Origin of the sequence: Sediminibacillus dalangtanensis (assembly GCF_017792025.1) — a bacterium.
GTDB lineage: Bacteria > Bacillota > Bacilli > Bacillales > Amphibacillaceae > Sediminibacillus > Sediminibacillus dalangtanensis.
On record NZ_CP046956.1, the window covers coordinates 3977488 to 4035158 of the forward strand.

The following is a 57671-nucleotide window of genomic DNA, read 5'->3' on the forward strand; positions in this document are numbered from 1 at the left end:
TTGTGGCTTTTCTTCTGATTGTTGGGTAGTAGCATAAATAGCGAGGAAAGCATCCGCATCCCCTTCTGTTATTTGAAAGAATCGATGGATATCTGCTTCTGGGATGATCCCTGTTTCTGTCGCTCGATTAATCATGTACTGATAATATTTGTGCGGGCGGGTTTCCAATAGTGGCTGGTTATTTTTTAAAAAATCACTTGCGTTCTCCTTTGAAACGATTATTTGCACTGATCTCCTTAGTTCAGTTGTCCTTGCAGCAGCCTGGATGAGCCGCAGGAATTCGCCAGATCTGGCTAGTTCTTCCGACACAACCACCACTTTGGTGTGGTCTAAAGCAATTTGTTTGGTCATCACTGAATTAGCGGTGTCTTTTGTGGCAATTAAATCGGTTCCTTCCAAGGTGACGGTCTCTCTAGGTTCCTCTTGTGATCCGCCACTGGAAATGGTACTACCTACCTCTGGATTTGCCGCTTGAAAGGTAATCCGAAATCTGCCTTCCTCGTCTGCTTTATCAATACCAATGGCTATCACATAGGACTGCTGCTCCACTTCTAGTTGATCATAGCAGCCGGTTAACGGAACGAGAAATAGTATCAGAAAGCATATCTTTTTTCCCATCATCGTAAATCTCCTTTGACTTTAGCTACTAACCACAACAAAAGAGGAAAACCAACAAAGAAGGGAGTGATCATGTTCATGAAAGATGACTTAAATACAAGTTCATTGATCACCGCATTTTCTGGAACCATTCCAGCAATTATCCCGAAAAAAGCAAACGGCAGAATCAAAGGTTCAAATTCCTTTATATTGAAGACTGCTCCAAAAATCCATGAAATAAAATACAAGTAAATCATGTACTTGATAAATGCTGCAAACAGCCAAAAGATCATAAAGAAGGTCTCGATATTGGTAAAGAAATTTCCCATATCGACATATTGAGTCAATTCATGAAAGGGAAAAGCCACTTTATCAATCGAATTGTAATCAAAGGTGGTGCAGTAAAGAAAGAAAAAAAACGTCATTTCAAGAAAAACGAAGGCGAACCCGCTCAATACACCTAATCTGAACTTTTTTGAGCTATCAAAGGCGGTATAAGCCATAGCCAACAGAAACAAATCAGAGAATAACGACGCTTTTTTTGCTCCTTCGACCACTAACTGCTTCAGACCATTACCGAAAAGAGGAAATATTCGCTCGATAATTGTCTCCCTGAAAATCAGTACTGCGAGCAACAATACCGATGCCTTAATGTAGAAGAAGAATATCCAGGAAGCAGAACCCATTGTTTCAAGTCCTCTTTTTGCCCCGTAAAAGGCGATTGCAAACAAAATAAAAAAAACAAAGGGAGTGGGGGAATCCGGGAAATAGAGCAGTTTCAACTGCTCCGTATAGCTTCTGCCTTCAATCGCCAACAAAAGAAAGAAAATCAGAAACAAGAGGAAAGCGATGACTTTGCCTATATGTTTTCCTAATACTTCTTCAAGAAGCTCTACCAAGTTTTTGTCTTCATATTTCTTTAACAGGTAATACAACAAAAGAACAGAAGGCAGGATGACAGCGAATGATATAGAAGGCATCAACCACATAGCGTTTGCTCCTGTTTGCGCAAACAGAGAAGGGGTAGTGTTGGATATTTTCACCCCTATCATCAAAATAATCATGGCAAATGCTTCTCTGGCCCTTAGCCTGGATTCTTTTTTAAACAATGTCATCCCTCCTGTTCTTTGTTATCCTTTTTTTCTTGAGTCTTTCGGTTTTATTTGTCCAGGCCTGAAGTATTCATTTTTGATGATCTTCCTGAACACTGTATCGTTAGTGGATTTGTAGTTTGGAGACAAGGGTGATAAAAAAGGTACGCCAAACGACCGAAGAGATGCCAAGTACATCACCCATAATAAAAATGCTCCTGTTAGGCTCAACATCCCGAAAAAGGAAGCGGCAAAAATAAAAAGGAACCGAGATATCCGGATGGTGAAGTTCATGCTGATATTGGCTACAGCGAATGAGGAAAGTCCAGACAGAGCAACAACGATGACAACAATCGGACTGACGATGTTTGCTTCTACGGCTGCTTGTCCGATGATTAAAGCTCCAACGATTCCGATAGTCGGTCCCAAAGGGTTCGGGATACGAAGTCCTGCTTCTCTAATTAATTCAAAGGATACTTCCATGAGCATAATTTCAAATACAACCGGGAACGGCACTCTTTCTCTTGCACTGACAATTGCCAAAAGCAGGTCAGGAGGAATCATTTCACTATGATAGTTGGTTATCGCTACATAAACAGCTGAGACTAATAAAGAAATCAAGAAAGCTACCAGGCGAATAAGCCTGGAGAAGTTCCCGAATAAAAATCGTAAGTAACGATCTTCTTCAGAGTGAAAAAAAGACCAGAAGGTAACTGGCAGAACCAAACAGGCGGACGAGTTTTCCATCAGCAGGACGATATACCCGTCTTCTAGATAAGAGGACGCGCGATCGGGACGTTCTGTATACAATAAACTCGATACAATCGAATAAGGGCGTTCTTCAATATACTGCTCGAGGGATTCAATGTTTCTGACATTATCCACGGATAACTGATCAAGCCGTTCCCTGACATTTTCCAGTACCTCATTGTTTACCACGTCCTTGATATACATGATGGTGACATCGAGCTTTGAGCGATTGCCCACTGGTTTAGCTTCGGCAATCAATTGTTTGTCATGAAATCTTTTACGTACTAATGAAATATTGACATTTAAAGACTCTGTGAAGGCCTCTTTTGGTGCTTTTACAGCATTCTCATTCTCTGGTTTTTCAATTCCCCGGTGTTGAAAGTCTGCTACGTTTACAGAATAAGCCGTTTTACAGTCTTCTAGTAATAAGACGACGTTCCCGCTGTTTATATCATCGACAATGCTGTCAAAGTCGGTTAGTTCCTTGATTGCTTCAAGGGTAATAATCGAATTTAAGTTTTCTCCTTTTGCTTCGAGTAGTGGGCGGATAATACCCTCGTGAATCTTTGTGCTATTGACAATCGAAGAGTAAAAAAACAGTTTTATCTTTTTATTTGAGTACCTTGCAGTTATTTCACGAGTTGAAAAGTCCTTGTTAAGCCCAAAGGAAAATAGTTGCTTGAGATGGGCTGTGTTTTTCTCTAAGTTTCTACTCAAAGGTACCTGTTTGTTGTCTTCGGCGGTTTTTTTACCCTTAAAGAACACAAGATCACCTCTATTCGTTATACTGCTCCCTATTGTTTGTAGAAATTGATAATTTATAAATATATTTTTCATTTATCATTACGAAAGAGGGAAGGAATTTAAGTGGAACTGAAACTGCAGAAAGAAAAAGAAGCGGTCAGTTGGATCGAAGTACTGGTTTAAACAAAAAAACATTCACCAAGTAAAATGGTGAATGCTTTTCAATCTGTATTATGCTTGAGTAGTTGCTTCCAATTCGATAGAAACTTTGATATCGTCTCCGATAAGAACGCCGCCGGTTTCAAGAGCTGCATTGTAAGTCAGACCATAATTACTGCGGTTGATTTTTCCTTCGCCGCTGAAACCATATACTTGGTTGCCCCATGGGTCTTTACCGCTTCCTTCAAAATCAACTTTAAAGGTTTCCTGGCGAGTCGTACCACGGATTGTCATATCGCCAGTAACTTCATACTCGTCATCTCCGACTTTTTTCACGTCTGTCGATTTAAAAGTGATTTTTGGATTGTTTTCAATATCGAAGAAGTCTCCTGAACGCAAGTGTGTATCACGCTGATCATTGCGGGTATCGACGCTGTTTGCATCAATAACAAAGTCGATTTCAGCAGAAGTCAAGTCCTCCGGATCAGCAGTAATCGTTGCTTCAAAGTCGTGAAAAGTACCTTTCACTTTTGATACCATCATATGTTTTACCGAAAAATCAATACTTGTGTGGGTTGGATCCACATTAAATGTTTGTTTTGCCATTTTCTCTTATTCCCTCCATTTTTAAAAATAAAAAAGCTATGAGTGTTATTTTTAATGATTAGCTTACTTTATGTAAGTAAGTATATATTAGTAAATCCTAAACGTCAACCCATTTTATTTCGAAACTAGGATAATTTTGATTTTATCAGAGATAAACTCTAATTACTCGATAACAGTAGATTATTGGAAACAGGTTGGGGGTTTTCTCTTTAAATTATTCACTAAATCGTCTAAAATAGGTAGTAATTAAAGGAATTTTTCAAAAATTTAATAAACAAAACCAAGAGGACATAAGGTGTAGAGGTAGTAGAAAAGAAGTATTTTTGAAATCGCTTGCAAAAAATTTTCGGATGAGGTGATCTAATGGATATGCAACCTATTGCAGCTCGTGAAGGGAACCATAATTTAAAGGATTACGAGAAAGCAAGACAGTCGTTTGACTGGGAAGACGTAAAAAAGGAATTTAGCTGGTACGAAACCGGCAAAGTGAATGCAGCCTACGAAACGATCGACCGACATGCTGAAAACCCTGCTAAGAAGGATCAAACAGCTTTGATATACTCCTCACCTGACAGGGAAGAGACATTGACCTTCCATGAATTAAAAACAATGAGCAACAAATTCGCCAATGTACTTAAAAAGCATCACGTTCAAAAAGGAGACAGAGTCTTCTTGTTTATGCCGCGAAGTCCAGAATTCTATGCGAGTTTCTTCGGTATTCTGAAGGTTGGGGCCATTGCCGGTCCGTTATTTGAAGCGTTTATGGAACAAGCGGTCCGCGACAGGCTGGATGACAGCGGGGCTTCGATGCTGATTACGACTCCTGAACTGCTCGAACGGGTGCCTCAGGAGGAGTTACCGGAGCTCAAGAAAATTGTGCTTGTCGGTTTTAATGAGGAATCGGACGAAAGGTACATCGATTATTTCCATGAAATGGAGCAGGCTTCCGAGGAGTTTGAAATAGAATGGGTAGACCTCGAAGATGGCATGCTGCTGCACTATACTTCCGGTTCAACTGGGAAACCGAAGGGAGTATATCACGTTCATAATGCGATGATTCAGCATTACGCAACAGGAAATTGGGTGCTTGATCTGAAGGAAGATGACATTTACTGGTGTACGGCAGATCCTGGCTGGGTTACCGGAACAAGCTACGGGATTTTTGCACCATGGTTGAATGGAGTGACGAATGTGATAAGGGGCGGTCGTTTCACTGCAGATTCTTGGTATGAAACGATTGCTAAAAACAATGTTACCGTTTGGTACACGGCTCCGACTGCGCTGCGGAAGCTGGTGAGTGCTGGAGAGCAGACGGCGAAAAAATATGACCTTTCTTCGCTGCGACATGTCTTGAGTGTTGGCGAACCATTGAATCCGGAAGTAATCACCTGGGGCGTCAAGGCGTTTGATTTAAGAATCCATGATACCTGGTGGATGACCGAGACAGGAGCGATGTTGATTGTCAACCTGCCGGATATGGATATTCGTCCTGGATCAATGGGGAAACCGATCCCTGGAGTTGAAGCGGCAATTATCGATAACGAAGGAAATGAACTTCCGCCTAATCAAATGGGAAATCTGGCAATCAAGCAAGGGTGGCCATCGATGATGCGGGCGATATGGCAAAACCCTGGAAAATATGAAAGTTATTTTATCAATGGCTGGTATGTGTCAGGAGACAGCGCCTATAAAGATGAAGACGGATACTTCTGGTTCCAGGGAAGATTGGACGATGTCATCAATACATCCGGGGAACGGGTTGGGCCGTTCGAAGTGGAAAGTAAATTGATTGAACATCCAGCTGTTTCGGAAGCTGGTGTCATTGGGAAACCAGATCCGGAACGAGGAGAAATCATTAAAGCTTTCATCACATTGAATGAGGGCTACGAGGCAAGTGATGAACTGGTTGAAGACATCCGGAAGTTTGTCAAAACCGGACTAAGCGCACACGCTGCGCCAAGGGAGATCGAAGTCAAGGACACGATTCCAAAGACAAGGAGCGGGAAAATCATGCGCCGGCTTTTGAAATCCTGGGAATTGGGTCTGCCGACAGGGGATACTTCTACATTAGAAGAATAGGCTAAGGAAGCTAGAATAAAAGCATAGCGAACAATATAAAAACCTGCGGATTAACTTAGCAAAGAGTAAATGGACCTAACCTTCTCTTATGAATAGTGCAAATCTCCACTCCGGCAAGATACAGTATTTTGCCGGAGCGATGTGAAACACTCATCAAACAACAGCTTAAAAGGAAGTTTTTTGTAGGATTACCGTATATGGAAAATAAAAAAACGAGCGAATCCGATTATATTAAAATCTTCCATATTATGTTTAATCTCCATAAGCGAGGGTACATTATCGGTGTAACCGTAAAATCCTATTGTTTTTAAAGGAGTGTTGTTACGATGAGTAAAATCGCTTGTGTACTGACAGATATGTTTGAAGATGTGGAATATACGGATCCTGCCAATGCATTTAAGGATGAAGGGCATGAAGTGGTAACCATTGAAAAGGAAGCTGGCAAGCAAGTCACCGGCAAACAAGGAGAAGCAAAGGTGACGATTGATAAAAGCATCGATGATGTCAATCCTTCTGACTTCGATGCACTGTTTATCCCTGGCGGATTTTCACCCGACCAATTGCGCGCAGATGAACGGTTTGTTTCTTTTGCAAAGCACTTTATGGACGAGAAAAAACCCGTAATGGCCATTTGCCATGGTCCGCAGCTTTTAATTACGGCTAAAGAACTGGAAGGACGCCAGGCAACTGGGTTCAAATCCATTCAAGTAGATATGGAGTATGCAGGTGCCGACTTAAAAGACCAAGAAGTCGTCGTTTGCCAAAATCAGCTGGTAACCAGCCGTCAACCAGATGATATCCCGGCTTTCAACCGTGAATCACTAAAAGTATTGGCATAAACGGATGGAAAAGAGGTTGTCCAAAAGGACAGCCTCTTCTTTAGCTTATACATAACTGGAAAAAGGAGCAGAAGAATAATGATTGTAAGAAGAGAAGGTGACCAGTGGGAAATCATTAAACAGCATGATCATGCATATTTATCCTTTCAGATTGCAAGCCATTGGAAACGTGATGCTTTTCCGCATCCAGATTTAAAGCAGGACGTTCTTTATGCAATCCGTCATCATGATCGGGCCTGGATTCCGCTTGATCAACAGGTTGTTTGGAATGCTGCTGATCAGAAGCCATATGATTTCACCAATTATCCTTTGGAAGAAAAGCTTCTTGCATACAGTCGTGGTATTGACCAAGTTGCTGAACAGACCACTTATGGAGCTATACTTTGCAGTATTCATTATGCTTCTTTTTTTGCTACCAACAAAGAGAATAATCCAACCATTTCTTCATTTTTGTATCACGAACAGGAGCGAAGACGTCGCCTAACCTCTTCTTTAACAGTAGATTCGCTCGAGGATGTAATTCACAGTCATTATCGCATCCTGCAATTTTGTGATGATTTATCCTTATATGCGACATTGAATCCCCCAGGAGCGAGTAAGTCGGAGGAAATCGAATGGTTTAAGGAAGGATTTCGTCAGGAATTCTGCTTTGCGCCACAAGGAATGACGGCGAAGTGGCTGACAGACACGGACATACAGGTTAAGCCGTATCCTTTCTCTTCGGAATTTGAAGTAGAGGTACCGACCGTGCGTGTTTCTCGTGATCCCTCACAAGCAGTGGTTGAATGGAAAAACGGCTACAATGATCAACGGGTCTTCCGTTTCTCTGCCGGCTAAGTTACTTGAGTTTTTTCGAATGATCTGTTTGATGGTTGGCAGTGATTTCCTCAAAAAGGTTCTGCTGCTGTTGAGACGACTGTTTTGATTGCTGTGTATCATTCATCACTGCCGGGTTCAGCATGCTGGGATGAATCATTTTTTTAAATTCTCCCACGGTGAGTGGCCGGGCATCCTCCGTCAATTCATATCCAAGTTGTCCATTCGGTTCAATCGTTGCCGTTTTGATGTCGGAAAGCTTAGAAATCCCTTGCTGCCGAAGAAACATTTCGAGTTGGTCGACTGTAAGCCGGTTCTTGTTAAAATTTTTCGTTTCTAGTTGTCCGTTTTGAATGACGATTTTTGATTTGCCGGTAATAAACTTTTCCACAACGTTGAATTTTAGTTGAAGCCACTCGATAACAATCAGCGTGAAAACAAATATGGCAGCCACGATAATCGTACGGATTACGCTTCTTTCCACGATTGGTTGAATGATAACGGAACCAATTGAGATCATCACCACAGTCTGTGCCAATGTCATTTGAGAAATTGATTTTCTTCCGGAAATACGCAGCAATAATATTCCTGATAGCACCAAAATCACCGATTTGAATGCAAATTGCAAGTCAAGGTTCATATAATCACCTTCCCTGTCTATTTTTCCTTTAGTGTGAGCGTCATTGGCTAATTTAATAATGGAATCAAAAGGTAACGAAAACGTAGTTTCAACCACAAAAAAACCAGGATTCCGTACTATCCTGGTTTCACAATCGTAAAGTTCGCATCGAGCAGCTGCCAGTTCTGGGGAAAAGCCAACCCCAGCTTCCAATAGCTGATCCCGCGAAGTCCCAGCTCTTTGATTAAATCGAATTTGGCTTGAATGGACCGAGCGTCTTCAAACCATACTTCGTGTCGGTTTCCTTCACCATCTGTATAATTGAAAAATGGAGCTTGGTCGGTTTCATCATATTCAATGGCGACATTTTCGTTTCGGGCCAGTGTGATTGCCTGCTGGGGACTTAGCGCTTCTGCATAATCGCCGCCTGGTTCGAATGGCAATGTCCAATCGTATCCGTAAAGGTTTTGACCAAGCATGATTTTTTCTGCAGGCATTTCGGTCAATGCATATTCTACCACTTCGCGTACCGGACCAATCGGTGACACAGCCATAGGCGGACCACCGCTGTATCCCCATTCATAAGTCATCAGGACAACAAAATCGACAATTTCTCCATGGGCGGCATAGTCATGGGCTTCATACCAAGCGCCGGTTTGTTCAGCACTTGTCTTCGGAGCGAGAGCGGTAGACATCATTAGTCCTGCTTCGCTCAAACGTCGCTTTGTTCTTCTTAGAAAATTGTTGTAATCCTCACGGGTATCCGGCGGCAGAAATTCAAAATCAAAATGGACGTCGCGATACCCACCAGCTTCCGCAGTACTGATTATTTCATTCAACAGCGTGTTCTCCACTTGCTGTTTTGTCAGGATCTCCCTCCCTAATTCTGCACTAAATGCTCCCTCTTCCAAATTGGTAACTACCAATACCAGGCCGGCGTTGTTATTTGCAGCAATCTGCCGGAAGTTATCTAGCGGTGGAGGAGTCAAGGTACCGTCCCGGTTTATCTGATAACTGAACGGGGACAGGTAAGTAAGATACTGTGTATTTTTCTCTGCAGCATTGATCAGGGTCTCCGAGACTGTTTCACCGTAAGGTTCGATATAGGCATTTACTTCAGTCCTGGTTTTAGGCTGCTGGGGAATATATAGCGGAAATCCTACTTGAAGTTCAAGATTGGCAGAAATATTATTAGCATTGGCAAGTTGCTGTACAGACAACCCAAACCGCTGACCGATCGAATACAAACTGTCACCGGGCTGAACATGATAAATATTTCCTTGAAGCGGTACCACCAATGCTTGCCCGACCACTAAATTGCCGGGAGCATCCAGCTCATTTGCTGCCTGCAATGATGCTACCGTGGTACCGTACATCATGGCGATTGCATATAAGGACTCTCCCGGCGCAACCACATGGATTTGCACATTCCATCCTCCTCTGTAAATACGTTTTTCTCCGTTATCATCCTATGTGGAGAGGAATGAACATATTCTTTTAAACAGGATCAATATCGGCGCTAAGTTTTTCAGCCATCAGTGTGAGTGCCCGATCGTTCTGTTGATCCTCATTGGAGGCAATACAGTTTTTTGGTACACTGATACTATATTCACGCATATGAGCATCATTGGCCGTGAACAGAACACAAAAGTCGCCAGCGATACCGGCGATGATAATATGGTTTACGTTTAATTCTTTCAAAAGGGATTCGAGTGCTGTACCGTAGAACCCGGAATGCTTAGGCTTTATTAGGAAATAATCATCGGATGACGGCTCCATTTGGTCGATGATTTGTTTGTTTTGTTCATTCCGGCAGTAATCGCTGACTTTCTGAAAGTCCGATTGCCAAATGCCATAGTGATCATTTACATAAATAATAGGGATAGACTGCTGATAAGCATATTCTCTCAATTTTTTAAGATTGGGGAGAATCTTCTTGGTATTTTCCAATAGCTGTGGGCCCTCCGGAAAGTCAAAATCATTGATGATGTCTACTATGACTACTGCGGCGTCGTTTTTGTTTACATCCATGTTTTCACTCCTCTCTTCCTTATTATTTATCTTTTTCTTGCTGTTTGAAACCTTCGAATGAAAAGTGGGATGATTAATGGACGATCAATATTATATGGAACTGGCCATCATGGAGGCCAAAAAAGCAGAACAGTTGGGAGAGGTACCGATAGGTGCGGTCATCGTCCATGAAGAGCAAGTAATCGCAACATCCTTCAATTTGCGGGAGTCCCTACAAACAACCGCCTCTCATGCTGAGCTGATTGCGATTGATAAAGCAAATGAAGTAATAGGAAGCTGGCGGCTTGAAGATTGTACCCTTTATGTTACATTAGAGCCTTGCCCAATGTGTGCGGGAGCAATCATTCAATCAAGAATCCCCCGGGTTGTATTTGGTGCATATGATCCCAAGGCCGGTTGTGCGGGGACTTTGATGAATCTCCTGGAAGACGACCGGTTTAATCATGTGGCGGATGTTCGAGGAGGAGTCTTGGAAGAGGCATGTGGCCGGTTACTGACCGATTTTTTCCGTAATCTCAGGCAGCAAAGGAAGCAAAATCGCGGCAGTTGAGGAAGGCTTCCAGTCTCTACCTATTGCAATTTTCGATAAAAGTCGTTATACTATGAATTGCGCTATTAAAGCGCACCAATAATGTTAGCAAATTTGTCGTGCTAGGTGGGGAGGTAGCGGTGCCCTGTACTCGCAATCCGCTATAGCGAGGCTGAATCCCCGTCCGAGGTAGTATGTCTTTAGGGTCTGCCTCAAGGGATTGGTGCTGACACCCGGGTCCTGCGCAACGGGAACCCGTGAACCCTGTCAGGTCCGGAAGGAAGCAGCAGTAAGCGGTACTTCCTGTGTGCCGCGGGGAAGCCCGGGTCGAGCCATGAACTTGAGTAACGCTTAGGGTCGTACTATCGAAGATGGGTGCACGGCTTTACTTATGATAATGAATAAATGAAAGTGAACCTCTTGTCTTATGACAAGAGGTTTTTCGTATAGAAGGTTTCCAACCGAAACATAATTCAGTTATAATAAAGAGAGCAATAAAAAAGGGGCAAGTATTGAATGAGCTATCAGGCACTGTATCGAGTTTGGCGTCCAAAAAGCTTTTCTGATGTCGTCGGACAAACCCATATTACCCGTACATTGCAAAATGCCATCGTTCAGCAGAAGTTTTCGCATGCCTATTTATTTTCCGGGCCGCGTGGCACAGGTAAAACCAGTGCTGCCAAAATATTTGCGAAAACGGTAAACTGTGAACATGCACCAGTTAAAGAACCTTGTAATGAATGTGCGGCATGTCTGGGAATCCAGGATGGCTCCATTTCCGATGTGATCGAAATCGATGCTGCATCGAATAACGGAGTGGAGCAAATCCGCGATATCAGGGATAAAGTAAAGTATGCGCCGAGTGCGGTCGCTTACAAAGTCTATATTATCGATGAAGTCCACATGCTGTCGATGGGTGCTTTTAATGCCTTGTTGAAAACATTGGAGGAGCCGCCCAAGCATGTCATTTTTATTCTGGCAACCACGGAACCGCATAAGATACCGTTAACAATCATCTCCCGCTGTCAGCGATTTGACTTTAAACGGATCACCCCCTCATCGATTGTCGAGCGTATGCAGACGATCATTGAAGCAGAAGGTATCAAGGCAACCCAGGAAGCTTTGGAAGCTGTGGCGCTCTCTGCTGAAGGGGGAATGCGGGATGCACTCAGTTTATTGGACCAGGCGGTATCTTACAGTGAAGATGAGGTAAGTCTAGAGGATGTCCTGGCAGTGACCGGTTCGGTCTCACAAGAAAAACTGACGCTAGTTACTGAGGCTATGTACCGGCAGGATATTCAACAGGCACTGCGCTATGTGGATGATTTAATCCAGGAAGGGAAAGACCCGGGGCGTTTTGTATTTGATTTGATTTACTATTTACGCGATTTACTGCTATATCAAAGTGCTCCAGACCTGGAGAATATTTTGGAACGTGCTTTATTGACTGACAGCTTCAAACAGCTTGCCGGGGAAATCAATGCTGACTGGATCCAGGAAGCGATCAGGCAATTGAATGAATGCCAACAGGAAATAAAGTGGACGAATAGCCCCAAGGTATTCATTGAAATAGCTGTACTAAATATTTCTGATCAGCAAAAAGCTTCCACCAACCAGTCTTCTGAAGCAGTCGACAAATTGACACGTAAGTTGGCTCAGTTGGAAAAAGAAATACAAGAAGTTAAGAAAAACGGGGTGGCAGTACAGCAAGCCGATACTTCTTCGCCATCGCAACCGCGTCCCCAACCAAGGGCAACAAAAAACAGCTACAAAATCCCCTTTGAGCGAATACGTCAAGTATTGGCGGAAGCCTCTAAGGCAGAGTTGAAGAATGTCCAGTCGCAGTGGGCGAATTTCATGAATATGCTGAAGAAACAAAGTGCGCCTGCCCATGCGACAATTCAGAACAGCAAGCCCCGGGCCGCCTCTAACCAGGCCCTGGTTGTAGCGTTTAAGTACGAAATCCACTGTTCACTTGCTTTGGACCATAAACAAGCGATAGAATCATTATTAGCGGAGGTCATCGGTAAGTCATTGACAGTGATTCCGATACCGGAAGCGAATTGGCAGGAATTGAGAGAAGAATACGTCAGCAAGCAAAAACAGCAGGAAACGGAAGAACAGGGAGAAGCCTCTCAGGAGGAAGATCCGCTGGTCGCCGAAGCAAGAAAGCTTGCCGGAGACGATTTATTAGAAATACACGATTAATAAGGAGGGATTTCCATGCGTGGTGGTGGAAATATGAACAAAATGATGAAACAAATGCAGAAAATGCAGAAAGATATGATGAAAGCTCAGGAAGAACTTCAAGAGATGAGTTTTGAAGGTACTGCCGGCGGGGGAATGGTAAAAGTAACAGCCAACGGTAAAAAAGAAATTACAGATATTCAACTAAACGAAGAAGTGGTGGATCCGGATGATTTGGAAATGCTCCAGGACCTAATCTTGGCTGCTACCAATGATGTATTGAAACAGGTTGAAGACAAAACGAATGATACAATGGGACAATTCACGAAAGGGTTAAATATGCCTGGAGGAATGTTCTAGGAGGCATGCTTCATGTATTACCCAGAACCAATTTCAAAGCTGATTGACAGCTTTACAAAATTGCCGGGAATTGGACCGAAAACGGCTGTCCGCCTGGCCTTTTTTGTATTGAATATGAAAGAAGACGATGTTTTAGATTTTGCAAAAGCATTGGTCAATGCAAAGAGGGAGTTGACCCATTGCTCGATTTGCGGACATATTACCGATCAGGACCCTTGTTCGATTTGTCAGGACGAGACGAGGGATAATTCGGTGATTTGTGTCGTGCAGGATCCTAAGGATGTCATTGCCATGGAGAAAATGAAGGAATTTGGCGGTAAATATCATGTCCTGCATGGAGCTATCTCTCCGATGGATGGTATTGGGCCGGAGGATATCAATGTTCCGAGTTTGCTGAACCGTCTAAAAGATGAACAAGTAAAGGAACTGATTCTTGCCACCAACCCGAATATCGAAGGAGAAGCCACTGCGATGTATATCTCCCGCCTGGTGAAACCTTCCGGAATAAGAATTACCAGAATCGCCCACGGACTCCCAATGGGTGGAGACCTGGAATATGCGGACGAAGTAACTTTATCTAAAGCGATGGAAGGGCGGAGAGAATTATAAATTCTGTCCCTTTAGTACGTGTTTTAGTTTGATGGAGAAAAAGAGGATAGGTGATCAGAATGATTGGCGGCAAAAAGATTAAAAAGAGCCAGGTGGATGAGCAGTTGCTGGATGACATTTTTAAGTCAAAGGAAGAATGGAAAAGTATAAAGTCAATCATTGAACGGAGTGTCGAACCAAGTGAGCATGGCATATATGAACTGACGGTTGCGGAAGCGAAATACTTTTACTTGCTTCGCGAAGCGAGGGTACGTAAGGTGAGTGCGATGAGATAAATTTTGTTCTTTTTCCTTTTGTCTGTTCATACTTATATGTAGAAAGGGACAAGCAAAAGGAGTGGGGAAAATGAATCCAGCGGTCATTATAACAAGTATGGTGGTGTTAATTGCCTTACTGCTAGTTCTCGGAGCGCCGATCAAGCCCTTACGCTTTTTAGCTCAGGGGTCTGTAAAATTAGTGATTGGTGTATTGTTTTTGTTTTTCTTCAATGTATTTGGTGCTTCTATAGGTCTTCATTTGCCGATAAACATATACACCGCTCTAATAACCGGCTTTTTAGGAATACCTGGCTTGGCTTCATTGGCAGCTATTCATCTATTTATCTTCTAATAAACAGTTTCCGACAATTGGAAACTGTTTTTCTATTGCATACGGATCTGTGACATGTTATATTATGAAAGTTGCATCAGAAAGACAACAACAAACGAAAAAATATATTGACTTCATTTAGAACAATATGTTATATTAATTAAGTTGCTGTTTTGAAAGAAACAACAATCAATTAAAAAAGTTGTTGACTTCATCCTAGTAAACTGATATAATTATTAAGCTGTCATTGAGGCGGCGTCATCAATTTGATCTTTGAAAACTGAACAAAACAACCAGTATGTCAAGCAAGATATACAAGCTAGTTTTTGAACGAGCAAGCAAGCTCATCATTTATGGAGAGTTTGATCTTGGCTCAGGACGAACGCTGGCGGCGTGCCTAATACATGCAAGTCGAGCGCGGGAAGCAGGCAGATCCCTTCGGGGTGAAGCCTGTGGAACGAGCGGCGGACGGGTGAGTAACACGTGGGCAACCTGCCTGTGAGATCGGGATAACTCCGGGAAACCGGGGCTAATACCGGGTAATCCCTTCCTCCGCATGGAGAAAGGTTGAAAGGCGGCCTTTTGGCTGTCACTTACAGATGGGCCCGCGGCGCATTAGCTAGTTGGTAGGGTAATGGCCTACCAAGGCAACGATGCGTAGCCGACCTGAGAGGGTGATCGGCCACACTGGGACTGAGACACGGCCCAGACTCCTACGGGAGGCAGCAGTAGGGAATCTTCCGCAATGGACGAAAGTCTGACGGAGCAACGCCGCGTGAACGATGAAGGTCTTCGGATCGTAAAGTTCTGTTGTCAGGGAAGAACAAGTACCGTTTGAACAAGGCGGTACCTTGACGGTACCTGACGAGGAAGCCCCGGCTAACTACGTGCCAGCAGCCGCGGTAATACGTAGGGGGCAAGCGTTGTCCGGAATTATTGGGCGTAAAGCGCGCGCAGGCGGTTCCTTAAGTCTGATGTGAAAGCCCACGGCTTAACCGTGGAGGGTCATTGGAAACTGGGGAACTTGAGTACAGAAGAGGAGAGCGGAATTCCACGTGTAGCGGTGAAATGCGTAGATATGTGGAGGAACACCAGTGGCGAAGGCGGCTCTCTGGTCTGTAACTGACGCTGAGGCGCGAAAGCGTGGGGAGCGAACAGGATTAGATACCCTGGTAGTCCACGCCGTAAACGATGAGTGCTAGGTGTTAGGGGGTTTCCGCCCCTTAGTGCTGAAGTTAACGCATTAAGCACTCCGCCTGGGGAGTACGGCCGCAAGGCTGAAACTCAAAAGAATTGACGGGGGCCCGCACAAGCGGTGGAGCATGTGGTTTAATTCGAAGCAACGCGAAGAACCTTACCAGGTCTTGACATCCTCTGACCCCTCTAGAGATAGAGGTTTCCCTTCGGGGACAGAGTGACAGGTGGTGCATGGTTGTCGTCAGCTCGTGTCGTGAGATGTTGGGTTAAGTCCCGCAACGAGCGCAACCCTTGACCTTAGTTGCCAGCATTCAGTTGGGCACTCTAGGGTGACTGCCGGTGACAAACCGGAGGAAGGTGGGGATGACGTCAAATCATCATGCCCCTTATGACCTGGGCTACACACGTGCTACAATGGATGGTACAAAGGGAAGCGAAACCGCGAGGTGAAGCAAATCCCATAAAACCATTCTCAGTTCGGATTGCAGGCTGCAACTCGCCTGCATGAAGCCGGAATCGCTAGTAATCGCGGATCAGCATGCCGCGGTGAATACGTTCCCGGGCCTTGTACACACCGCCCGTCACACCACGAGAGTTGGCAACACCCGAAGTCGGTGAGGTAACCTTTTGGAGCCAGCCGCCGAAGGTGGGGCCAATGATTGGGGTGAAGTCGTAACAAGGTAGCCGTATCGGAAGGTGCGGCTGGATCACCTCCTTTCTAAGGATAAATTAGCTCTTACGAGCTAAACACAGGACATACTTGGTTGTTTGGTTCAGTTTTGAGGGATCAATTCCCTTAATTACTACTTGTACCTTGAAAACTAGATAAGATAAATAGGAAGTGAAGGCGACTGCTCAGCAGGAGCTGGAACTAGACTATGCAAGACATTCAACGACATTGAAGTAACACGTCATTCACGAACGATAAGTTAAGTGAAGAAGGGCGCACGGTGGATGCCTTGGCACTAGGAGCCGATGAAGGACGGGACAAACACCGATATGTCTCGGGGAGCCGTACGTAGGCATTGATCCGGGAATTTCCGAATGGGGGAACCCCCTGCCCGTAATGGGGCAGGACGCTTATCTGAATTCATAGGATAAGTGAGGCAGACCCGGGGAACTGAAACATCTCAGTACCCGGAGGAAGAGAAAGCAAATGCGATTTCCCAAGTAGCGGCGAGCGAAACGGAAACAGCCTAAACCAGAGAGCTTGCTCTCTGGGGTTGTAGGACACTCCATCGGAGTTACCAAGAAACAGTTTAAGCGAATCGATCTGGAACGATCAGCCAAAGAAGGTAAGAGCCCTGTAGTTGAAAGATTGTTTCCTCCGGAGTGGATCCTGAGTACGGCGGAACACGAGGAATTCCGTCGGAATCCGGGAGGACCATCTCCCAAGGCTAAATACTCCCTAGTGACCGATAGTGAACCAGTACCGTGAGGGAAAGGTGAAAAGCACCCCGGAAGGGGAGTGAAAGAGAACCTGAAACCGTGTGCCTACAAGTAGTCGAAGCCCGTTAATGGGTGACGGCGTGCCTTTTGTAGAATGAACCGGCGAGTTACGATCTCCTGCAAGGTTAAGTCGGATAGACGGAGCCGCAGCGAAAGCGAGTCTGAACAGGGCGAATCGAGTAGGGGGTCGTAGACCCGAAACCGTGTGATCTACCCATGTCCAGGGTGAAGGTCAGGTAACACTGACTGGAGGCCCGAACCCACGCGTGTTGAAAAACGCGGGGATGAGGTGTGGGTAGGGGTGAAATGCCAATCGAACACGGAGATAGCTGGTTCTCTCCGAAATAGCTTTAGGGCTAGCCTCAAGAGTTGAGTACTGGAGGTAGAGCACTGATTGGACTAGGGGCCCTCATCGGGTTACCGAATTCAGTCAAACTCCGAATGCCAGCCACTCGATCTTGGGAGTCAGACTATGGGTGATAAGGTTCATAGTCGAAAGGGAAACAGCCCAGACCGCCAGCTAAGGTCCCAAAGTATACGTTAAGTGGAAAAGGATGTGGAGTTGCTTAGACAACCAGGATGTTGGCTTAGAAGCAGCCATCATTTAAAGAGTGCGTAATAGCTCACTGGTCGAGTGACTCTGCGCCGAAAATATACCGGGGCTAAACGTATCACCGAAGCTGCGGATTGTTCTTGCGAACAATGGTAGGAGAGCGTTCTAAGTGCAGCGAAGTCAGACCGTGAGGACTGGTGGAGCGCTTAGAAGTGAGAATGCCGGTATGAGTAGCGAAAAAAGAGTGAGAATCTCTTTCACCGAAAGCCTAAGGTTTCCTGAGGAAGGCTCGTCCGCTCAGGGTTAGTCGGGACCTAAGCCGAGGCCGAAAGGCGTAGGCGATGGACAACAGGTGGATATTCCTGTACCACCTCCTTTCCGTTTGAACGACGGGGGGACGCAGAAGGATAAGGAAAGCGCACTGCTGGTCATGTGCGCCCAAGCAGTAAGAGAGTCGGATAGGCAAATCCGTCCGGCAATCTCAAGCTGTGATGGGGAGGGAAATAAAGTACCGAAGTTCCTGATTTCACACTGCCAAGAAAAGCCTCTAGTGAGGAAAGAGGTGCCCGTACCGCAAACCGACACAGGTAGGCGAGGAGAGAATCCTAAGGTGATCGGGAGAACTCTCGTTAAGGAACTCGGCAAAATGACCCCGTAACTTCGGGAGAAGGGGTGCTTCTTTTGCGAGAAGCCGCAGTGAATAGGCCCAAGCGACTGTTTAGCAAAAACACAGGTCTCTGCGAAGCCGTAAGGCGAAGTATAGGGGCTGACACCTGCCCGGTGCTGGAAGGTTAAGGGGACGCGTTAGCCGCAAGGCGAAGCGTTGAACCGAAGCCCCAGTAAACGGCGGCCGTAACTATAACGGTCCTAAGGTAGCGAAATTCCTTGTCGGGTAAGTTCCGACCCGCACGAAAGGTGCAACGACTTGGGCACTGTCTCAACGAGAGACCCGGTGAAATTATACTATGCGTGAAGATGCGCATTACCCGCGACAGGACGGAAAGACCCCGTGGAGCTTTACTGTAGCCTGATATTGAATGTTGGTACAGCTTGTACAGGATAGGTGGGAGCCTTAGAAACCGGAGCGCTAGCTTCGGTGGAGGCGCCGGTGGGATACCACCCTGGCTGTACGGACCTTCTAACCCAGGACCGTGATCCGGTCCGGAGACAGTGTCAGGTGGGCAGTTTGACTGGGGCGGTCGCCTCCCAAAGAGTAACGGAGGCGCCCAAAGGTTCCCTCAGAATGGTTGGAAATCATTCGCAGAGTGTAAAGGCAGAAGGGAGCTTGACTGCGAGACCTACAAGTCGAGCAGGGACGAAAGTCGGGCTTAGTGATCCGGCGGTGCCGTATGGAAGGGCCGTCGCTCAACGGATAAAAGCTACCCCGGGGATAACAGGCTTATCTCCCCCAAGAGTCCACATCGACGGGGAGGTTTGGCACCTCGATGTCGGCTCATCGCATCCTGGGGCTGTAGTCGGTCCCAAGGGTTGGGCTGTTCGCCCATTAAAGCGGTACGCGAGCTGGGTTCAGAACGTCGTGAGACAGTTCGGTCCCTATCCGTCGTGGGCGTTGGAAGTTTGAGAGGAGCTGTCCTTAGTACGAGAGGACCGGGATGGACACACCGCTGGTGTACCAGTTGTTCCGCCAGGAGCATAGCTGGGTAGCTACGTGTGGAAGGGATAAGTGCTGAAAGCATCTAAGCATGAAGCCCACCTCTAGATGAGACTTCCCATCATTTTAAATGAGTAAGATCCCTCAGAGACGATGAGGTTGATAGGTCCGAGGTGGAAGCGTGGTGACACGTGCAGCTGACGGATACTAATCGATCGAGGACTTAACTTAAGTATAAAGCGTCGCGGGCTTGGTCAGATGCGACACGCATAAGCCAGTCACCGAAAAGCCCTGCTTTATGGGCTTGTAGGGGAATGACTTATGACGCGAGCATCTAGCCCGCAGAGCTGGATTCAAACGTGTGAAGTTCGTTGATGTCTTCCTTCTTATCTAGTTTTGAAGGAACAAGTGTTAAATACATTTAAAAAAGGCTTGCTTTTTAGTCTTAATGTTTATATAATATATCTTGTCCTTAAAATTACATATTGTCTGGTGACAATAGCGGAGAGGCCACACCTGTTCCCATGCCGAACACAGCAGTTAAGCTCTCCAGCGCCCATGGTAGTTGGGGCTTTGCCCCTGCGAGAGTAGGACGCCGCCAGGCAAACAAAGACATCCTTGAATGAGTCAGTCTCGTTCAAGGGTGTTTTTTTGTTTCCAACCACGATTTATTGTTACTTGAGTTTTTAGCAGTTGATACAAAATGCGCATTAGATGGTTAAAATCTGTCTTTGACAAAATGTGTATTCCAGTGCTGCGGAAATACCCTTCGCTTTCCGCGGGCGTCTGGTGAGCTTCCTCGAGCTAACGCTCTGCGGGAACTCACCGAGACTTTTCTCCCACAGAACAGGTGTTTTCAGTATGAGGAGTAACCGCAGTCCCAAGGAAAGCTACGGCAGCGATACATCGCAAGAAGGAAATCGGTTTATATTCTCGATGATTCTACATGTTCTATCTCTACTGTTAAGGGCTTTTCAAACAGTACTATTCTCGGACAGAATTGGTTAATTAGTCTCCTTCTTTACAGAAATCGATACTAAGCCGTGGGAATATGCGAGACTCCTGTGGGAAAGGAACAGTCTGAAGATCCCGCAGGTACGGTCTTTGTACCGAGGAAGCTGAAGCGTTCCCCACGGAAAGCGAGTATTTTCCCACAGCGCCGGATAATCACTCATTCTGTATAGGATGGCAGAAAGTCATGAAAGAGTATACCGCAGTCTTAAACCAATGTTAGGCAAAAAAAAGCACCCTATGCTGCGTCTAAGGGTGTAAGGGGGATTGAGCAAAAGTTGCTCTGGGCTATTTTTTGAATTCTTCATTTGTGTGCAGTCCAAATCGTCCAGCGATCTTTTTCATGAATACTGTCAGCGAAATAGGCAAGTTGTTTCTTTATGTAACCAACTAAAATATCCATTTCTTTATCTGTGAGTTCGTGAAGAATGGCACGCCCGGTTCTGGCCTTTAAGTCCTCTTCCAAACAATGGACTGAATTATAGTGTTTGCGGGTCTCCCAAAAAACAGTAGAGTGGACTTCAGTAAAGCCAGCATCCTGTAAAAATTGATGTACATCATTGGCCAGTGGTCTTCTATCACGTTCAAAAGAGATCAAGTTGGGAAAAGCTTCAAAAAAATAACCACGGACATGGTTCTTATTGCCTGGCAGCAAACAATCCTCCAATGTCCGATCCTGTATAAAGGCAATTCCGTCCGGCTTCAATAAGCGGTGCATTTCTTCAAACAACAAAGGAAGATCGCTAAGATGATGAATGACTGCCCGATTCAGAATTAGGTCAAATTGTTCATTTTCCAGCCCGGTATCAGCAGCATCGCCCCAAACAAAGGAAGTATTTCCTTCGTTTTCGCAATATTTGCGGGCGGTAGTGAGCATTTCTTTCGAAAAGTCTAAACCAACTATTTCCCTGGCACCCATTTGGGCAAGCGCCTTTGTATAAATGCCTCCCCCGCACCCTAAGTCCAATACCCTTTTGCCTTCAACATCTACATGCGACAGTAAAAGATTTTCCCAAAGTGGATCCACATCACGATTAGTATAGGAAAGCCTTATTGCTTTTGAATGAAAATCGACGGCCATAGAGCCACCTCCAGTAAACACAAACTTTTGATTATTATATAATTCGTTGGTAATAAAATCCATCCTACTTTGTGATTAAAAATGATCTGGTACAAACAACTCCAGCTATAATTTTCATAGAATACAATATAACGAATTTTAGAGTTTGATGTATAGGTTTCGTTAGATTAGGAAAGACTAAGCTAACGGAGGTGGAGAATATGGGAAGCAAGAGCATTTATGAAACATGCGGGGTTTGCGGAGTAGAAAAGCAGAAAGGGATTCATTTATACACACTATATATTTGTTGTGAATGTGAACAGAAAATCATTCATACGGAACCATCCGATGCAGCTTATCAGTATTACTTGGATAAATTAAAAAATATGAAACAAACAAAATTATATTCATAGATAAACAAGCCCTTATACCTTCGGGATAAGGGCTTTATCTATTTGATGGAGTAATAAAAATTCCAAGATGTTATACTGAAAACAAATAAGCTGCAGTTCCTGTTTGCGGCTTTTTTCCGATAATACAAAAGGGTGACGACAATGAACCAAGATTTAACTCCTTTATTTGGAGCCTTACAAACTTTTTCGCAACAAAACCCTATTTCTTTTCATGTACCGGGCCATAAAAACGGTGAGATTTTCGCTGAAAATGGATTAGAGATCTTTGAGCATATACTTCGAACAGATGTAACAGAATTGACCGGGCTGGACGACTTGCATGCAGCAACAGGCGCCATTAAACAGGCGCAGGATCTTGCAGCAAAGTGGTTTGGTGCTGACGAAACGTTTTTTCTGGTAGGCGGTAGTACCGCTGGTAACTTGGCAATGATGCTGACGGCGGCAAGGCTTGGTAGAAAAGTACTCGTCCAGCGTAATTGTCACAAGTCCATACTTAACGGTCTGGAGTTAAGCGGGTTGGAGCCGGTCTTCGTGGCCCCTGCTTACGATGAAAGGGTTGGCCGTTATACTGCTCCCGCCTTGGACACGATCAGGCAGGCAATTGATCAGTATCCTGAAGTTGGCGCCATTGTCCTGACCTACCCGGATTATTTTGGTACGGCGTTTGATCTTCCATCCGTGGTGGAGATGGCCCATCAGCGAAATATCGCCGTACTGGTGGATGAGGCTCATGGCGTCCATTTTTCTCTTTCGGAAACGTTTCCTGCTTCTGCACTAGCGTCAGGAGCAGACCTTGTCGTCCAATCAGCTCATAAGATGGCTCCGGCCCTGACAATGGCGTCTTTTCTGCATATCAAGTCACATATAATCGACAGGGAAGATGTTGCTCATTACTTGCAAATGCTTCAATCGAGCAGCCCATCCTACCCATTAATGGCAAGTCTTGACTTGGCGCGTTACTATTTAGCCGGGATCAAAGAAAATACGTTACAATCCATTCTTGAAAGTATCACCCGTCTGCGCCGGGTACTTTCTGCCGCAGAGGGGTGGGAAGTGCTGCCAAATGAAGCTGGGGCAGATGACCCGCTGAAAATCACGTTGGAGGTAGACAAGCGTTGGTCTGGCATCCAAGTTGCTAAACTGTTTGAAGAACAGGACATCTATCCCGAGCTTTCTACGGAAAATCAGGTTCTTTTCATTCATGGCCTTGCTCCTTTTCAAGAATGGGAAAGGCTGCAAACAGCAGTAGAAAAGACTTCTCGGCGATTAAAATTCCTTCCCAACCGTGATACAATAGGAATAGGAAGTGTACAGATCGAACAACAGCAAATCCACTCATTGGAAGTTTCTTATCAAACGATGAACCGGATGAGGAAAGAGTTCATTGGGTGGGCCAGTGTAGAAGGAAAAGTAGCAGCACAGGCTGTCATTCCATATCCGCCAGGTATTCCATTGCTGTTAAAAGGAGAAAAAGTAACATCAGTCCATATAAAGATGATAAACTATTTAATAAAGCAAGGAATAAACTTTCAAAATCATAACATTGAACAAGGCATGTATTGTCTGAGATAGGTACAGCTCTAAAGGAGAATGAATGTGCAAGGACACTTTATAACGTTTGAAGGCGGAGAGGGAGCCGGAAAAACCTCGGTATTAAAAGAAATAGAGAAAAAACTGACGGAGGAAGGCTATTCAGTAACAGCTACGCGGGAACCTGGTGGAATTGAAATAGCCGAAAAAATCAGGCAGATTATTTTGGAGCCTTCCCATACAGCCATGGACGGAAAGACAGAGGTGTTGCTTTATGCGGCAGCCAGGCGTCAGCATTTAGTGGAAAAGGTACTTCCAGCTCTCAAACAAGGACGAATCGTTTTATGCGATCGTTTTGTTGACAGCAGCCTGGCCTATCAAGGATATGCTCGCGGTCTGGGAATGGAGGAAGTATATCAAATAAACCAGTTCGCCATCCGTGATTGCATGCCGGATTTGACACTATTTTTTGATATACGGCCGGAAGTTGGTTTAAAGCGGATTGCAGAAAATGTTTCACGTGAAAAAAACCGGTTGGATTTAGAAAAACAACAGTTCCATGATAGCGTTTATCAGGCTTATCGAATGCTATTGGAAAAGTTTCCAAACAGAATTTCTCCAATCAATGCAGAAAACGACTTAGCCACCGTAACAGAAGAAGCTTACCAGAAAATTGTTTCTTTTTTGCATTAAAGAGGAATGATATTACTCTACAAGCAAAGGGTTGACGGTGTTCCATTAGCATTCCAGGTCGCTCTGCGAACAGGTTTGTTTGCTTAAAAAATAGAATATGGATAAACGAAAAAGGAGAGAAAAGAAATGAAGCTGATTTTGGCAGTGGTACAGGATAAGGACACGAATCGCCTGACAGATGCTTTGAGAGAAGGGAATTATAAAACGACGAAGTTATCCTCTACCGGTGGTTTCCTAAAGGAAGGGAATACCACATTGATGATTGGTTGTGACGATAAAGACGTCGACGGAGCCCTCGATATTATCCGCAATAATTGCAGCCAGCGTGAACAAATGGTAGCGCCGATTTCTCCGATGGGTGGAAACGCGGATTCTTACATCCCACGTCCCATCGAAGTGGAAGTTGGCGGTGCGACTGTCTTTGTATTACCGGTGGAATCTTTCTTTCAATTTTAGATAAAAAGAGGAGAAGTAATGAAAATATCACAAGAGATGCGTTCAAAAGTGGAGGCATCACCGAAAAATATCCCTCAAGTAGACAGAGGAAACAAGCGTTTTGGAACCTTGGTAGAATCACAAAGCCAAAAGCTAAAAGAGATGGAATTGCAAAAATTAATGTCTGATCTTACCGCTCAAGGGGAAAGACTGGCGCGTGCCCGGTCTTTCCGGGATTTGGCCAAGTATAAACGTATGGTGAAAAACTTTGTCAAGGAAGCTGTGCAATATGGGATGGAATTAAAACATTCTCACAGCTGGAACATGGATGGAAACAACCGAAAACTCACGACAGTGGAAAATATCGACGAAAAGCTGGTGGAGTTGACGGAAGGTGTACTGGAACAGGAAAAAAAGCCGATTGATATACTAGGCCTGATTGGAGAAATTAAAGGGCTGCTGGTTAATTTATATACTTAAGGTCAGCGAGTAAGGATGAAAGTAAATGAAAACATGGTCTGATATAGCATCCATACAACCATTAGTAGCCAGGATGCTGACGAATAGTCTGGCGAAACAGCGGGTTTCCCATGCTTATTTATTTCAGGGAAACCGGGGGACAGGAAAAAAAGCCATCAGCATGGTGTTGGCAAAAAGCATCTTTTGCCGCCATAAAAACGGTCAGGAGCCCTGTCAGCAGTGCAAGGATTGTCAGCGGATAGAATCCGGCAACCACCCGGATGTACACTGGATCATACCGGATGGCCATTCTATCAAGAAAGAACAAATCCTCCACTTACAAAAGGAGTTTACGTACACAGGGTTGGAATCGAATCAGAAGGTCTATATCATAGAAGACGCAGAAAAAATGACAGCCAATGCATCCAATCGGCTGTTAAAATTTTTAGAAGAGCCAAGTAAACAGACAACGGCGATGCTTCTCACTTCTAACAGTCAGGCCATCCTGCAGACGATTCGGTCTAGATGCCAAATCATGGCTCTCAAGCCTTTGAACGCAGCCAATTTACAGCGGCAGCTGCAGGAGGAAGGATTATCTTCCTCCAATGCAAGATTGATCTCCGCGCTTACCAACAATATCACCGAAGCACTAGAAATAGGCCATGATGACTGGTTTGCTAATGCCAGAAAGATAGTGGTACAATTAACAGAAGTACTCCAGTCGAAACCGGAGGAAGCCATGTTGTTCATCAATAATCAATGGATGCCTCATTTTAAAGAGAGACAACAGATGCAAAGAGGCTTGGACTTGTTATTGTTATGGTTCAAAGACATTGTCTATAGCTTTGTAGACAACGAGGAAGCGATCATTTTCATCAATGAAAAAGATAAGCTTTCTCAAGCCTCCCTGCATTGGTCGAAACAGGAAACGACCGATGCTTTGCAGCGGATTCTGGAGGCTAAAAGAAAATTGGAACAAAATGTGCATCCGGCTTTGGCAATGGAGCAGCTTACACTTCATTTGAAGAGGTGAATGACAGATGGTAGAAGTGATTGGCGTCCGTTTTAAAAAAGCGGGTAAAATATATTATTTCGACCCAGCCGGGAATATCATTTCCAAAGACGATTATGTTATTGTAGAAACGGTCCGAGGAATTGAATTCGGCAAAGTGGTCATTTCCAATAAACGGGTGGATGAGGAAGATGTTGTACTCCCATTGAAAAAAGTCATCCGTTTGGCAACCGAGAAGGATAAATTATCGGTGGTGGAAAATCAGGAAAGTTCGCATGAGGCACATCGGATTTGCGAACAAAAGATCCGGGAACATAACCTGGATATGAACTTAGTCGAGGTCGAGTACACCTTTGACCGTAATAAAGTTATTTTTTATTTCACTGCAGACGGAAGGGTCGATTTCCGGAACCTGGTCAAGGATTTAGCTTCTGTATTCAAAACAAGAATTGAATTACGGCAAATCGGGGTTCGGGATGAGGCGAAGTTGCTTGGTGGTGTCGGACCGTGTGGACGGATGCTCTGCTGTTCCACCTTCCTGGGCGACTTTGAACCTGTATCGATCAAAATGGCAAAGGATCAGAATTTGTCTTTGAATCCAGCTAAAATATCTGGACTATGCGGACGTTTGATGTGCTGTTTGAAATATGAAAATGATGAGTATGAAACAGCGAAAAAAATCCTGCCTGACTTAGGGGAGAAAATCACAACCGGCTACGGAGCAGGAAAAGTTGTTGGATTGAATATTCTGGAACGACTCGTCCAAATCGAAATTCCCGAAAAGGAAAGAGTAATTGAATATACAATCGATGAACTTATCGATGAAGGAGTCATATCTACGCAAGCCACGGAATGATGGGGTGGAAAGACGCGTGAATAAAAAAGAAGTTTTTGAACAAGTCACAGATATGGAAGAGAAAATCGGTCAGTTATACCAGCAATTGGGAGATTTGAAAAATTACTTAGCCGAACTGCTAGAAGAAAATCATCGTCTCGCAGTCGAGAATCATCATTTGCGCAACCGATTGGAAAGCAGTACCGAACAAGAAGAACAAAAAGAAACAGGCAAGAGCAGCAGCTCTGAAGTACCGGTTGGCGAAGGCTATGATAATTTAGCGCGTTTGTATGAAGAAGGGTTTCATATTTGTAACGTTCATTTTGGCAGTCCGCGCCAGGATGAAGACTGCTTGTTTTGCTTGTTATTTCTAAATAAAAGCAAATAGAGGGACGGGCGTTCTAGCGCACGAACCATTGGGAACAGGACTGAATTCAAGGATTTCTTTGATTCAGTCCTTCTTTTCATACAGACTGATTTTTTAAAAAGCGGGTAGGTGAATGGCTATCACGCTAAAGGAAGAAAGGATTTGGAATCGTGGAAGAAGTTGTATTGAAGAACGGGGAGAGGCTTGACTACTTACTGGCAGAAGAAAACATGAAAATCATCCAGAGCCCGGAAGTGTTCGCTTTTTCTTTGGACGCTGTGCTGCTGGCTGATTTCACGTATGTACCGGTAAAGCAGGGGAACATCCTCGACTTGTGTACCGGAAATGGGGTAATCCCCTTACTGTTGAGCAGGCGGTCCCGTGCCCATATCACCGGAGTGGAAATACAGAGCAGGCTGTACGATATGGCAAAGAGAAACGTTACCATCAATGACTTGAACGGTCAAATCGCCATGGTACACGGAGATTTAAAGGACATGCCTTCACAATTCGGAAATGGTCCTTTTGACTTGGTCACCTGTAATCCCCCTTATTTTCAAACACCGCAGAAAAATGAGCAAAACAGTAATGCGTACTTAACGATTGCCAGACATGAAATTTATTGCACGTTAGAAGATGTCGTGGCAGCATGCAGTAAATTGGTCCGACCTGGTGGAAAAGTGGCGATGGTGCACAGGCCGGGACGTCTGGTAGATTTGCTGACACTGTACCGTAAGTATAAAATCGAGCCGAAAAAACTTCGATTCGTGTATCCAAAGGCTGGAAAGGAAGCCAACATTCTTTTGATTGAAGGGACGCGCGATGGAAAACCCGACTTGAAGATGCTTCCGCCTCTTTATACTTTTGATGAGCAAGGAAACTATACGAAAGAACTTGAGGAAATCTTGTATGGAAAACGATAAAACCCACATGGTTTACATGTTGCAATGTAACGATGGGACGTTATATACCGGTTATACAAACAATTTAAAAAAACGTATTACCATGCATGAGAATGGTAAAGGGGCTAAATATACAAGGGGCAGGGGGCCGTTTCAGCTGGTGTTCTGTCAGTCTTTTTCGTCGAAAGAAGAAGCAATGCATGAAGAATACCAAATAAAGCAGCTTTCACGAAAACAGAAGGATAAACTGATTAAATCTTTTACAGAAGGGCATGATGGGAGATGAACATCCAAAGCAGTTTTCAAGGGACTTTTTCCGGAGGAACTCTTTATTTGGTTCCGACACCGATTGGCAATCTTGATGATATTACGCTGCGAGCCTTACATACATTGAAGACGGTCGATTTTATTGCAGCAGAGGATACAAGGAATACCAAAAAATTGATGAATCACTTCTCGATCGAAAAACCGTTAATCAGTTACCATGAACACAATAAACAGGCGAGAGAAGCAGGTTTGTTGGAAAAACTTCAAGAGGGAAAAGACATCGCCTTGGTTAGTGACGCCGGAATGCCGGCCATTTCCGATCCTGGATATGAAATGGTAAATGCAGCATTGGAATGCAATTTACCGGTGGTCACACTTCCCGGCGCCAATGCAGCCTTGTGTGCATTGGTGGGTTCTGGTCTTTCACCGCGTGAATTCTATTTTTATGGATTCTTGCCCCGAAAGAAAAAAGACAGAGAAGCAGAGCTTGATTTGTTGAAGCATGTTCGGGCTACCTTGTTGTTTTATGAGTCCCCCCATCGGTTGAAAGAAACGTTGAAGTCGATTGGCGAACAATTGGGAAACCGCAGGGTTTCGCTGGCAAGAGAATTGACGAAACGATATGAAGAATATATTCGCGGGACAGCTCAGGAAGTGCTTCGGTGGGCAGAAGAAAAACAAATAAAGGGAGAATTTTGTATTGTGGTCGAAGGTGGCACAGAAACTGCCCAGGCAGACACTGATTGGTGGGAGGACTGGACACTTAAGGAGCATGTGGCTTATTACATGGAGCAAGGGGAAAGCAGCAAGGATGCAATCAAACAAACAGCGGTCGATAGGAAAATGCCGAAACGGGACGTGTATCAGGCTTTTCATGTTGAATAAAAAAAGGCCTCTATGCAAAGATAGGGGCCTTTTACTATTACTTATCCAAACGAGATTGTATCTCTTTCAATAACTCCTGTGCGCCTTCAGGGCTCAGCACTAACTTGCCGTTGGCTAATGAAAGATTATCATCAGAGATTTCTCCAGTGATATGGCATGTCATGTTTGGCTTGTACTTCTTCAGGATAATGCGATCATCATCCACATAAATCTCCAAAGCATCTTTTTCATTGATACCAAGGGTACGACGAAGCTCAATTGGAATAACAACTCGACCTAACTCATCCACCTTACGGACGATTCCAGTAGATTTCATAAAATTTTCTCCCCTCATTTCGTCAGAATTCGACAACTATTTAGCAATAGCGTACCAGTGTTTTACATAAGTGTCAATTAATTTTTTCTAGAAAATGACTATTTTGTCCAATTACTAATATATTCCCCTTTTTAGAGGGATAGATATAGGTGGTTGGACCGATAAAAAAACCATAATTTTCATACGGGATTCACCAGATATCTTTATTTTTTCGACTATTTTCGACATTAATTGTTCGTCGATTCGACAAAGTGGTGTGCGGATTTTTACTGGATAGAATAATGACCGCAGGATACTACTTGCCAGAACGATGTTCAGAATGGAAAAAATCCTGTAAAATAGTCTACAATGTAAACATATTGGTTTTTATTCATCAATTCGGTAAAACCTCGAGCGTTATGTAGGTTCGAAGGGAATACCGGTGAAAATAATGAAGAAAGTTTGAAAGAGGAGGTTCCCCGGATGACAAGGGAAAAGAAGACTTTTTATATCACAACGCCGATCTACTACCCAAGCGGAAACTTACACATAGGGCATGCTTATACGACAGTGGCAGGAGATGCGATGGCCCGCTATAAGCGGTTGCGTGGTTATGATGTCATGTATTTGACAGGAACGGATGAACACGGCCAGAAAATCCAGAAGAAAGCCGATGAAAAAGGGGTTTCCCCTCAAGTTTATGTCGATGAAATTGTCAGTGGCATTAAAGATTTATGGAAACGGCTTGATATCTCGTATGTCGACTTTATTCGGACCACCGAAGAACGGCACAAACAGACAGTGGAGAAGATTTTTGCTCGTCTGCTGGAGCAGGGAGACATTTACTTAGATGAATACGAAGGATGGTATTGTACTTCCTGCGAGTCATTCTTTACGGAACGGCAATTGGAAGACGGACATTGTCCGGATTGTGGCGGACCGGTGGAAAAAGTAAAAGAAGAATCCTATTTCTTCAAAATGAGTAAATATGTTGACCGGCTGTTGGCATACTATGAAGAAAATCCTGACTTTATCCAGCCTGCGAGCCGTAAAAATGAAATGATCAACAATTTTATTAAACCAGGCTTGGAAGACTTGGCTGTATCCAGGACTACTTTCGACTGGGGGATCAAAGTACCGGGAGATCCGAAGCACGTCATTTACGTTTGGATCGACGCCTTATCGAATTATATAACAGCTCTCGGATACGGAACAGATGAGGACGAGCGGTACCAGAAATACTGGCCGGCAGATGTTCACCTGATGAGTAAGGAGATTGTCCGTTTTCATACGATTTATTGGCCGATTATGCTGATGGCACTCGATTTGCCTCTTCCGAAAAAGGTATTTGCGCACGGCTGGATCCTCATGAAGGATGGAAAGATGTCGAAGTCCAAAGGCAATGTCGTGGATCCTATTCAATTAACGGAACGTTACGGCTTGGATGCTCTGCGCTATTATCTGCTGCGTGAAGTTCCATTTGGTTCTGACGGAGTATTTACACCTGAAGGATTTGTCGAAAGAACGAACTATGATTTAGCAAATGATTTAGGTAATTTGCTAAACCGGACAGTAGCGATGATTGATAAATACTTTGACGGGGTACTTCCTGCTTATAAAGCTGGTGAGGACCAGTTCGATGTCCAGCTGGAGAATTTGGCTGTGGAAACAGTCGAAAGAGTAGAAGAAGCCATGGAAAACATGGAGTTTTCGGTAGCATTGTCGACTATCTGGCAGTTTATCAGCCGTACCAACAAATATATCGATGAAACACAGCCATGGATTTTGGCAAAAGATGAAGCGAAAAAGCAGCGGCTTGGAAATGTCATGGCCCATCTGGCAGAATCATTGCGCAAAGCTTCCGTGCTGTTAAGGCCTTTCCTGACAGAGACGCCGGATCGCATTTTCAGCCAGCTGGGGATTAAAGAACAGGCGCTAAAAGAATGGGATAGCTTAAAACAGGATGGACTGATCCCAGCAGGGACGAAAGTGCAGAAACAAGATCCGATTTTCCCTCGTCTCGATGCTGAAAAAGAAGTGCAAGTTATCAAGGATATGATGAAAAAGCCGGAAGCTAAGCAAGAGAAAAAGGAAGTCCAAAAAACAGAAGCAGAGGAAATCACGTATGATGACTTCATGAAGCTTGACTTGCGTGTGGCCGAGGTGGTCCGTGCCGAGAAAATGGAAAAAGCGGACAAACTGTTGAAGCTGCAACTTGATCTCGGTACGGAACGTCGTCAGGTTGTTTCGGGTATTGCCGAGCATTACCGCCCAGAGGATCTGGTTGGCCGGAAAGTGATTTGTGTGACGAATCTCAAACCGGTCAAGTTGAGAGGCGAGCTGTCACAGGGAATGATTTTGTCAGGTGAAGACGAAAGCGGGAAGCTTTCCCTCACCACTGTGGCAGATGATCTTCCGAATGGCTCAAAGGTGAAGTAGTGCTGAATCTTTTTCATAACGGAAAAAAACGCTTATCATGAAATATGGATAGGCGTTTTTCTGTGATGAAGAAGAAAAAGTCGGAGAAAGTATTACCAGGAGGTTAGGTTAACATGCTGTTTGATACACATGTACATTTAAACATTAATCAATTTGATGAAGACCGGGAAGAAGTATTGCAGCGCGCCAAAGAAACGGGCGTCGAGTATATGGTGGTTGTGGGTTTTGACAGGGAAACCATTCCGAAAGCATTGGAATTGGCCGAAAACAATCCTTCTATGTATGCAGCAGTTGGTTGGCATCCAGTAGATGCCATCGATATGGAAGATAAAGATTTAGAGTGGATAGAAGAACTAGCGAGCCATCCAAAAGTCGTCGCTATCGGGGAAATGGGCTTGGATTATCATTGGGATAAGTCGCCAAAGGAAACCCAAAAAGAAGTGCTTCGCAAACAAATTCAGCTGGCGAAGCGTGTCGGATTACCGATTATAATCCATAACCGGGAAGCGACCGAGGATATTATTGAAATATTGAGGGAAGAGAATGCCGCGGAGGTTGGCGGAATCATGCACTGTTATAATGATTCGGCTGATTTTGTCCAGGAATGTCTGGATATGAATTTTTACATTTCTCTAGGTGGACCTGTTACCTTCAAAAATGCCACGGATCCTAAGGAAGTTGCCAAGGTTGTCCCTCTTGACCGGCTGCTGGTGGAAACAGACTGTCCGTTTTTAGCGCCACACCCAAACCGTGGAAAGCGAAACGAGCCTGCTTATGTCAAATTAGTCGCAGAAAAAATTGCCGAACTCAAAGAAATTTCGTTCGAGGAAGTTAGCGATGCAACTACAAATAATGCCTTTAAATTATTTAAAATAAATCCGTAGTGGAAGATGCTTACCGGAGGATTGACGCTCAGTGCCATTGTTTGTATGGATATGTCGCAATTTTTGAGTTTAAATTTGGATAAGCAGCGTTCATAATGAGAGAGCCAGTATGAGTCTGGTTCTCTTTTTTTTGCTCCGTGACGAACACAGCAAATAGTGAACGCTGTATCAGGAGCAGGGCTGACCTACACCTGCGCAGGTTCTAACAAGCCAGAACAAAGAAGGAGAAAAGCCAAGTTTTCCGGAAAATGGGACATGGCATAATCAATTAAGGAATGGACCGCATTATCATACATTACAATTTGATTAAATGCTGTCTATCTCTGTTACTTACTTTTAATATATTTGAAACATTGACTGAATATGCATCTTTCGTTGTTGTAATAGCGGGGATTAGGGGACTTTTGTACCTTGACTGAACGGATTGACAGGGAAAAACGTTGTTTATATAATACAACGGGTATAAAGGAGGCAAGCGAGCATGAAATTATTTTCACAGCTATTGTCCGCTTTTAGAACGAAGCCAGTCATTTATGCAGCCAGCATTGCAGTACTGTTTCTAGCGGGTATTTTTACATTTCAAGTAACGAAAGCCCAAGTCACTGTGAGTGCAGACGGCGAAACAACAACCGTTCGCACACATGCTGATACTGTTGGCGACGTTTTAGAAGAACTAAACATCGAATTGGGAGAACATGATAAGATCTCCCACGACCCAGAAGATAAACTTACATCGGGAATGGAAATCAACTACACAAAGGCTATCGAAGTTGTAGTGACTACTGATGGAGACGATAAAACATATTACACAACTGTTGACACCGTCGGAGAAGTTTTGGAAGAAAACAACATCGACATCAGCGAACATGATCAAGTAGCTCCCGCCCCATCTGAATCGGTATCAGAAGGATTGCAGGTGAACATTGATAAAGCTTTTCAAGTAACGGTCAATGACGGCGGCGAGAAAGAAAAGTATTGGACAGTCGGTTCCACCGTGGAAGATTTATTGAAGCAGGAAGACATCGAATTAGGCAAGCTGGACCGAGTCAACTTGAAAATGAAGGATGAAGTCAGCAAGGATGCACCGATTGAAATCACTCGTGTGGAGAAGGTAACCGACATCGTTAAAGAGAAAACTGATTATTCTGTTGTGACCAAACAGGATGACAACCTTGAAAAAGGAAAGGAAGAGGTCGTTTCTCCTGGCGAAGAGGGGATTGTTGCCAAACATTTCGAAGTCACCCTTGAAAACGGAGAAGAAGTTGATCGGAAATTGGTAAAAGAAGAAGTGGAGAAAGAAAGCGAGAAGCGAATTGTGGCAGTTGGTACAAAAGTCGAAAAGCAGGAGCCAAAACCGGCCGTGACGACTACCGCTGCAAATTCTTCCTCTGAAATGGTCTCCCGTGGCGGTGACGGAAAAGAATCCTCCCAAACGTATTACATGCATGCTACGGCGTATTCGGCCAGCTGCAGTGGCTGTTCAGGCGTCACAGCGACCGGGATCAATTTAAAGGATAATCCGAATGCCAAAGTGATCGCTGTCGATCCGAATGTCATTCCATTGGGAAGCAAAGTATGGGTGGAAGGCTATGGAACGGCAATTGCTGGGGATACCGGCGGGAATGTATCCGGCAACCGAATCGACGTTCATGTATCTTCGCCAAGTGAAGCACACCGATTTGGCAGTAAAAAAGTAAAAGTCAAAGTACTCGATTAATCAAAAAACAGGGCTTGTCTCCCTATTTAGAGGCAGGTTCTGTTTTTTTAGTTTTTTCCAAAAGTCGCAGCCCGAATACACTTCGCTTTCCGCGGGCGGCTGGCGAGCCTCCTCAAGCTATCGCTTTGCGGGGTCTCCCCTAGGCCTTCCATCCCGCAGGAGTCTACGTGTATTCGAGTGCTCGGTGCTCAAATCGTAAATTCTTTGTTGCCGTAAGCTAAGCTGCTAAATAGGAGATTCTATCGGAGCTGCGCTTCTAATAAATTTAATGTTTACAGAAAGCAGGGATGAACAGGCTTGGCTTTATTCGGGAAACAAATTAAGATAGAGTAGTTATAGACATAAACCGTTCAGGTAAGCGGAGGATGAAGATGAAAAAGTTAAAAGTTAAGGAAATCATTGTGGTGGAAGGAAAAGATGACACAGCAAAAATAAAACAATCGGTAGATGCAGATACCATTGAAACGAATGGATCAGCAGTCAACCAGTCGATCATTGAACAAGTCAGACATGCCCAGTCAAAGCGGGGCGTTATTATATTTACGGATCCAGACTATCCCGGGGAAAGAATCAGACACATCGTATCGAAGGCCGTACCAGGCTGCAAGCATGCATTTTTGACACGGGCCGAAGCAAAAGCCAAGCACGATAAAGGGTTGGGAATAGAACATGCTTCAAAAGATGCGATACGTCAGGCCTTGGCAAATGTGTATGAAATAGAAGAAGTCAGCGAGAGTGATATTAATAAATCCGACTTATTCCAATATGGACTTCTCGGTGGCAGCAGAGCGAAAGAGCATCGGGAAAAGTTAGGAGCAGTCCTGAAAATTGGTTATGCTAATGGGAAACAACTATTAAAACGACTGCACATGTTCCAAATATCCAGGCAAACGTTCGTTGATAGCATGGAAAAAATCTTGAAGGAGGAAGAAGATGAATAACCATAAGGCAATCGCAACTCCTCTGAAAACAAAAGAAATCCTGGCAAAGCATGGTTTTTCTTTTAAAAAAAGCCTGGGACAAAATTTCCTAATCGATGTGAATATATTGGAGCGGATTATCGATTATGCAGGTATCGATAAACAGACTGGTACGATAGAAATAGGCCCGGGGATGGGTGCACTGACCGAGCAACTGGCCATCCATTCGAACCAGGTGGTAGCTTTTGAAATCGATCAGCGGCTCGTGCCGATATTAAAAGAAACGCTCGGCAATTATGATAATGTTACCATCATCAATCAAGACATTTTACAGGCGGACATTATCCGAGTGATTGAAGAAAACTTTCAACAAGGACAAAAAATCAAAGTAGCAGCTAATCTCCCTTATTATATTACGACGCCCATTCTAATGAAACTGCTGATGGAGAAGTTGCCTGTTGAAAGCTTTACCGTCATGATTCAGAAAGAGGTAGCCGACCGTATGGCAGCCAAGCCGAATACCAAAAGCTATGGCTCGTTGACGATAGCCGTCCAGTACTATACAGAAGCAACGATTGCGATGACAGTACCTAAAACCGTATTCATGCCGCAGCCAAATGTAGATTCCGCTGTTCTTCATTTGACAGTCAGGGATGAACCGCCTGTTGAAGTGCAAAACGAAGCATTTTTCTTCGATTTGGTACAGGCCTCTTTTGGTCAGAGACGAAAGACGTTAAGAAACAATCTAGCCCGACATTTTGCCGCCGATTTGACAAAAGAGACGATTGAAACGCTCTTGGGACAGGCGGAAATAGACGGAACAAGGCGCGGTGAATCGCTGACAATGGAGGAATTTGCCCGTTTGGCTAATACGTTTTATCCGGAAGTTGGACAGGAGGAATAGCTTCTGGAGGGCGTTAGACACATCTTTTAGTTCCTCACATAGGCTAGTTAGTAACGAATGGTTACCTATCCGGCTATGATGAGGTGAAAGCATGAATGTTTCTAAAGGAGAGTTAGTTACTCGTAATTCCTATCATAATGATATACTGTTTCGGGTCATCCATACCACCGAGGACCATGTTCTTCTTCATGGAGAAGATGTACGATTAGCGGCAGATGCCGATCCAGAGGACTTGCAAATCGTAGAAAAAAGAGACCTGGAACGCTATAGAAAAAAAGAAAAGGAAAAAGAGGATTATTCCTATCGGCTATTTCGTCAGGACTATCAGTTGATGAAAGAAAAGAGAGAATATGAATCGACGGAAGGATACCATCAGGATTCCAGTTATTTTCAAATTCCTGCTCGTGTCTTGCATTTGGACGGAGACCGTCTCTATTTAAAAAAATGCATCGATGTGTACCAACGAATCGGTCTTCAAGTGCACGGTGTCCATCTAAGCGAGAAAGACATGCCATTGGAAATTGCCGGTCTGGTAAGAAAAATTCAGCCGGATATCATCATTATTACCGGACATGATGCTTATTCAAGGAATAAAGGGATGAAAAGCGATATTTCCGCATACCGGCATTCTAAGTTTTTTGCGGAAACGGTGCGGGAAGCCAGACAGGTAGTTCCCCATTTGGACCAACTGGTTATATTCGCAGGGGCTTGTCAATCGCATTTTGAGTCCCTGATCAGAGCCGGGGCCAATTTTGCGAGCTCTCCTTCCCGAATCAATATCCACGCTCTGGATCCTGTCTATATTGCCGCTAAAATTGCTTATACACCGTTCATGGAAAAGGTCAGCGTCTGGGAAGCACTTCGAAATACCATGACAGGCGCTAAGGGACTCGGAGGTGTAGAGACCCGGGGATTGTTACGAACAGGAATGCCTTACTTAAAGGAAGAAGAAACAGAAGAGTATTGAACTTGTATTAAACACTTCAACACATATGTGGTAAGAAGTGTTTTTTATTTACATAATTTATCGGTAACTAGATAAAATAAACAGTAATTAAGGAAAAAGCGATTTTTCTTATTGACAGTAATTTTAGTATGCTGTTATAATATAAGATTTTATTTGACTTAAGAACAAGCTTATGGTATAGTAAAAACAGTGAGGTGGAGTGCATTGGCTAAAACATTGGTGGAAATTAAACAAGGTTTAGACGGGCAAATTGGTAAACGCCTGAAGCTGAAAGCAAATGGCGGAAGGAGAAAAACCATTGAACGGTTTGGTACTCTGGCTGAAACGTATCCCTCGGTATTTATTGTCGAGCTGGATCAAGACGAGAATGCGTTTGAGCGAGTGTCTTACAGCTACGCAGATGTATTAACAGAAACTGTAGAATTGAATTTCATCGATGATATGAGCAAAATGGTCGTTGGGGAGCAGTAAACATTCGTTTACTGCTTTTTTTACTGTATAGGAAATGATAAATTTAACTGTCTGTGGATTATTATTGGCTGAAACAGCCACGTCCAGATCCTACCCCTTCGAGGTCTCCAGCTTGTACTCCTTTAAACAGGCGCTTGCGCTTTTGTTCTGTCCACTTTTGTTGATGCTATATTGAAAGCAGCAACTCGTTCCGTTATCAAGTTTTTCCATTTTTGTGTACAAAAAAATGGGGTAGGCTGTTGCCATAAGGTTACACTATAACTGTCGTAAAAAGCTTACTTTGAAAGGGGCTGTTCTTTCATGGGCAGGCGCAGAGGAATCATGTCCGACCAGTTGAAAGAGGAAATTGCAAAGGAATTAGGTTTTTACGACACGGTGCAACAAGAAGGCTGGGGAGGAATCAAGGCGCGTGATGCCGGAAATATGGTTAAACGCGCAGTTGAGATGGCCGAACAGCAGCTTCAAAGGGACAAATCCTGAAACAAAGGGGTTTGTCCCCTTTTTATCATAAACCTTAACCAAACGTCGGTATCTTGGTGGTAAAGTACTATGGTATGATACTATTTATAAAATAAATATCAACAAAAGCAGGTGGTACGATGCAATTACTTGAAAAAGCACCGGCGAAAATTAACTTGAGCCTGGATGTTCTTTATAAACGGCCAGATAATTACCATGAAATCGAAATGGTGATGACCACGATCGATTTAGCGGACCGGATAGGACTGACGGAACTTCCATCCGATAAAATAATCATCGACTCAGAAAACCAGTTTGTCCCGAATGATGAACGGAATCTCGCTTATCGGGCAGCAAAACTGGTAATAGATACATACAATGTAAAGAAAGGGATTAACATTTTTATCGAAAAGAACATTCCGGTCGCCGCTGGACTAGCAGGAGGAAGCAGTGATGCCGCAGCAGTGATCCGCGGCTTGAACAGACTATGGCAGCTGGGTATGTCCGTAAAGGAAATGGCGGAATTAGGAGCAAAGATAGGTTCTGATGTATCATTTTGTGTCTATAATACAACTGCTTTGGCTAAAGGGAGAGGGGAGTTAATCGAAGAACTGCCTGCACCGCCATCCTGCTGGGTCGTATTGGCAAAACCAGCGATCGGTGTTTCGACTCAAACCATTTACCAAAACTTCTCGCCGGATGGCGTAGAACATCCAGACACACAGGGAATGATCAGGGCGCTTGAAGCCGAAGATTTTGATGCAATGTGCGGGAAAGTGGGGAACGTTCTAGAATCCGTCACACTGCCGATGTATCCGGAGGTAAGACAAATAAAGCAACAGATGGAACTAGCAGGGGCAGATGCTGTATTAATGAGTGGAAGTGGTCCGACTGTCTTTTCCCTGGCCCATCAGGAATCACGTGCATATCGCATCTATAACAGTCTTAGAGGCTTTTGCGACGAAGTTTATGTAGTAAGGATGCTCGGCTATCACCAGTTACTTGATTGAATACGTACATAAGTGTTATATTTAATGAAAATATTCGGCTTTTGAGGTGCAAACATGAAAAGAAGTGACCGTTTGGTGGCAATGACAAATTATTTGGTTGAACATCCGTCCCAGCTCGTCTCCCTCCCGTTTTTTTCTGCGGAGTTTGATGCTGCTAAATCTTCCATCAGTGAGGATTTAACAATTATAAACCTCAACCTACAAAACTTGGGGATTGGTTACTTGGAATCCGTTTCTGGTGCAGCGGGAGGGGTAAAGTACATTCCGGAGTATTCCCAGGAAAACAGTGAAAGGTTCATCGATCAATTGTGTGAGGAGCTGGAAGACCCGAACCGACTGCTTCCTGGTGGTTATTTATACATGAGTGATATCCTGGGAGAGCCTTCCAAGGTAAGAAATATTGGTAGGTTGTTTGCCAGTGCATTTGCCAGTGCAGAAATCGATGTAGTCGTCACTGTGGCCACCAAAGGAATTCCGCTTGCCTATGCAGTTGCCTCATTTTTGAATGTTCCGGTAGTAATCGTCCGCCGTGACCCTAAAGTGACAGAAGGGTCAACTGTGAGCATCAATTATGTTTCTGGTTCTTCAAGGAAGATCCAAACAATGGTGCTTTCTAAGCGAAGTCTTCAGGAGGGTTCCAAAGTTTGTATTATCGATGACTTTATGAAAGCTGGCGGAACGGTCAATGGTATGAAAAACTTAATGGAGGAATTCCGGGCTGAAGTGGCAGCTATCGGTGTTCTGGCCGAGGCGGAAGACGAGGATGAGGAAAGAGTCATTACAGAATATACATCGCTTATCCAAATCACCAATGTCGACGTGAAAAACAGACAGATTGAGGTTCATCGCGGTAACTTGTTTTCTTCAAGAATGAAATGAGGCCGACTACGCCTCTTTATCACCTGAAAAGGATCGTCATTCGGCGGTATTTTCAAAAATTAAGTTTTGACGGAATGATGTGTTGTTGTCTGGCTCAAGTGCCTACCCCCCTTCGAGGTCTTAAGCTAGTCGGGGGTGAACGAGACGTTCTGTGCTCTTCTTTGCCTTTTTCCCTAATTTATTTTTTCAAAAAAATAAACATCTTTTTTGAAAAAATTTTTAAAACAGGCAGGATTTATTCTTATTTTGTTGAATTTATGGTAATAAGTTCTATAGGGAAAAGGTGGTGAAACATAATGGAAGTAACAGACGTCAGATTACGCCGCGTTAATACCGAGGGAAGAATGCGAGCAATTGCTTCTATTACGTTGGATCAGGAGTTTGTTGTCCATGACATTCGCGTCATTGACGGCAACAACGGGTTATTCGTAGCAATGCCTTCTAAACGTACTCCTGATGGGGAATTTCGCGATATCGCGCATCCGATTAATTCTAATACCAGAGGTAAAATTCAAGACGCTGTATTAGAAGAGTATCACCGTGCCGGAGAAGTGGAAGTAGAATATGAAGAAGCGGGTGCTTCTTAAAGCTTGGAAGCAGCAGGGGGTCTAATCTTCTTAGATTAGGCTTCTTTTTATGCTCGAAATAATTGATTTCGATCGTTTAAGAAAGGTTCTCCCTTGGAACGACCGGGAAAACTTTCCTTAAACCGATTGATGCAGGACAATGAAATTTCCTGAACAGGTTTGACTCTGGATACAGCAGCGTGAATGCAGGGGCTCTCTATTGAAATGCCTAGTGTTTTAAGATATATTCATAACTGGATAAATGATATGAGAAGAGAAGTGAATCGATAGCCGTCAGGAAGTATATTCTTGGATTTACGGCCGTTTTTTTTCGCACCTGCAGATAAAAAAACAGGGATGAAAATGGAGGTTTCTACATGACCAAAAGGTATGCCGTTGTGCTGGCAGCTGGGCAGGGAACAAGGATGAAGTCGAAGCTTTACAAAGTATTGCATCCTGTGATGGGACGCCCGATGGTACAACATGTTGTCGATCAATTAAATAAGCTGGATTTGGAAAAATTAATAACAGTAGTAGGATTCGGAGCTGAAAAAGTACAAGAACAGCTTGGCGAAGCAGTAGAGTTTGTTATCCAGGAAGAACAGTTGGGAACTGGACATGCAGTTCTTCAAGCGGAAGATCTGCTTCAAGACAAAAAAGGTACGACAATCGTTGTCAGTGGTGACACACCGTTACTGACCAACCGTACTTTGGAAGCTTTGATGAACCATCATGACAGCGAGGGTGCGAAGGCCACCATTTTAACCGCAGAAGCCCCTGATCCGACGGGATATGGTCGTGTGATCCGCAATGAAAATAACACGGTGGAAAAAGTGGTGGAACATAAAGATGCTTCAACAAAGGAGCTTGCGATCAGTGAAATAAATACCGGCACCTACTGTTTTGATAATCAGGCCTTGTTCACCGCCTTAAAACAGGTTTCGAACGAGAATGCTCAAGGTGAGTATTATTTACCGGATGTACTGGAAATCTTGAAGAATAGCGGAGAGAAAGTCGGTGCATTTCAAACCGGTACGTTTGATGAAACAATCGGCGTTAATGACAGAGTGGCACTATCGCAGGCAGAGAAACTGATGAAAAAACGGATTAATGAGCAGCATATGAGAAATGGGGTTACCATTACGGATCCGGAAAACACGTATATTGCTCCAGAGGTAGTGATTGAACAGGATGTGGTGATTTATCCTGGAACCATTTTGAATGGAAAAACAGTGATCAAAAGCGATGCAGTAATCGGACCAAATTCCGAGATTGAAAACTGTACGGTAGGGGCAGAAACGGTAATCCGTCAAAGTGTCGCAAAGGACAGCGAAATCGGGGAACGCGTGCAAGTTGGCCCTTTTGCCCATATTCGCCCGCAAAGTTCGCTCGGTGACCAGGTGAAAATCGGCAATTTTGTAGAAGTGAAAAAAGCGGCCGTAGAAGAAAACAGCAAGGTTTCCCACTTAAGCTATATTGGCGATGCGGAAATCGGTAAGGGCGTAAATATTGGTTGCGGTACGATTACGGTCAATTATGACGGGGAGAACAAGTATTTGACCAAGATAGAGGATGATGCGTTTATCGGATGTAATTCCAATCTCATTGCGCCGGTTACTGTCGGCAAGGGTGCTTATGTTGCCGCTGGTTCTACCATCAACCAAAATGTTCCGGAAGAAGCACTCTCCATCGCCCGGGCGAGACAGACAAATAAAGAAGACTATGCCAAGAAAATAAAAAAACCGAAAAAAGATTAATGGAGGGCTTATCAGATGGCAACTGGATATAAAGACTCATCACTACGGGTATTCACATTAAATTCCAATCCGCATCTGGCGGAACAAATAGCTGCCCATATTGGAACTGAATTGGGTAAATGTTCGGTCTCGACCTTTAGTGATGGCGAGGTGCAAATCAATATTGAGGAAAGTATTCGCGGATGCGATGTCTATGTCGTTCAATCAACAAGTGAACCGGTCAACCAACACCTAATGGAATTGTTGATTATGATCGATGCATTAAAACGGGCTTCTGCGAAGTCCATTAATATTGTCATTCCATACTATGGATATGCAAGACAAGATCGTAAAGCACGGGCAAGAGAACCGATCACCGCCAAGCTCGTTGCCGATTTATTGCAAACTGCAGGCGCTTCCCGGGTTATCACGTTAGATTTGCATGCTCCGCAAATCCAAGGATTTTTCAATATTCCGGTCGATCAACTGCTTGGTGTGCCAATCCTGTCCGATTATTTCCAGGAAATGAACTTGGATGACTTAGTTATCGTATCTCCAGACCACGGAGGGGTAACGAGAGCACGTCAAATGGCTGATCGTTTGAAAGCGCCAATTGCCATTATCGATAAGCGGCGACCTCGACCCAATGTTTCGGAAGTAATGAATATTGTCGGTAATATTGAAGGAAAGACCGCCATTTTGATTGATGATATTATCGACACAGCCGGGACCATTACGCTTGCCGCCAATGCTTTAATTGAAAATGGTGCAAAAGAAGTGTATGCTTGTTGTACACACCCAGTTCTTTCTGGCCCCGCTATAGAAAGAATTGATCAATCGAAAATCAAAGAACTAATCGTAACCAATACCATTCCACTAAAAGAAGAAAAACAAATCGAAAAAATATCGCAGCTATCCGTTGCTCCATTAATCAGTGAAGCAATCATTCGCGTACATGAACTACAGTCTGTAAGTATCTTGTTCGATTGATAGTATTGCTTAACTAGTCCTGCCTGTTTATGAGGCAAAAGAAATTATTGAGGACACCGGTCTTCTTCCATAGAGCAAGCAGCGAGAATAGAGCCCCAGGATGTAATCAACTTGTTTGCCAACGTTTATAATGTTTAAGTATGCCGGTTAGCGGGAAATAATGACAATTAGATTGTTTTTAATTTCAATGGAGGGTGATTAACTTGGCAGTAACTCTTAAGGCGGAAAAACGGGAAGATTTAAAAAAATCACATACAAGATTGATTAGACAGCAAGGATTGGTTCCTGCTGTGGTATATGGGAAAGGAAAAGAGCCAAAAACAGTGGCTGTAAATAGTATAGAACTACTTAAAACGGTCCGAGACGAAGGACGTAACGCGATTATTTCCTTAACGGTGGACGGCGACTCAGTGGATGTTATGTTGCATGACTATCAAGTCGAACCACTAAGGGACGAGTTGATCCATGCGGACTTCTATGCGGTTAATATGTCTCAGGAAATAGATGTGGAAGTACCAATCCATTTGGACGGCGAAGCTCAAGGCTCTAAAGATGGAGGAGTGTTGCAACAACCTCTTTACAATTTGGCCGTCCGCGCAAAGCCAGGTAATATTCCTGAAGAAATCGTCGTAGATGTCGCAAATCTTCAGGTTGGCGAAAGCATCACCGTTGCAGACTTACCTAAGAGTGGGGATTATGAAATCACCGAGGATGAGGGTACTACCATCGTCTCGATCTTGACTCCTGATTCTGGTACGGTTGAGGAAGAATCCGATGAAGAGCAAACAGAGCCGGAATTAGTCGATGCAGAAAAAAATGAAAATGAATAAGGCTAATAGAATGAAAGGTACAGTCATTGGACTGTACCTTTTTGCTGTAGAAATATAGTCAAGTATGAATGAGGATATCCGCTTTCTCCAGTGCTGTACAGGCGGCATCCAATTTTTCCTCTGTGTCTGCTTCTAACGTATGCAGATGGGTTCCATCTGTAAGCTGAGAGAGATAGGCAGCATTTGTTGAATGGATTTTGTCCAGGAACTGATCTACTTCATGTCGGCTGCTTACCATGATGGAAGCAGTCAAATCGCCGTAGACCGGATGTTCAATTCGAACATCTTTTACCGTCACCCCATGGTCGACCAGCAGATACAACTCTTCTTTTGTTTGATCCGGCCGATGCGTGCAGGCAATCACCCGTTTATGCAAGAACTCCTCAGGCGTTTCGCGAATATATAAATAGCCTTGGCTTGTTGCCATAATCGGCTCATTTTTTGCTTTTAACAAGGAGATATCCTGGACAATAACTTGTCTGCTGACGTTTGTTTTTTCAGCGAGTTCACCACCGGTAATCGGATTTTTAGCGTCTTTCAGCCACTGCAAAATCGTCCCCCGTCTTTTTTCTCCTGTCAGCTTTTGATTATTTCCCATCGTACACACTCCTTCTTGATACGCTACTGTTTGTCTTTATTGTGTTATAAAGAATTTAGCCAGTAAAGTATTAAGTATTCTTGCTGCCTCGGTAATTTCTGCTTTTGTTGTTTCCCGGCCAAATGAAAAACGGATAAACTCCAGTGCCTGTTCATCGGTTCTTCCGATAGCTTTGATTGTTTTTGAGGGGTCCTGCTGTCCACTGCTGCAGGCAGAGCCAGTGGAGATAGCCAGACCGTTCCGATTGCATTCCAGCATGACGTATTGTCCCTGGATTCCTGGAAAGCGGACTCCGAGAATATGAGGAAGATGTTCCCTAGCACCACCTTCTATTACTACATTGCTGGACTTATCCGAAAGTAACTCGATAAACGCAGAGCGAAGCTGTTTATACCGCTCTTGATTGGCTGTCATTTCTTCATGTAGAAGTTCTGCTGCCGTAACAAATGCCGCAATACCAGGTACATTAACAGTTCCCGGGCGAAACCCCTTCTCATGCGTGGTGTCTGGCAGTAAAGCTCTAAAAGGTACAGACGGATTGATATAAACGGCGCCAACTCCCTTGGGTCCGTACACCTTATGACTCGAGACGGAGATACTATCGATTGGAAGATCTGCGAGAGCTAAAGGCTGTTTACAAAAAGTCTGGACACAATCGCTATGGAACAATACGCCTTGAGCATGGAGCAGGCTGCCGATTGCTTTTATTGGTTGTATGGTGCCTATTTCCCCATTTCCATGCTGGATGGATGCTAGGATGGTTTCTTCGCGGATTGCCTCCTTCAGTTCTTCCAGGTCGATCAATCCATTAGAATCTACTGGCAAATAGGTCACCTCATAGCCGAACGTTTCCATCCGGGCAAAAAAATGGAGAATGGAGGAATGTTCGATACGCGTAGTAATTAAGTGATTTCCTTTATGGTTGTTTGCTTCTATCAGGGATTGGAGAGCGAGTACATTCGATTCACTTCCTCCACTTGTAAAATAGATGCCATCCTTCTCAGCGTGTAGAAGGTTTCCCAGTTGGTTTCGGCAATTTTCTAACAACTGGTTTGCTTGTGTGCCCATATCATGTAAACTGCTTGAATTGCCAAAAAAATTTTTTGATACTTCTACATACATTTGCAATGCTTCTTCACGTGGCGGGGTGGTGGCGGCGTGGTCCATGTAGATCATTTTTTTCTCCTTTCTTTTTTAAGGAAGTTCTAAAATCGGACAAAAATGACACGTCGAATCTCTGCGTTAGCTCTCTTTTCCGGTACTCACGTATTAAAAGCATACGCTCCGTTCCTCAAAGCATCGCTGCCTTGACCTTCTAGGTCCTTTTTGTCCTCTTTTAGAACACCAATTGTAAAGGAAGTTCTAAAATGCGGGGAAAATGACACGTCGAATCTCTTCGTTAGCTCCCTTTTCCGGTACTCACGTATAAAAACATACGCTCCGTTCCTCAAAGTATCGCTGCCTTGACTTTCTAGGTCCTTTTTAGATTACAGTTTAATGCAATTAAATAATAGATAATCGATACACTGCGAACCAATGAGGTTATTAAGGTTGAGTGCTCGTGACGAGTTTAGGCAGATACTTCACTTTCCGTGGACACGACTTCAGCTTCCTCAGAATCAAAATGCAGCTTCTCTTCCAGGGTCTTCAGCCTCGTGCTGTCTCCCCTGAAGTCTATGTATTATGTCTACGCTGGTAGGAGTGTTCTCACAGTCACTCAATATAAATCTTTCTTTAGATAGAACGTAGACTGCTCCATCTGAAAAAGACCGAAGCGTACACCAATACTTTTTCTGGATGCAATAGCTGGCCCGCAGGCAAACAAGAAGGCATAGTTAAATAAGCAGTAAGATACTTTTAGCGTAGTGTATTTCCGAAGCGTTGGGGCCCGCTCGCTTCTGTCCAGGAAAGAAGATGAGAAAATCCCCAATTAAATCTTATGCCCTTTCGTACAAAATCGATAGTCCTTTTAAAAACTATTTAATAAAATAAACAAAGCTCTTGTCATTCATTAAATAATATGTAAATATAGGTGTCAAGACACATAGATATACATTTTTTTCATAGCAGTTATCGGAAGACTTTAAATAGGGGAGGCGCGACGATGCCTTGCACGGATGTAATAATCATCGGCGGCGGCTTGTCTGCATTAGTGGCTGCCAAGAAGTTAAGTAAGCATAAAAATGTGATTATTTTCACAAAATCCACAAAAACTTCAAGTAACTCATACATGGCCCAAGGCGGAGTAGCGGCAGCAATTGGCAAGGGGGATGACTGGTCTAGTCACTTCGAGGATACAATGGCTGCAGGTTGTCATTATAATCAAAGCGACCAAGTTCGAACGCTCGTACAACAAGGCCCGGCTCATATTAAGCAGCTGATGAAAGAAGGATTGGAATTTGATCGGGAGACAGGTGGCCGGATCGCTTTAGGGAAAGAGGGGGCCCATTCCCAGCGTCGTATCCTTCATGCTGGCGGCGATGCTACTGGAAAAGCGATGACCACGTTTTTACTCGATCAAATTCAAGACAATGTCGCGATTATTGAAAAGGAGATGGCTGTTGACTTGATTACGGAGCGAGGACGGTGCCGAGGAATAAAGTCAATCAATAAAAATGGCTCGGTTCATTACCATTTTGCAGAACATACCATCATCGCAACTGGAGGGGTCGGCAGCCTCTACAAATATACATCCAACCATGCCTCTGTGATAGGTGATGGAATCGCGATGGCTTACCGCGCTGGTGTTGAACTGGTCGATCTGGAATTTATTCAGTTCCATCCAACCATGCTCTATCGAGATGGAGAAGTGCTCGGCCTTATTTCCGAAGCTGTAAGAGGTGAAGGAGCCTTTTTGGTAGATGAACGCGGTAGAAAGATTATGGACGGTGTCCATCCAATGGGAGATTTAGCGCCGCGCGATGTGGTTGCCAGGGAGATTTTCAACCAAATACAACAAGGAATCGATGTTTTTCTGGATATTTCGCCAGTGAGTAATTTTTCAAAGCGGTTTCCTACGATTCACCGGCTTTGTCAGAAGCACCACTTGGATAGGTCCCGCTTACTCCCTGTCATTCCCGGTTCCCATTTTTTAATGGGCGGGATCAAAACAGGAAGAGGAGGGGAAACATCGCTGCCAGGATTGTATGCTGTCGGAGAAGCAGCCTGGACCGGTGTTCATGGAGCAAACCGCATTGCCAGCAATTCGTTATTGGAAGGAATTGTATTTGGGGATTTAACAGCAGAAAACATCTTGTCGAAAGCGCCGTCATTATTCGTAAACCATCCTGCTGCCTTTACAAATAATCAAGCATTCAAAGGGACACTTCCTCAGAAAGATGCTATTCGCTCGATGATGACGGAGTACGCAGGAGTAGTGCGGGACCAGCGAGGGCTTACAAAATTGAAAAAGTGGCTGGAAGAATCCTTCGATCCTCATGGGCCGATTACGATCGATAAGAGGGAGACAGCAGAGAAAGTGAATATGCTGACTGTAGCCTGGCTGATTACAACTTCTGCCTTAGCCAGAAGAGAAAGCCGGGGAGGTCATTACCGAACCGATTTTCCCGTTTCCAGCACAGAATGGGAAAACAAGAGGATAATCCGCCGATTGCAAAAGCAAGCAGCGGTGATATAGGAGGAACCCAAAACGTGAACACTATCAAATTAAAAGAATTGCTCCGGCGATTTTATTTGGAGGATATCGGCGATCAGGACTTGACGAGTACAGCCATTTTTCCCAACCATCAAACAGGTACGGGATCATTTATTGCAAAGCAACAGGGAGTACTGGCAGGCCTATCGATCATTGCAGAAGCATACCGGTTGTTTGATCCATCAATCCGTGTCCAATTGCTGAAACGAGATGGCCAATCTGTTCGGCCCGGAGAGAAAATCGCAGAGGTGGAAGGACCTGTTCGCCATCTTCTCACTGGAGAAAGAGTCATTTTGAATTTACTGCAGCGAATGAGCGGTATTGCGACGAAAACGAGGCAAAGTGTCGATGCATTAGGCAGCAGGCATACAAAAATTTGTGATACTAGGAAAACGACTCCAGGCTTACGGATGCTGGAGAAGTATGCTGTAAGCTGTGGAGGAGGAAAAAATCACCGGTTTGGTTTATACGATGGAATCATGATCAAAGATAACCACATTGCATTTTGTGGATCGATTACCAAGGCGGTGCAGGCGGCTAGAAGCCATACAGGACACATGGTGAAAGTGGAAGTAGAGACAGAAAACAAAGAACAGGTGATAGAAGCTGTTGAGGCGGGAGCAGATGTGATTATGTTTGATAATCGCTCACCTCAGGAAGTGGCAGCGTTTGTTCAATACGTGCCAAAAGGAATCATTACCGAGGCCTCTGGTGGAATTACGGAAGATCGGCTCGCTGCATACCGGGACACAGGAGTTGATTACATTTCGCTCGGTTATTTAACCCATTCATTCCATGCTTTGGATATCAGTATGCTAGTAGAAAATCAATCGATAGGGGGAAGCATCGATGAAAATGATGGATGTACTTCAGCACACCAAAAAGCAAGTGTTGCCCGAAATATATAAAGACTTGTCAGAGATGGAAATGATCGAAAGGGTAAATACAATAAAAGCAAAGTTTGGTGACCGGTTATTTATCCCCGGTCATCATTATCAAAAGGACGAGGTAATGCAATTTGCAGATGCAGCAGGCGATTCTTTACAGCTTGCTCAGTTGTCTGCTGCAAACGCAGCCGAATACATCGTTTTTTGCGGTGTGCACTTCATGGCGGAGACAGCAGATATTCTCACAGAGGATTATCAGCAAGTAATTCTCCCCGATATGCGGGCAGGTTGTTCGATGGCCGATATGGCTGATATCCATCAAACCGAAAGAGGCTGGAAGATACTGCAAGATACATTCGGTGATAGCATCATTCCCTTGACCTACGTTAACTCAACCGCAGCAATAAAAGCGTTTGTCGGCGAAAATGGAGGGGCAACCGTTACCTCCTCCAATGCCAAACACATGCTCGAGTGGGCTTTTACGCAAAAGGAACGGATCCTGTTTTTGCCTGATCAGCATTTGGGGAGGAATACAGCATACGATCTTGGTATTCCATTGGAAAACATGGCTGTGTGGAATCCGATCCTAGATCGGTTAGAATATGACGGGGACGCCGAAAATATACAAGTGATTTTGTGGAAAGGGCATTGTTCCGTCCATGAAAATTTTCGGGTTTCAAACGTGGAGTATATACGAGAAACACGGCCCGATATGAAGGTGATCGTCCATCCTGAATGCAGTCGCGAGGTCGTCGAGCGTTCTGATTATGCAGGTTCCACTAAATATATCATTGATACCATTTCCGGAGCCCCGGCAGGTAGTAAATGGGCAATCGGAACGGAAATGAACCTTGTCAAACGATTGATGCAACAGCATCCTGATAAAGATATTATTTCCTTGAATCCACACATGTGTCCGTGTTTGACAATGAATCGAATCGATCTTCCCCACCTCTTGTGGGTGCTTGAATCCTTGGATGACGGAACGGTCGAAAATCAAATAAAAGTGGAAGCCCCGATTGCAGATGGGGCAAAGCTTGCCCTAGACCGAATGCTGGCTAGAGCATGAAGAGAGAGCTGTTGATTGGGCGCCAAAAGGATAACGGTCTTTTTGGCGCCTTTTTTTGTATAACAGAAAATACTGTGGGTATTTCTCCTTAACTGGAGGGAGCAAGGCGCTTGCGCTTTTCTTTATTGTATTGGAAATTATAAATTAACTGTCTGTGGATCATTATTGGCTGAAACAGCCACGTCCAGCTCCAGCGCCTACCCCATCGAGGTCTTAAGCCCAGCCTCGGTGTGGCAAAAAGCGCCACGCCGAGGCTGTTCTTAAGCTTGTCGGGGGTGAGCAAGGCGCTTGCGCTTTTCTTTATTGCTTTATTTTTATGGGTAAACTAAGTACAATAAGAGGGTATCGACGTTTATCATGGATAGAAAGACGTGAATGCAATGAAATGTATAGTAGGACTGGGGAACCCAGGAAAAAAATTCGAGCAAACACGCCACAATATAGGATTTATGATTATTGATGAAATTGCCAGAAGGCATCAAATTAAGTTGAAGAAGAAAAAGTTCAATGGCCTTTATGCACTGGAATCGATTAATGGTGAGAAGGTCGTGCTGCTCAAGCCGCAGACTTATATGAATTTATCCGGCGAGTCGATCAGGCCGCTTGCTGATTACTATGAAATGGATTTAAGCGAAATCGTTGTTATTTACGATGAACTGGACTTGCCCCAGGGAAAAATCCGTTTGCGTGAAAAAGGCGGCCATGGAGGGCATAACGGCATCCGTTCGATTATCGATCACTTAGGGACGAAGGAATTCAAGCGAATCCGCGTAGGGATCGGGCGTCCTTCCACCCCGATGCCGGTTCCGGACTACGTGCTTGGAACCTTCAGCAAACAGGAGCAGCAAACCATGGATGAAGTTGTGGAAAAAGCAGCTGATGCTTGTGAAACTTGGCTGGAGAAGCCTTTCTTGGAAGTAATGAATGAATTTAACCGCTAATTCATAGACTGAATTAACATAGGTATAGAAACCTTCCCTACGGAAAAACTGAAAGTGTATGTATAAAACACTTTTTTTCCAGAGGAGGTTTTTCGTATGTCGCTTGTTTACCAGTGCAAGCATTGCGGAAATGAAGTTGGCAAGCTGAATCAGCAAGTGCTTGATGAGCAGCAATTAGGTTTTCATACGCTTAGCCAGGATGAGAAAAGGGAAATGATTCATTATCAGGCTAATGGAGATGTCCATATCCAAACGATATGTGAAAATTGCCAGTCATCCTTGGAGCAGCATCCTCATTACCATGAATTGGATTATTTTTTGCAGTAATGAGAGTTTGTTGGTTTTATATAAAATGTGCAGGTTTCCCTCGGTTTATCAGAGGGGAAGCTGTTCTCTTCATAAAAAATTGCCATATTTGTTAAAAGTAATAAGCTTTGGTTTTCGCCAAGGCATTTTTGTACTTATTTGTAAAATTTTCATAACTGGTTAATGAATAGTAGGGGGAGGCACCATGCAAGGATTAAAACAATATTTAAAGACACAAGACGATATACATTCGGTCTTGTCCGGTGTCGAGGCGGGGCTAAAGGAGCAGCTGGTTTCCGGCTTGACGGGATCGGCAAGAGGTATGCTGGCCTCATTGATCAATGAATCTGCCAAAAAGCCGATTCTACTAGTGACGCACCAATTGATGCAGGCTCAACAGCTTTATGAGGATCTGCTGGAAATGTCGGACAGGGAGTCTGTCCATCTTTATCCGGTCAATGAATTGATCGCTTCGGAGATTGCTATCGCCAGTCCCGAACTGAAAAGTCAGCGAATCGAAGCATTGAATCAGTGGATGAACAGGGATTCTGGTATTTTAATTGCACCGGTAGCCGCCTTAAAAAGGATTTTGCCTCCGGCATCATACTGGAAAGACTACCAGTTGCATTTTCAGCTAGAAACAGAAATTGATATCGAGATCTATTTGTCTTCCCTGGTCGAAATGGGATATGAACGTGTCGATATGGTCTCCACTCCAGGAGAGTTCAGTTTGCGTGGTGGAATTATCGATATCTATCCAATTACTGAGGCAAACCCCATTCGTGTGGAATTATTCGATGAGGAAGTCGATTCCATCCGCTTTTTTGACGCGGAGACCCAACGTTCGTTGGAAAAAGCAGAACAAGTGGTGGTAGGACCTGCCACAGAGATGCTGTTGCGGCCGGAAGATATTGCTACAGGGGCAGACAAGCTCGAAGAGGAACTGGCCATATCGTTGAAAAAGTTAAAAAAAGCAGAGGATAAGGAAAAATTAGCGGAAGCGGTTAATCATGATTTGGACCGGTTAAGGCAGCAGGAACGTTTTCAGGAAATGTATAAATATATTGGTTATTTTTATCAGGAGCCTGGTAGTTTATTAGATTATCTCCCTGAGAATGGATTGATTATTTTGGATGAAATGAGCAGGATCCAAGAGACGGCCAACCGGCTGGATGAAGAGGAAGCGGAATGGCATCAGAGCTTGTTGGAACACCATCAAATGGTGCATAACCTGTCCATTTCCTTTGATTGGCACGACACGTGGGCGAAAATGAAACAACCTCGCCTCTATATGTCTGTATTTCTGCGCCATATTCCTAATACCAACCCGCAAAATTTGGTGAACGTATCCTGTCGTGCCATGCAGCAGTTCCACGGTCAAATGAACTTATTGAAAAATGAATTTACCCGCTGGCAAAATAATGACTTTTCCATTATCATCTTTGCTCCGAATGAACAGCGCGCAGAAAAAATCGAAGCGGTTCTTTTCGATTATGATATGGAGGCTGTCCGAGTTTCAGGAGATATCCAGCTGCCGCAATCCAAGCCGCTGATCATGGTTGATAATATCAGCAGCGGATTTGAACTGCCGATGCATAAAGTAGCTATTTTGACAGAGAGTGAATTATTCAAGAAGCGAACCAGCAGACCGAAAAGAAAGCAGAAGATATCAAATGCCGAGCGTATCAAAAACTACCAGGAGCTGAAAGTGGGAGATTACGTTGTGCATGCCAATCATGGGATCGGCCGGTACCTCGGTATTGAAACACTTGAAGTAAACGGGCTTCACAAAGACTTTATGCTGCTTAAGTATATGGGAGATGACAAGCTTTTCGTCCCAATTGATCAAATCGACCTGGTTCAAAAATATGTTGGTTCGGAAGGCAAAGAACCGAAGCTGTACAAACTTGGTGGAAGTGAATGGAAAAAAGTAAAAAGCAAAGTCCAGTCCTCCGTTGAAGATATCGCTGACGATTTAATAAAGCTGTATGCCGAAAGAGAGGCAACCAAGGGCTATGCTTTTTCCGAAGATTCCTTAATGCAACGGGAATTTGAAGATGCATTTCCATATCAGGAAACAGAGGACCAACTCCGTTGTATTGAAGAAATCAAAAAAGACATGGAAAGACCGCGACCGATGGATCGTTTGCTTTGCGGAGATGTGGGTTATGGGAAAACCGAAGTTGCCATAAGAGCGGCTTTCAAAGCAATTGCCGATGGAAAACAGGTGGCCATCCTGGTACCGACGACCATTCTCGCACAGCAGCATTATGAAACAATCAGGGAGCGTTTTCAAGGACATGCTGTTAACATCGGACTGTTGAGCAGATTCAGAACGAGGAAACAGCAGAAGGAAACGTTAGATGGATTGAGAAAAGGGTTAGTCGATATTGTGATCGGTACCCACCGATTGCTTTCAAAAGATGTGGAATATAAAAGTATCGGTTTGCTGATTGTGGACGAAGAGCAGCGATTCGGCGTAAAGCATAAGGAAAAGATCAAACGGTTGAAAACCAACGTCGATGTCCTGACGCTTACGGCAACGCCTATTCCGCGCACGCTTCATATGTCGATGCTTGGAGTGCGGGATTTATCAGTAATCGAAACGCCGCCAGAGAACCGTTTTCCAATACAGACCTACGTAATGGAGTATAACCCTGTCTTTATCAGAGAAGCGATTGAAAGGGAAATGTCCCGCGGTGGACAAGTGTTCTTTTTATACAACCGCGTCGATAATATTGAACGAATGGCGGAAGAGATCTCAACCCTGGTGGATGATGCCCGGGTTGCATTTGCGCATGGCCAAATGAATGAAGCAGAATTGGAAAATGTCATGTTCTCCTTCCTGGAAGGAGAGTCGGATGTCCTCGTCAGCACGACAATTATCGAGACAGGCGTGGATATTCCCAATGTAAATACACTGATTGTATATGATGCGGACAAAATGGGGCTTAGTCAGCTTTATCAGCTGCGCGGCAGAGTAGGAAGGTCCAATCGGGTTGCCTATTCTTACTTTACTTACCAGCAGGATAAGGTGCTGACAGAAGTGGCCGAAAAAAGGCTGCAGGCGATCAAAGAATTTACAGAACTAGGTTCCGGATTCAAGATTGCCATGCGCGATTTATCGATTCGCGGAGCAGGAAATCTGCTTGGCGCTCAGCAGCATGGTTTCATCGATTCAGTCGGGTTCGACATGTATTCCCAAATGCTGAAAGAAGCAGTCGATGCCAGAAAAGCAGGGAAAACCGTGGAAGAAGCAAAGCCGTTCGAAGTGGAACTCGATTTGGACTTGGACGCTTATATTCCTGACAGCTATATTGATGATGAGAAACAAAAAATCGATATGTATAAACGATTCCAGGCCATTGATTCCCAGGAAGCTATTTTTGACTTGCGAGAAGAACTGTTGGATCGGTTTGGTGATTATCCCGAAGAAGTTTCCAATCTTTTTCACGTTGCATCGATAAAAAGTAGTGCCAAGCAGCAGCGCGTTCAATCAGTCAGTGAAAAGAAAGGCAAAATCGAATTGTTGGTAGAGGAAGATACCAGTCAGCAGATTGATGGAGCAAAGCTATTTGAATTTGCCAACAACTATGGCCGGATGGTTCAACTCGGTACCGAAAACCGTAACCTGAAGATAGTAGTACGACCAGATCGGGAAACCCAACACAGACGCTATGACATCGTCCAGGAACTAATCACCGGCCTGAAAAACACAAAAAGAGAATAGAGAGGCAGAAACGGCGTTTAAAGGCAAAATGTAGATTATTTATGTATAGTTATTATTCGGTGAATCATACTAAAGCCACAACTGGTTATTTCTGCTTAATGTTACCGATGGTGGAAAGAGAACCAGAAAGATCATCAAAGAAAGTGAGGCTACACAGCAGATGAAAGCAACAGGAATTGTGCGTCGAATTGATGATTTAGGCAGAGTAGTGATTCCAAAAGAAATAAGAAGAACGTTAAGAATTCGAGAAGGGGATCCGTTAGAGATATTCGTTGACCGGGATGGAGAGGTTATTTTGAAAAAGTACTCCCCGATCAGTGAGTTAGGCGACTTCGCAAAAGAATATGCGGATGCACTGTTTGATTCTCTAGGATCTCCCGTACTTATATGTGATCGTGATGAATTCATAGCTGTTGCCGGTGAATCCAAAAAAGAGTATTTAAGTAAAAACATCGGTTCGCAAATGGAGAAAGCAATGGATGAGCGTAACCTGGTGACGGAAACAGATGCGTCTGTCGAATTCGTAGAGGGAAGAGAGGAAAACATTGCTTCCTATGTGCTAAGTCCGATTATCGCAAATGGCGATCCAATTGGATGTGTCATGGTCATGTCGAAAACAAAAGGTGATTTAGGCCCTGTAGAACAAAAGGCTATCGAAACTGCTGCCGGATTTCTGGCAAGGCAAATGGAATAGCGGAGTGCTCATTGGGTATTGCGTGTAAGGCGGATTGGCATAAGGGAATATTCCTTGTGTCAGTCCTTTTTTGCTGTATAGGAAATGATAAATTTAACTGTCTGTGGATCATTATTGGCTGAAACAGCCACGTCCAGCTCCAGCGCCTACCCCCTCGAGGTCTTAAGCCCACCCTCGGTGTGGCAAAAAGCGCCACGCCGAGGCTGTTCTTAAGCTTGTCGGAGGCCCCAACGATGTGGGTCATGCAGGCGTTGCCACAGGACGTGGCGGCTCTAGCCTGTACGCCTTTAAACAGCCGCTTGCGCTTTTGTCCTGAGGGGAAGGATTTGTATAAATAAATTCACTTGTAAAAAGATTTGCATAGCATTACGATAGACAAAGGTTAAGGGAATTGCAGGAAAACAGGGAGAGAAAAGCATGGAACAGCTATTGATCGATAAAGTCTTGAATAACAATGTGGTCATCGCAGAGCACGAAGCCTACAAAGAGGTTGTGTTGATCGGAAAAGGAATCGGTTTCAACCGAAAACCAGGGGATCGTATTTCGGTTGATAAGGCGGATAAAACTTTCCTATTGAAGGATGAAAAGGAAAAGGAACAATACGTTAATCTGCTCCCTTATATTGATAAAGCGTTACTTGATTTTATGAATGATGTCATGTTGTTTATCGAAGAGAGAATGGGGAAACAACTTAATGAGCACATTCACGTAGCGCTAACAGACCATATTGCTTTTGCAGTCAACCGGGCAAAAAAAGATATGAACTTTTCTAATCCATTTTTATTTGAAATCGAGGCCCTCTATCCAAAAGAGTATCAGGTAGCAGTGGAAGTAGTGGAGAAATTGAAGAGGCAGACAAACGTCGATTTTCCGGAAGGGGAAATAGGTTTTGTCGCTTTGCATATCCATAGTGCTGTGACGGATAAGTCATTACGGGATATTAATCAGTATCACCAGTTGATCACCACCATGATTGAATTGATTGAAGACAATTTGGATATCAAGCTTCAGAAGCAGGACGTCAATTACTTTCGTCTGATTCAACATCTTCACCGGGCTATTGACCGTGTCCATAAAGGAGAGGCGTTGGGAAGGGAAAAGAAGTTGGCGGATATGTTGAAAAAAGAATATCCCGTATGCTATAATCTTGCTTGGAAGTTAGTCAAGGTCATGCAAAAACAATTACATCGATCCGTGGATGAATCGGAAGTACTTTATTTAACGATTCATTTACAGCGCTTAACCAATAAATCCTAATCATTACGTGTAACTGATTCGATCAGGCATGAGTATGAAGAGATTTTCAGGTTATCTTAAGGGATAAGTATATCCTTTTAACCTGAATCTTGAATACTCATGCCTTTTTTATTTGTCTTCCTGAAAACGTTTTAGGATAGATTGGTTAGCAAAAATCAAAATACTTAGGAGGGTATTATTATG

The 57671-nt window shown here is 44.1% G+C and carries 54 protein-coding genes, 3 rRNA genes and 1 other RNA gene (2 of these 58 only partly in view); 47 read left to right on the forward strand and 11 right to left on the reverse strand.

Annotation, left to right across the window (positions count from 1 at the left end; all coding sequences use genetic code 11):
- The 4 genes from ERJ70_RS19305 to ERJ70_RS19320 form a co-directional block, all read right to left on the reverse strand.
- Positions 1-621, reverse strand: the 5' end (the start) of a protein-coding gene (locus ERJ70_RS19305; protein ID WP_245208072.1) for a Ger(x)C family spore germination protein. 624 nt of this gene lie to the left of the window's left edge; 621 of the gene's 1245 nt are visible here — the first part of the coding sequence; it begins with the start codon at positions 619-621; its stop codon lies off the left edge, out of view.
- Positions 618-1706, reverse strand: a complete 1089-nt coding sequence (locus tag ERJ70_RS19310; protein ID WP_209366336.1) for a GerAB/ArcD/ProY family transporter — start codon at positions 1704-1706, stop codon at positions 618-620. The genes ERJ70_RS19305 and ERJ70_RS19310 overlap by 4 nt, the downstream gene beginning before the upstream one ends.
- Before the next feature lie 21 nt (positions 1707-1727).
- A complete protein-coding gene (locus ERJ70_RS19315) occupies positions 1728-3155 on the reverse strand; it encodes a spore germination protein (RefSeq protein ID WP_245208073.1) in 1428 nt (475 codons plus the stop codon).
- A 258-nt stretch (positions 3156-3413) separates the two neighbouring features.
- The gene (locus ERJ70_RS19320) at positions 3414-3947 is read right to left on the reverse strand and encodes a YceI family protein (RefSeq protein ID WP_209366338.1); all 534 of its coding nucleotides are present in this window, start codon (positions 3945-3947) and stop codon (positions 3414-3416) included.
- Between the two features lie 363 nt (positions 3948-4310).
- Between ERJ70_RS19320 and acsA the strand changes: the two genes are divergently transcribed.
- From acsA to ERJ70_RS19335, 3 genes are all read left to right on the forward strand, one after another.
- Positions 4311-6026 (forward strand): acetate--CoA ligase, encoded by a 1716-nt coding sequence (gene acsA / locus ERJ70_RS19325; protein ID WP_209366339.1) that lies wholly within the window; start codon positions 4311-4313, stop codon positions 6024-6026.
- 326 nt (positions 6027-6352) lie between these two features.
- Entirely contained in the window at positions 6353-6865 is a 513-nt protein-coding gene (locus ERJ70_RS19330) for a type 1 glutamine amidotransferase domain-containing protein (protein WP_209366340.1), read from the forward strand.
- Positions 6866-6943: 78 nt separating this feature from the next.
- The gene (locus ERJ70_RS19335) at positions 6944-7702 is read left to right on the forward strand and encodes a DUF3891 family protein (RefSeq protein WP_209366341.1); all 759 of its coding nucleotides are present in this window, start codon (positions 6944-6946) and stop codon (positions 7700-7702) included.
- A 1-nt stretch (position 7703) separates the two neighbouring features.
- Here the strand turns inward: ERJ70_RS19335 and ERJ70_RS19340 are convergent, their stop codons facing one another.
- The 3 genes from ERJ70_RS19340 to ERJ70_RS19350 form a co-directional block, all read right to left on the reverse strand.
- Entirely contained in the window at positions 7704-8309 is a 606-nt protein-coding gene (locus ERJ70_RS19340) for a DUF421 domain-containing protein (protein WP_209369571.1), read from the reverse strand.
- Between the two features lie 128 nt (positions 8310-8437).
- Positions 8438-9727 (reverse strand): glycoside hydrolase family 18 protein, encoded by a 1290-nt coding sequence (locus ERJ70_RS19345; protein ID WP_209366342.1) that lies wholly within the window; start codon positions 9725-9727, stop codon positions 8438-8440.
- Positions 9728-9797: 70 nt separating this feature from the next.
- On the reverse strand, positions 9798-10331 hold the full coding sequence (locus tag ERJ70_RS19350; RefSeq protein WP_209366343.1) for a cysteine hydrolase family protein: 534 nt from the start codon (positions 10329-10331) through the stop codon (positions 9798-9800).
- Positions 10332-10407: 76 nt separating this feature from the next.
- On the opposite strand from ERJ70_RS19350, the gene tadA reads away from it, so the two are divergent.
- From tadA to rrf, 10 genes are all read left to right on the forward strand, one after another.
- A complete protein-coding gene (gene tadA / locus ERJ70_RS19355) occupies positions 10408-10881 on the forward strand; it encodes a tRNA adenosine(34) deaminase TadA (protein WP_209366344.1) in 474 nt (157 codons plus the stop codon).
- A gap of 96 nt (positions 10882-10977) precedes the next feature.
- An RNA gene (gene ffs, locus ERJ70_RS19360) (signal recognition particle sRNA large type) lies at positions 10978-11243 on the forward strand.
- Positions 11244-11376: 133 nt separating this feature from the next.
- Positions 11377-13068 carry a DNA polymerase III subunit gamma/tau gene (gene dnaX / locus ERJ70_RS19365; protein WP_209366345.1) on the forward strand — a complete coding sequence of 564 codons (1692 nt, stop codon included), beginning with the start codon at positions 11377-11379 and terminating at the stop codon, positions 13066-13068.
- Between the two features lie 15 nt (positions 13069-13083).
- Positions 13084-13407 (forward strand): YbaB/EbfC family nucleoid-associated protein, encoded by a 324-nt coding sequence (locus tag ERJ70_RS19370; RefSeq protein ID WP_209366346.1) that lies wholly within the window; start codon positions 13084-13086, stop codon positions 13405-13407.
- Between the two features lie 12 nt (positions 13408-13419).
- Positions 13420-14016: a recombination mediator RecR gene (gene recR / locus ERJ70_RS19375; RefSeq protein WP_209366347.1), complete on the forward strand. Its 597-nt coding sequence runs from the start codon at positions 13420-13422 to the stop codon at positions 14014-14016.
- Between the two features lie 59 nt (positions 14017-14075).
- On the forward strand, positions 14076-14291 hold the full coding sequence (locus tag ERJ70_RS19380; RefSeq protein ID WP_209369572.1) for a YaaL family protein: 216 nt from the start codon (positions 14076-14078) through the stop codon (positions 14289-14291).
- A 70-nt stretch (positions 14292-14361) separates the two neighbouring features.
- A complete protein-coding gene (locus tag ERJ70_RS19385) occupies positions 14362-14625 on the forward strand; it encodes a pro-sigmaK processing inhibitor BofA family protein (protein WP_209366348.1) in 264 nt (87 codons plus the stop codon).
- A gap of 329 nt (positions 14626-14954) precedes the next feature.
- A 16S ribosomal RNA gene (locus ERJ70_RS19390) occupies positions 14955-16519 on the forward strand.
- Between the two features lie 209 nt (positions 16520-16728).
- A 23S ribosomal RNA gene (locus ERJ70_RS19395) occupies positions 16729-19646 on the forward strand.
- Between the two features lie 257 nt (positions 19647-19903).
- Positions 19904-20019: ribosomal RNA gene (gene rrf, locus ERJ70_RS19400) — 5S ribosomal RNA — on the forward strand.
- Together the 16S, 23S and 5S rRNA genes form the textbook arrangement of a ribosomal RNA operon.
- Positions 20020-20730: 711 nt before the next feature.
- Here rrf and ERJ70_RS19405 read toward each other — a convergent pair.
- Positions 20731-21507, reverse strand: coding sequence for a class I SAM-dependent methyltransferase (locus ERJ70_RS19405; protein ID WP_209366349.1), 777 nt, complete (start codon positions 21505-21507; stop codon positions 20731-20733).
- 200 nt (positions 21508-21707) lie between these two features.
- Here ERJ70_RS19405 and ERJ70_RS19410 point away from each other — a divergent pair, with 200 nt between their 5' ends.
- The 11 genes from ERJ70_RS19410 to rsmI all read left to right on the forward strand — a co-directional run bounded on the left by ERJ70_RS19410 (position 21708) and on the right by rsmI (position 29284).
- Positions 21708-21899 carry a sigma factor G inhibitor Gin gene (locus tag ERJ70_RS19410; RefSeq protein ID WP_209366350.1) on the forward strand — a complete coding sequence of 64 codons (192 nt, stop codon included), beginning with the start codon at positions 21708-21710 and terminating at the stop codon, positions 21897-21899.
- 141 nt (positions 21900-22040) lie between these two features.
- Positions 22041-23471, forward strand: coding sequence for an aminotransferase class I/II-fold pyridoxal phosphate-dependent enzyme (locus ERJ70_RS19415; RefSeq protein WP_209366351.1), 1431 nt, complete (start codon positions 22041-22043; stop codon positions 23469-23471).
- A gap of 24 nt (positions 23472-23495) precedes the next feature.
- Positions 23496-24122 (forward strand): dTMP kinase, encoded by a 627-nt coding sequence (gene tmk, locus ERJ70_RS19420; RefSeq protein ID WP_209366352.1) that lies wholly within the window; start codon positions 23496-23498, stop codon positions 24120-24122.
- A 126-nt stretch (positions 24123-24248) separates the two neighbouring features.
- A complete protein-coding gene (gene darA / locus ERJ70_RS19425) occupies positions 24249-24578 on the forward strand; it encodes a cyclic di-AMP receptor DarA (RefSeq protein ID WP_209366353.1) in 330 nt (109 codons plus the stop codon).
- Between the two features lie 18 nt (positions 24579-24596).
- Positions 24597-25037 carry a YaaR family protein gene (locus ERJ70_RS19430; RefSeq protein WP_209366354.1) on the forward strand — a complete coding sequence of 147 codons (441 nt, stop codon included), beginning with the start codon at positions 24597-24599 and terminating at the stop codon, positions 25035-25037.
- Between the two features lie 25 nt (positions 25038-25062).
- Entirely contained in the window at positions 25063-26049 is a 987-nt protein-coding gene (gene holB, locus ERJ70_RS19435; protein WP_209366355.1) for a DNA polymerase III subunit delta', read from the forward strand.
- A 7-nt stretch (positions 26050-26056) separates the two neighbouring features.
- Positions 26057-26884, forward strand: coding sequence for a PSP1 domain-containing protein (locus tag ERJ70_RS19440; protein ID WP_209366356.1), 828 nt, complete (start codon positions 26057-26059; stop codon positions 26882-26884).
- Between the two features lie 16 nt (positions 26885-26900).
- Entirely contained in the window at positions 26901-27251 is a 351-nt protein-coding gene (gene yabA / locus ERJ70_RS19445) for a DNA replication initiation control protein YabA (protein ID WP_026568963.1), read from the forward strand.
- A gap of 209 nt (positions 27252-27460) precedes the next feature.
- Positions 27461-28153, forward strand: a complete 693-nt coding sequence (locus ERJ70_RS19450; RefSeq protein ID WP_209369574.1) for a tRNA1(Val) (adenine(37)-N6)-methyltransferase — start codon at positions 27461-27463, stop codon at positions 28151-28153.
- Positions 28140-28418: a GIY-YIG nuclease family protein gene (locus tag ERJ70_RS19455; RefSeq protein ID WP_209366357.1), complete on the forward strand. Its 279-nt coding sequence runs from the start codon at positions 28140-28142 to the stop codon at positions 28416-28418. Before ERJ70_RS19450 ends, ERJ70_RS19455 begins: the two co-directional genes overlap by 14 nt.
- Positions 28415-29284: a 16S rRNA (cytidine(1402)-2'-O)-methyltransferase gene (rsmI, locus tag ERJ70_RS19460; RefSeq protein ID WP_209366358.1), complete on the forward strand. Its 870-nt coding sequence runs from the start codon at positions 28415-28417 to the stop codon at positions 29282-29284. Before ERJ70_RS19455 ends, rsmI begins: the two co-directional genes overlap by 4 nt.
- Positions 29285-29321: 37 nt before the next feature.
- On the opposite strand, the gene abrB is transcribed toward rsmI, so the two are convergent.
- Positions 29322-29600, reverse strand: coding sequence for a transition state genes transcriptional regulator AbrB (gene abrB / locus ERJ70_RS19465; RefSeq protein ID WP_026568967.1), 279 nt, complete (start codon positions 29598-29600; stop codon positions 29322-29324).
- A 462-nt stretch (positions 29601-30062) separates the two neighbouring features.
- Here abrB and metG point away from each other — a divergent pair, with 462 nt between their 5' ends.
- The 14 genes from metG to ERJ70_RS19535 all read left to right on the forward strand — a co-directional run bounded on the left by metG (position 30063) and on the right by ERJ70_RS19535 (position 44351).
- On the forward strand, positions 30063-32018 hold the full coding sequence (metG, locus tag ERJ70_RS19470; RefSeq protein WP_209366359.1) for a methionine--tRNA ligase: 1956 nt from the start codon (positions 30063-30065) through the stop codon (positions 32016-32018).
- Between the two features lie 113 nt (positions 32019-32131).
- Positions 32132-32902: a TatD family hydrolase gene (locus ERJ70_RS19475; protein ID WP_209366360.1), complete on the forward strand. Its 771-nt coding sequence runs from the start codon at positions 32132-32134 to the stop codon at positions 32900-32902.
- Between the two features lie 481 nt (positions 32903-33383).
- The gene (locus tag ERJ70_RS19480) at positions 33384-34619 is read left to right on the forward strand and encodes a resuscitation-promoting factor (RefSeq protein ID WP_209366361.1); all 1236 of its coding nucleotides are present in this window, start codon (positions 33384-33386) and stop codon (positions 34617-34619) included.
- A 371-nt stretch (positions 34620-34990) separates the two neighbouring features.
- A complete protein-coding gene (gene rnmV / locus ERJ70_RS19485; RefSeq protein ID WP_209366362.1) occupies positions 34991-35560 on the forward strand; it encodes a ribonuclease M5 in 570 nt (189 codons plus the stop codon).
- Entirely contained in the window at positions 35553-36443 is an 891-nt protein-coding gene (rsmA, locus tag ERJ70_RS19490; RefSeq protein WP_209366363.1) for a 16S rRNA (adenine(1518)-N(6)/adenine(1519)-N(6))-dimethyltransferase RsmA, read from the forward strand. The genes rnmV and rsmA overlap by 8 nt, the downstream gene beginning before the upstream one ends.
- A 91-nt stretch (positions 36444-36534) precedes the next feature.
- Complete coding sequence (gene yabG, locus ERJ70_RS19495) at positions 36535-37410, forward strand: sporulation peptidase YabG (protein WP_209366364.1); 876 nt, start codon at positions 36535-36537, stop codon at positions 37408-37410.
- 204 nt (positions 37411-37614) lie between these two features.
- The gene (gene veg, locus ERJ70_RS19500; RefSeq protein ID WP_026568974.1) at positions 37615-37881 is read left to right on the forward strand and encodes a biofilm formation stimulator Veg; all 267 of its coding nucleotides are present in this window, start codon (positions 37615-37617) and stop codon (positions 37879-37881) included.
- Positions 37882-38181: 300 nt separating this feature from the next.
- The gene (locus tag ERJ70_RS19505; protein WP_074601194.1) at positions 38182-38361 is read left to right on the forward strand and encodes a small, acid-soluble spore protein, alpha/beta type; all 180 of its coding nucleotides are present in this window, start codon (positions 38182-38184) and stop codon (positions 38359-38361) included.
- Between the two features lie 119 nt (positions 38362-38480).
- On the forward strand, positions 38481-39350 hold the full coding sequence (ispE, locus tag ERJ70_RS19510) for a 4-(cytidine 5'-diphospho)-2-C-methyl-D-erythritol kinase (RefSeq protein WP_209366365.1): 870 nt from the start codon (positions 38481-38483) through the stop codon (positions 39348-39350).
- Between the two features lie 54 nt (positions 39351-39404).
- Positions 39405-40229 carry a pur operon repressor gene (gene purR, locus ERJ70_RS19515; RefSeq protein ID WP_209366366.1) on the forward strand — a complete coding sequence of 275 codons (825 nt, stop codon included), beginning with the start codon at positions 39405-39407 and terminating at the stop codon, positions 40227-40229.
- 296 nt (positions 40230-40525) lie between these two features.
- Positions 40526-40816, forward strand: coding sequence for a septation regulator SpoVG (gene spoVG / locus ERJ70_RS19520; RefSeq protein WP_026568978.1), 291 nt, complete (start codon positions 40526-40528; stop codon positions 40814-40816).
- A 356-nt stretch (positions 40817-41172) separates the two neighbouring features.
- On the forward strand, positions 41173-42552 hold the full coding sequence (glmU, locus tag ERJ70_RS19525; protein ID WP_209366367.1) for a bifunctional UDP-N-acetylglucosamine diphosphorylase/glucosamine-1-phosphate N-acetyltransferase GlmU: 1380 nt from the start codon (positions 41173-41175) through the stop codon (positions 42550-42552).
- A gap of 15 nt (positions 42553-42567) precedes the next feature.
- Positions 42568-43521, forward strand: a complete 954-nt coding sequence (locus ERJ70_RS19530; RefSeq protein WP_209366368.1) for a ribose-phosphate diphosphokinase — start codon at positions 42568-42570, stop codon at positions 43519-43521.
- 203 nt (positions 43522-43724) lie between these two features.
- The gene (locus ERJ70_RS19535; RefSeq protein WP_209366369.1) at positions 43725-44351 is read left to right on the forward strand and encodes a 50S ribosomal protein L25/general stress protein Ctc; all 627 of its coding nucleotides are present in this window, start codon (positions 43725-43727) and stop codon (positions 44349-44351) included.
- A gap of 58 nt (positions 44352-44409) precedes the next feature.
- Here ERJ70_RS19535 and ERJ70_RS19540 read toward each other — a convergent pair whose 3' ends face one another.
- Together ERJ70_RS19540 and ERJ70_RS19545 are read right to left on the reverse strand one after the other, a co-directional pair.
- Positions 44410-44949, reverse strand: a complete 540-nt coding sequence (locus ERJ70_RS19540) for a transcription repressor NadR (protein ID WP_209366370.1) — start codon at positions 44947-44949, stop codon at positions 44410-44412.
- Positions 44950-44985: 36 nt separating this feature from the next.
- Positions 44986-46125, reverse strand: a complete 1140-nt coding sequence (locus ERJ70_RS19545) for an IscS subfamily cysteine desulfurase (protein ID WP_209366371.1) — start codon at positions 46123-46125, stop codon at positions 44986-44988.
- Positions 46126-47053: 928 nt separating this feature from the next.
- Here ERJ70_RS19545 and nadB point away from each other — a divergent pair.
- From nadB to ptsG, 9 genes are all read left to right on the forward strand, one after another.
- Positions 47054-48586: an L-aspartate oxidase gene (gene nadB, locus ERJ70_RS19550; protein WP_209366372.1), complete on the forward strand. Its 1533-nt coding sequence runs from the start codon at positions 47054-47056 to the stop codon at positions 48584-48586.
- A 14-nt stretch (positions 48587-48600) separates the two neighbouring features.
- Positions 48601-49512: a carboxylating nicotinate-nucleotide diphosphorylase gene (gene nadC, locus ERJ70_RS19555; RefSeq protein WP_209366373.1), complete on the forward strand. Its 912-nt coding sequence runs from the start codon at positions 48601-48603 to the stop codon at positions 49510-49512.
- Positions 49463-50560, forward strand: a complete 1098-nt coding sequence (gene nadA, locus ERJ70_RS19560) for a quinolinate synthase NadA (protein ID WP_209369576.1) — start codon at positions 49463-49465, stop codon at positions 50558-50560. Before nadC ends, nadA begins: the two co-directional genes overlap by 50 nt.
- A 380-nt stretch (positions 50561-50940) precedes the next feature.
- Complete coding sequence (gene pth / locus ERJ70_RS19565) at positions 50941-51501, forward strand: aminoacyl-tRNA hydrolase (protein WP_209366374.1); 561 nt, start codon at positions 50941-50943, stop codon at positions 51499-51501.
- A 96-nt stretch (positions 51502-51597) separates the two neighbouring features.
- The gene (gene fin / locus ERJ70_RS19570) at positions 51598-51828 is read left to right on the forward strand and encodes an anti-sigma-F factor Fin (protein WP_209366375.1); all 231 of its coding nucleotides are present in this window, start codon (positions 51598-51600) and stop codon (positions 51826-51828) included.
- Between the two features lie 184 nt (positions 51829-52012).
- Positions 52013-55537: a transcription-repair coupling factor gene (gene mfd, locus ERJ70_RS19575; protein WP_209366376.1), complete on the forward strand. Its 3525-nt coding sequence runs from the start codon at positions 52013-52015 to the stop codon at positions 55535-55537.
- A 160-nt stretch (positions 55538-55697) separates the two neighbouring features.
- On the forward strand, positions 55698-56231 hold the full coding sequence (gene spoVT, locus ERJ70_RS19580; RefSeq protein ID WP_209366377.1) for a stage V sporulation protein T: 534 nt from the start codon (positions 55698-55700) through the stop codon (positions 56229-56231).
- A gap of 417 nt (positions 56232-56648) precedes the next feature.
- Positions 56649-57488 (forward strand): glucose PTS transporter transcription antiterminator GlcT, encoded by an 840-nt coding sequence (gene glcT, locus ERJ70_RS19585; protein ID WP_209366378.1) that lies wholly within the window; start codon positions 56649-56651, stop codon positions 57486-57488.
- 180 nt (positions 57489-57668) lie between these two features.
- Positions 57669-57671: the start of a glucose-specific PTS transporter subunit IIBC gene (gene ptsG / locus ERJ70_RS19590; protein WP_209366379.1), read on the forward strand. 2040 nt of this gene lie beyond the right edge of the window; 3 of the gene's 2043 nt are visible here — the first part of the coding sequence; it begins with the start codon at positions 57669-57671; its stop codon lies off the right edge, out of view.

What these genes read in the sequence shown, in the direction of transcription:
- ERJ70_RS19320 (WP_209366338.1), bottom strand. Translation starts at nt 3,947, where the DNA reads ATGGCAAAACAAACATTTAATGTGGATCCAACCCACACAAGTATTGAT.
- acsA (WP_209366339.1), top strand. Translation starts at nt 4,311, where the DNA reads ATGGATATGCAACCTATTGCAGCTCGTGAAGGGAACCATAATTTAAAG.
- ERJ70_RS19330 (WP_209366340.1), top strand. Translation starts at nt 6,353, where the DNA reads ATGAGTAAAATCGCTTGTGTACTGACAGATATGTTTGAAGATGTGGAA.
- ERJ70_RS19335 (WP_209366341.1), top strand. Translation starts at nt 6,944, where the DNA reads ATGATTGTAAGAAGAGAAGGTGACCAGTGGGAAATCATTAAACAGCAT.
- ERJ70_RS19350 (WP_209366343.1), bottom strand. Translation starts at nt 10,331, where the DNA reads ATGGATGTAAACAAAAACGACGCCGCAGTAGTCATAGTAGACATCATC.
- tadA (WP_209366344.1), top strand. Translation starts at nt 10,408, where the DNA reads ATGGACGATCAATATTATATGGAACTGGCCATCATGGAGGCCAAAAAA.
- dnaX (WP_209366345.1), top strand. Translation starts at nt 11,377, where the DNA reads ATGAGCTATCAGGCACTGTATCGAGTTTGGCGTCCAAAAAGCTTTTCT.
- ERJ70_RS19370 (WP_209366346.1), top strand. Translation starts at nt 13,084, where the DNA reads ATGCGTGGTGGTGGAAATATGAACAAAATGATGAAACAAATGCAGAAA.
- recR (WP_209366347.1), top strand. Translation starts at nt 13,420, where the DNA reads ATGTATTACCCAGAACCAATTTCAAAGCTGATTGACAGCTTTACAAAA.
- ERJ70_RS19380 (WP_209369572.1), top strand. Translation starts at nt 14,076, where the DNA reads ATGATTGGCGGCAAAAAGATTAAAAAGAGCCAGGTGGATGAGCAGTTG.
- ERJ70_RS19385 (WP_209366348.1), top strand. Translation starts at nt 14,362, where the DNA reads ATGAATCCAGCGGTCATTATAACAAGTATGGTGGTGTTAATTGCCTTA.
- ERJ70_RS19405 (WP_209366349.1), bottom strand. Translation starts at nt 21,507, where the DNA reads ATGGCCGTCGATTTTCATTCAAAAGCAATAAGGCTTTCCTATACTAAT.
- ERJ70_RS19410 (WP_209366350.1), top strand. Translation starts at nt 21,708, where the DNA reads ATGGGAAGCAAGAGCATTTATGAAACATGCGGGGTTTGCGGAGTAGAA.
- ERJ70_RS19415 (WP_209366351.1), top strand. Translation starts at nt 22,041, where the DNA reads ATGAACCAAGATTTAACTCCTTTATTTGGAGCCTTACAAACTTTTTCG.
- darA (WP_209366353.1), top strand. Translation starts at nt 24,249, where the DNA reads ATGAAGCTGATTTTGGCAGTGGTACAGGATAAGGACACGAATCGCCTG.
- ERJ70_RS19430 (WP_209366354.1), top strand. Translation starts at nt 24,597, where the DNA reads ATGAAAATATCACAAGAGATGCGTTCAAAAGTGGAGGCATCACCGAAA.
- holB (WP_209366355.1), top strand. Translation starts at nt 25,063, where the DNA reads ATGAAAACATGGTCTGATATAGCATCCATACAACCATTAGTAGCCAGG.
- ERJ70_RS19440 (WP_209366356.1), top strand. Translation starts at nt 26,057, where the DNA reads ATGGTAGAAGTGATTGGCGTCCGTTTTAAAAAAGCGGGTAAAATATAT.
- ERJ70_RS19450 (WP_209369574.1), top strand. Translation starts at nt 27,461, where the DNA reads ATGAAAATCATCCAGAGCCCGGAAGTGTTCGCTTTTTCTTTGGACGCT.
- ERJ70_RS19455 (WP_209366357.1), top strand. Translation starts at nt 28,140, where the DNA reads ATGGAAAACGATAAAACCCACATGGTTTACATGTTGCAATGTAACGAT.
- rsmI (WP_209366358.1), top strand. Translation starts at nt 28,415, where the DNA reads ATGAACATCCAAAGCAGTTTTCAAGGGACTTTTTCCGGAGGAACTCTT.
- abrB (WP_026568967.1), bottom strand. Translation starts at nt 29,600, where the DNA reads ATGAAATCTACTGGAATCGTCCGTAAGGTGGATGAGTTAGGTCGAGTT.
- metG (WP_209366359.1), top strand. Translation starts at nt 30,063, where the DNA reads ATGACAAGGGAAAAGAAGACTTTTTATATCACAACGCCGATCTACTAC.
- ERJ70_RS19475 (WP_209366360.1), top strand. Translation starts at nt 32,132, where the DNA reads ATGCTGTTTGATACACATGTACATTTAAACATTAATCAATTTGATGAA.
- ERJ70_RS19480 (WP_209366361.1), top strand. Translation starts at nt 33,384, where the DNA reads ATGAAATTATTTTCACAGCTATTGTCCGCTTTTAGAACGAAGCCAGTC.
- rnmV (WP_209366362.1), top strand. Translation starts at nt 34,991, where the DNA reads ATGAAAAAGTTAAAAGTTAAGGAAATCATTGTGGTGGAAGGAAAAGAT.
- rsmA (WP_209366363.1), top strand. Translation starts at nt 35,553, where the DNA reads ATGAATAACCATAAGGCAATCGCAACTCCTCTGAAAACAAAAGAAATC.
- yabG (WP_209366364.1), top strand. Translation starts at nt 36,535, where the DNA reads ATGAATGTTTCTAAAGGAGAGTTAGTTACTCGTAATTCCTATCATAAT.
- ERJ70_RS19505 (WP_074601194.1), top strand. Translation starts at nt 38,182, where the DNA reads ATGGGCAGGCGCAGAGGAATCATGTCCGACCAGTTGAAAGAGGAAATT.
- ispE (WP_209366365.1), top strand. Translation starts at nt 38,481, where the DNA reads ATGCAATTACTTGAAAAAGCACCGGCGAAAATTAACTTGAGCCTGGAT.
- purR (WP_209366366.1), top strand. Translation starts at nt 39,405, where the DNA reads ATGAAAAGAAGTGACCGTTTGGTGGCAATGACAAATTATTTGGTTGAA.
- spoVG (WP_026568978.1), top strand. Translation starts at nt 40,526, where the DNA reads ATGGAAGTAACAGACGTCAGATTACGCCGCGTTAATACCGAGGGAAGA.
- glmU (WP_209366367.1), top strand. Translation starts at nt 41,173, where the DNA reads ATGACCAAAAGGTATGCCGTTGTGCTGGCAGCTGGGCAGGGAACAAGG.
- ERJ70_RS19530 (WP_209366368.1), top strand. Translation starts at nt 42,568, where the DNA reads ATGGCAACTGGATATAAAGACTCATCACTACGGGTATTCACATTAAAT.
- ERJ70_RS19540 (WP_209366370.1), bottom strand. Translation starts at nt 44,949, where the DNA reads ATGGGAAATAATCAAAAGCTGACAGGAGAAAAAAGACGGGGGACGATT.
- ERJ70_RS19545 (WP_209366371.1), bottom strand. Translation starts at nt 46,125, where the DNA reads ATGATCTACATGGACCACGCCGCCACCACCCCGCCACGTGAAGAAGCA.
- nadB (WP_209366372.1), top strand. Translation starts at nt 47,054, where the DNA reads ATGCCTTGCACGGATGTAATAATCATCGGCGGCGGCTTGTCTGCATTA.
- nadA (WP_209369576.1), top strand. Translation starts at nt 49,463, where the DNA reads ATGGATGTACTTCAGCACACCAAAAAGCAAGTGTTGCCCGAAATATAT.
- pth (WP_209366374.1), top strand. Translation starts at nt 50,941, where the DNA reads ATGAAATGTATAGTAGGACTGGGGAACCCAGGAAAAAAATTCGAGCAA.
- fin (WP_209366375.1), top strand. Translation starts at nt 51,598, where the DNA reads ATGTCGCTTGTTTACCAGTGCAAGCATTGCGGAAATGAAGTTGGCAAG.
- mfd (WP_209366376.1), top strand. Translation starts at nt 52,013, where the DNA reads ATGCAAGGATTAAAACAATATTTAAAGACACAAGACGATATACATTCG.
- spoVT (WP_209366377.1), top strand. Translation starts at nt 55,698, where the DNA reads ATGAAAGCAACAGGAATTGTGCGTCGAATTGATGATTTAGGCAGAGTA.
- glcT (WP_209366378.1), top strand. Translation starts at nt 56,649, where the DNA reads ATGGAACAGCTATTGATCGATAAAGTCTTGAATAACAATGTGGTCATC.